This is a genomic window from uncultured Henriciella sp., assembly GCF_964005855.1.
Taxonomy (GTDB): Bacteria; Pseudomonadota; Alphaproteobacteria; order Caulobacterales; family Hyphomonadaceae; genus Henriciella.
In genome coordinates this window covers 1-55990 of the sequence record NZ_CAXFSW010000013.1, presented here as the reverse complement: position 1 = coordinate 55990, position 55990 = coordinate 1, and the positions used below count along the sequence as shown (strand labels likewise).

Annotated in this window: 52 protein-coding genes and 1 riboswitch (1 of these 53 cut by a window edge); of the genes, 31 read left to right on the top strand and 21 right to left on the bottom strand. The window is 61.5% G+C overall.

Annotation, left to right across the window (positions count from 1 at the left end; genetic code table 11):
• Window positions 1-494: the end of a quinone-dependent dihydroorotate dehydrogenase gene (locus tag ABNU55_RS12355; protein ID WP_290751260.1), read on the top strand. The gene continues 598 nt to the left of window position 1, outside the view; 494 of the gene's 1092 nt are visible here — the last part of the coding sequence; its start codon lies beyond the left edge, outside the window; it ends in the stop codon at window positions 492-494.
• On the opposite strand, the gene ABNU55_RS12350 is transcribed toward ABNU55_RS12355, so the two are convergent.
• Complete coding sequence (locus tag ABNU55_RS12350) at window positions 454-1782, bottom strand: MATE family efflux transporter (protein ID WP_290751257.1); 1329 nt, start codon at window positions 1780-1782, stop codon at window positions 454-456. The genes ABNU55_RS12355 and ABNU55_RS12350 overlap by 41 nt on opposite strands.
• 64 nt (window positions 1783-1846) lie before the next feature.
• Between ABNU55_RS12350 and ABNU55_RS12345 the strand changes: the two genes are divergently transcribed.
• From ABNU55_RS12345 to ABNU55_RS12320, 6 genes are all read left to right on the top strand, one after another.
• Window positions 1847-2776: a histone deacetylase gene (locus ABNU55_RS12345; RefSeq protein WP_290751255.1), complete on the top strand. Its 930-nt coding sequence runs from the start codon at window positions 1847-1849 to the stop codon at window positions 2774-2776.
• Between the two features lie 55 nt (window positions 2777-2831).
• Window positions 2832-4214: a hypothetical protein gene (locus tag ABNU55_RS12340; protein ID WP_290751253.1), complete on the top strand. Its 1383-nt coding sequence runs from the start codon at window positions 2832-2834 to the stop codon at window positions 4212-4214.
• The gene (locus tag ABNU55_RS12335; protein WP_290751251.1) at window positions 4211-4867 is read left to right on the top strand and encodes a hypothetical protein; all 657 of its coding nucleotides are present in this window, start codon (window positions 4211-4213) and stop codon (window positions 4865-4867) included. The genes ABNU55_RS12340 and ABNU55_RS12335 overlap by 4 nt, the downstream gene beginning before the upstream one ends.
• Window positions 4868-4927: 60 nt before the next feature.
• Window positions 4928-6769 carry a DNA helicase RecQ gene (gene recQ / locus ABNU55_RS12330; protein ID WP_290751249.1) on the top strand — a complete coding sequence of 614 codons (1842 nt, stop codon included), beginning with the start codon at window positions 4928-4930 and terminating at the stop codon, window positions 6767-6769.
• A gap of 73 nt (window positions 6770-6842) precedes the next feature.
• Window positions 6843-8396, top strand: a complete 1554-nt coding sequence (locus ABNU55_RS12325; protein WP_290751247.1) for a carbon-nitrogen hydrolase family protein — start codon at window positions 6843-6845, stop codon at window positions 8394-8396.
• The gene (locus ABNU55_RS12320; protein ID WP_290760065.1) at window positions 8393-9697 is read left to right on the top strand and encodes an MFS transporter; all 1305 of its coding nucleotides are present in this window, start codon (window positions 8393-8395) and stop codon (window positions 9695-9697) included. Before ABNU55_RS12325 ends, ABNU55_RS12320 begins: the two co-directional genes overlap by 4 nt.
• Here the strand turns inward: ABNU55_RS12320 and ABNU55_RS12315 are convergent.
• Entirely contained in the window at window positions 9662-10081 is a 420-nt protein-coding gene (locus ABNU55_RS12315) for a PaaI family thioesterase (RefSeq protein ID WP_290751242.1), read from the bottom strand. The two genes, ABNU55_RS12320 and ABNU55_RS12315, sit on opposite strands and share 36 nt — an antisense overlap.
• Complete coding sequence (locus tag ABNU55_RS12310; RefSeq protein ID WP_290751240.1) at window positions 10078-10593, bottom strand: PaaI family thioesterase; 516 nt, start codon at window positions 10591-10593, stop codon at window positions 10078-10080. The genes ABNU55_RS12315 and ABNU55_RS12310 overlap by 4 nt, the downstream gene beginning before the upstream one ends.
• Before the next feature lie 106 nt (window positions 10594-10699).
• On the opposite strand from ABNU55_RS12310, the gene ABNU55_RS12305 reads away from it, so the two are divergent.
• Genes ABNU55_RS12305 through ABNU55_RS12285 form a run of 5 tightly spaced genes read left to right on the top strand, consistent with a single transcriptional unit; the run spans window position 10700 to window position 15196 of the window.
• Window positions 10700-12031 (top strand): NAD(P)-binding domain-containing protein, encoded by a 1332-nt coding sequence (locus ABNU55_RS12305; RefSeq protein WP_290751238.1) that lies wholly within the window; start codon window positions 10700-10702, stop codon window positions 12029-12031.
• A gap of 30 nt (window positions 12032-12061) precedes the next feature.
• A complete protein-coding gene (locus ABNU55_RS12300; protein WP_290751236.1) occupies window positions 12062-12754 on the top strand; it encodes a M23 family metallopeptidase in 693 nt (230 codons plus the stop codon).
• A gap of 19 nt (window positions 12755-12773) precedes the next feature.
• Window positions 12774-13448, top strand: a complete 675-nt coding sequence (locus ABNU55_RS12295) for a DUF6498-containing protein (RefSeq protein ID WP_290751234.1) — start codon at window positions 12774-12776, stop codon at window positions 13446-13448.
• Between the two features lie 51 nt (window positions 13449-13499).
• The gene (locus tag ABNU55_RS12290; protein WP_290751232.1) at window positions 13500-14132 is read left to right on the top strand and encodes a TetR/AcrR family transcriptional regulator; all 633 of its coding nucleotides are present in this window, start codon (window positions 13500-13502) and stop codon (window positions 14130-14132) included.
• Window positions 14133-14146: 14 nt separating this feature from the next.
• On the top strand, window positions 14147-15196 hold the full coding sequence (locus ABNU55_RS12285; protein WP_290751230.1) for an alpha/beta hydrolase: 1050 nt from the start codon (window positions 14147-14149) through the stop codon (window positions 15194-15196).
• 170 nt (window positions 15197-15366) lie between these two features.
• Here the strand turns inward: ABNU55_RS12285 and ABNU55_RS12280 are convergent, their stop codons facing one another.
• On the bottom strand, window positions 15367-16038 hold the full coding sequence (locus ABNU55_RS12280; RefSeq protein WP_290751228.1) for an SOS response-associated peptidase: 672 nt from the start codon (window positions 16036-16038) through the stop codon (window positions 15367-15369).
• Between the two features lie 129 nt (window positions 16039-16167).
• Between ABNU55_RS12280 and ABNU55_RS12275 the strand changes: the two genes are divergently transcribed.
• On the top strand, window positions 16168-16812 hold the full coding sequence (locus ABNU55_RS12275) for an OmpA family protein (RefSeq protein WP_290751226.1): 645 nt from the start codon (window positions 16168-16170) through the stop codon (window positions 16810-16812).
• 67 nt (window positions 16813-16879) lie between these two features.
• On the opposite strand, the gene ABNU55_RS12270 is transcribed toward ABNU55_RS12275, so the two are convergent.
• From ABNU55_RS12270 to ABNU55_RS12235, 8 genes are all read right to left on the bottom strand, one after another.
• Window positions 16880-17515, bottom strand: a complete 636-nt coding sequence (locus ABNU55_RS12270) for a hypothetical protein (RefSeq protein WP_290751224.1) — start codon at window positions 17513-17515, stop codon at window positions 16880-16882.
• Window positions 17516-17688: 173 nt separating this feature from the next.
• Window positions 17689-19920, bottom strand: coding sequence for a 3-hydroxyacyl-CoA dehydrogenase NAD-binding domain-containing protein (locus ABNU55_RS12265; RefSeq protein WP_290751221.1), 2232 nt, complete (start codon window positions 19918-19920; stop codon window positions 17689-17691).
• Window positions 19921-19935: 15 nt separating this feature from the next.
• Window positions 19936-20106, bottom strand: a complete 171-nt coding sequence (locus ABNU55_RS12260; protein ID WP_290751219.1) for a hypothetical protein — start codon at window positions 20104-20106, stop codon at window positions 19936-19938.
• Window positions 20107-20110: 4 nt separating this feature from the next.
• Window positions 20111-21316, bottom strand: a complete 1206-nt coding sequence (locus ABNU55_RS12255) for an acetyl-CoA C-acetyltransferase (protein ID WP_290751217.1) — start codon at window positions 21314-21316, stop codon at window positions 20111-20113.
• 24 nt (window positions 21317-21340) lie between these two features.
• Window positions 21341-21523 (bottom strand): hypothetical protein, encoded by a 183-nt coding sequence (locus tag ABNU55_RS12250; RefSeq protein ID WP_290751215.1) that lies wholly within the window; start codon window positions 21521-21523, stop codon window positions 21341-21343.
• Between the two features lie 4 nt (window positions 21524-21527).
• Entirely contained in the window at window positions 21528-22691 is a 1164-nt protein-coding gene (locus ABNU55_RS12245) for an acyl-CoA dehydrogenase family protein (RefSeq protein WP_290751212.1), read from the bottom strand.
• A gap of 162 nt (window positions 22692-22853) precedes the next feature.
• Complete coding sequence (locus tag ABNU55_RS12240; protein ID WP_290755277.1) at window positions 22854-24635, bottom strand: acyl-CoA dehydrogenase C-terminal domain-containing protein; 1782 nt, start codon at window positions 24633-24635, stop codon at window positions 22854-22856.
• A gap of 91 nt (window positions 24636-24726) precedes the next feature.
• Window positions 24727-25203: a MerR family DNA-binding transcriptional regulator gene (locus ABNU55_RS12235; RefSeq protein ID WP_290755274.1), complete on the bottom strand. Its 477-nt coding sequence runs from the start codon at window positions 25201-25203 to the stop codon at window positions 24727-24729.
• A gap of 224 nt (window positions 25204-25427) precedes the next feature.
• Here ABNU55_RS12235 and ABNU55_RS12230 point away from each other — a divergent pair, with 224 nt between their 5' ends.
• Window positions 25428-29123 carry a peptidoglycan-binding protein gene (locus ABNU55_RS12230; RefSeq protein WP_290760061.1) on the top strand — a complete coding sequence of 1232 codons (3696 nt, stop codon included), beginning with the start codon at window positions 25428-25430 and terminating at the stop codon, window positions 29121-29123.
• Between the two features lie 3 nt (window positions 29124-29126).
• Here the strand turns inward: ABNU55_RS12230 and ABNU55_RS12225 are convergent, their stop codons facing one another.
• The 3 genes from ABNU55_RS12225 to ABNU55_RS12215 are packed head-to-tail and all read right to left on the bottom strand — an operon-like array spanning window position 29127 to window position 32562.
• A complete protein-coding gene (locus ABNU55_RS12225; RefSeq protein ID WP_290754243.1) occupies window positions 29127-29879 on the bottom strand; it encodes a hypothetical protein in 753 nt (250 codons plus the stop codon).
• Window positions 29876-31531, bottom strand: coding sequence for a cisplatin damage response ATP-dependent DNA ligase (locus ABNU55_RS12220; protein ID WP_290754244.1), 1656 nt, complete (start codon window positions 31529-31531; stop codon window positions 29876-29878). The genes ABNU55_RS12225 and ABNU55_RS12220 overlap by 4 nt, the downstream gene beginning before the upstream one ends.
• Window positions 31531-32562, bottom strand: a complete 1032-nt coding sequence (locus ABNU55_RS12215; protein ID WP_290754246.1) for a ligase-associated DNA damage response exonuclease — start codon at window positions 32560-32562, stop codon at window positions 31531-31533. The genes ABNU55_RS12220 and ABNU55_RS12215 overlap by 1 nt, the downstream gene beginning before the upstream one ends.
• A 110-nt stretch (window positions 32563-32672) precedes the next feature.
• On the opposite strand from ABNU55_RS12215, the gene ABNU55_RS12210 reads away from it, so the two are divergent.
• Both ABNU55_RS12210 and ABNU55_RS12205 read left to right on the top strand, forming a co-directional pair.
• Window positions 32673-34142 carry a serine hydrolase gene (locus tag ABNU55_RS12210; RefSeq protein ID WP_290754248.1) on the top strand — a complete coding sequence of 490 codons (1470 nt, stop codon included), beginning with the start codon at window positions 32673-32675 and terminating at the stop codon, window positions 34140-34142.
• Between the two features lie 39 nt (window positions 34143-34181).
• Window positions 34182-36722 (top strand): ligase-associated DNA damage response DEXH box helicase, encoded by a 2541-nt coding sequence (locus ABNU55_RS12205; RefSeq protein WP_348764388.1) that lies wholly within the window; start codon window positions 34182-34184, stop codon window positions 36720-36722.
• Between the two features lie 39 nt (window positions 36723-36761).
• On the opposite strand, the gene ABNU55_RS12200 is transcribed toward ABNU55_RS12205, so the two are convergent.
• Window positions 36762-38552: a long-chain-acyl-CoA synthetase gene (locus ABNU55_RS12200; protein ID WP_290754252.1), complete on the bottom strand. Its 1791-nt coding sequence runs from the start codon at window positions 38550-38552 to the stop codon at window positions 36762-36764.
• A gap of 131 nt (window positions 38553-38683) precedes the next feature.
• Between ABNU55_RS12200 and ABNU55_RS12195 the strand changes: the two genes are divergently transcribed.
• From ABNU55_RS12195 to ABNU55_RS12180, 4 genes are all read left to right on the top strand, one after another.
• Window positions 38684-39559, top strand: a complete 876-nt coding sequence (locus ABNU55_RS12195; RefSeq protein ID WP_290754254.1) for an acyl-CoA thioesterase II — start codon at window positions 38684-38686, stop codon at window positions 39557-39559.
• Window positions 39560-39752: 193 nt separating this feature from the next.
• A complete protein-coding gene (locus ABNU55_RS12190) occupies window positions 39753-41630 on the top strand; it encodes an ABC-F family ATP-binding cassette domain-containing protein (RefSeq protein ID WP_290754256.1) in 1878 nt (625 codons plus the stop codon).
• 156 nt (window positions 41631-41786) lie between these two features.
• Window positions 41787-42524, top strand: a complete 738-nt coding sequence (locus ABNU55_RS12185) for a phosphodiester glycosidase family protein (RefSeq protein WP_290754258.1) — start codon at window positions 41787-41789, stop codon at window positions 42522-42524.
• Window positions 42521-42757, top strand: a complete 237-nt coding sequence (locus ABNU55_RS12180) for a DUF2164 domain-containing protein (RefSeq protein ID WP_290754260.1) — start codon at window positions 42521-42523, stop codon at window positions 42755-42757. Before ABNU55_RS12185 ends, ABNU55_RS12180 begins: the two co-directional genes overlap by 4 nt.
• 92 nt (window positions 42758-42849) lie before the next feature.
• Here the strand turns inward: ABNU55_RS12180 and ABNU55_RS12175 are convergent, their stop codons facing one another.
• Complete coding sequence (locus ABNU55_RS12175; RefSeq protein ID WP_290754262.1) at window positions 42850-43074, bottom strand: hypothetical protein; 225 nt, start codon at window positions 43072-43074, stop codon at window positions 42850-42852.
• A 168-nt stretch (window positions 43075-43242) separates the two neighbouring features.
• Here ABNU55_RS12175 and ABNU55_RS12170 point away from each other — a divergent pair, with 168 nt between their 5' ends.
• Window positions 43243-43587, top strand: coding sequence for an ArsC/Spx/MgsR family protein (locus ABNU55_RS12170; protein WP_290754264.1), 345 nt, complete (start codon window positions 43243-43245; stop codon window positions 43585-43587).
• A gap of 12 nt (window positions 43588-43599) precedes the next feature.
• Here ABNU55_RS12170 and ABNU55_RS12165 read toward each other — a convergent pair whose 3' ends face one another.
• The gene (locus ABNU55_RS12165) at window positions 43600-43992 is read right to left on the bottom strand and encodes an MAPEG family protein (RefSeq protein WP_290754265.1); all 393 of its coding nucleotides are present in this window, start codon (window positions 43990-43992) and stop codon (window positions 43600-43602) included.
• A 143-nt stretch (window positions 43993-44135) separates the two neighbouring features.
• Here ABNU55_RS12165 and ABNU55_RS12160 point away from each other — a divergent pair, with 143 nt between their 5' ends.
• The 5 genes from ABNU55_RS12160 to ABNU55_RS12140 all read left to right on the top strand — a co-directional run bounded on the left by ABNU55_RS12160 (window position 44136) and on the right by ABNU55_RS12140 (window position 47704).
• Complete coding sequence (locus tag ABNU55_RS12160) at window positions 44136-44882, top strand: hypothetical protein (protein WP_348764387.1); 747 nt, start codon at window positions 44136-44138, stop codon at window positions 44880-44882.
• Between the two features lie 105 nt (window positions 44883-44987).
• A complete protein-coding gene (locus tag ABNU55_RS12155; protein ID WP_348764386.1) occupies window positions 44988-45533 on the top strand; it encodes a pseudouridine synthase in 546 nt (181 codons plus the stop codon).
• A gap of 87 nt (window positions 45534-45620) precedes the next feature.
• On the top strand, window positions 45621-46238 hold the full coding sequence (locus tag ABNU55_RS12150) for a BRCT domain-containing protein (protein WP_290760042.1): 618 nt from the start codon (window positions 45621-45623) through the stop codon (window positions 46236-46238).
• 69 nt (window positions 46239-46307) lie between these two features.
• A complete protein-coding gene (locus tag ABNU55_RS12145) occupies window positions 46308-47060 on the top strand; it encodes a dienelactone hydrolase family protein (RefSeq protein WP_348764385.1) in 753 nt (250 codons plus the stop codon).
• 206 nt (window positions 47061-47266) lie between these two features.
• On the top strand, window positions 47267-47704 hold the full coding sequence (locus ABNU55_RS12140) for a hypothetical protein (RefSeq protein WP_348764384.1): 438 nt from the start codon (window positions 47267-47269) through the stop codon (window positions 47702-47704).
• Between the two features lie 106 nt (window positions 47705-47810).
• Here ABNU55_RS12140 and ABNU55_RS12135 read toward each other — a convergent pair whose 3' ends face one another.
• Complete coding sequence (locus ABNU55_RS12135) at window positions 47811-48572, bottom strand: SDR family oxidoreductase (RefSeq protein WP_290754897.1); 762 nt, start codon at window positions 48570-48572, stop codon at window positions 47811-47813.
• A gap of 181 nt (window positions 48573-48753) precedes the next feature.
• Here ABNU55_RS12135 and ABNU55_RS12130 point away from each other — a divergent pair, with 181 nt between their 5' ends.
• Window positions 48754-49455 (top strand): amino acid racemase, encoded by a 702-nt coding sequence (locus ABNU55_RS12130; protein ID WP_290754900.1) that lies wholly within the window; start codon window positions 48754-48756, stop codon window positions 49453-49455.
• On the opposite strand, the gene ABNU55_RS12125 is transcribed toward ABNU55_RS12130, so the two are convergent.
• Entirely contained in the window at window positions 49452-50435 is a 984-nt protein-coding gene (locus tag ABNU55_RS12125; protein WP_348764383.1) for an acyl-CoA thioester hydrolase/BAAT C-terminal domain-containing protein, read from the bottom strand. The genes ABNU55_RS12130 and ABNU55_RS12125 overlap by 4 nt on opposite strands.
• 118 nt (window positions 50436-50553) lie before the next feature.
• On the opposite strand from ABNU55_RS12125, the gene ABNU55_RS12120 reads away from it, so the two are divergent.
• Window positions 50554-51276: a hypothetical protein gene (locus ABNU55_RS12120; protein ID WP_290754902.1), complete on the top strand. Its 723-nt coding sequence runs from the start codon at window positions 50554-50556 to the stop codon at window positions 51274-51276.
• Between the two features lie 4 nt (window positions 51277-51280).
• Here ABNU55_RS12120 and ABNU55_RS12115 read toward each other — a convergent pair whose 3' ends face one another.
• A complete protein-coding gene (locus tag ABNU55_RS12115) occupies window positions 51281-52099 on the bottom strand; it encodes an arylamine N-acetyltransferase (RefSeq protein ID WP_290754904.1) in 819 nt (272 codons plus the stop codon).
• A gap of 85 nt (window positions 52100-52184) precedes the next feature.
• Window positions 52185-52369: riboswitch (TPP riboswitch) on the top strand.
• Window positions 52370-52401: 32 nt separating this feature from the next.
• On the opposite strand from ABNU55_RS12115, the gene thiC reads away from it, so the two are divergent.
• Genes thiC through ABNU55_RS12100 form a run of 3 tightly spaced genes read left to right on the top strand, consistent with a single transcriptional unit; the run spans window position 52402 to window position 55798 of the window.
• The gene (thiC, locus tag ABNU55_RS12110) at window positions 52402-54342 is read left to right on the top strand and encodes a phosphomethylpyrimidine synthase ThiC (RefSeq protein ID WP_290754905.1); all 1941 of its coding nucleotides are present in this window, start codon (window positions 52402-52404) and stop codon (window positions 54340-54342) included.
• 23 nt (window positions 54343-54365) lie between these two features.
• Window positions 54366-55523 carry a Shedu anti-phage system protein SduA domain-containing protein gene (locus ABNU55_RS12105; protein ID WP_290754907.1) on the top strand — a complete coding sequence of 386 codons (1158 nt, stop codon included), beginning with the start codon at window positions 54366-54368 and terminating at the stop codon, window positions 55521-55523.
• Window positions 55524-55576: 53 nt separating this feature from the next.
• Window positions 55577-55798: a SlyX family protein gene (locus ABNU55_RS12100; RefSeq protein ID WP_348764389.1), complete on the top strand. Its 222-nt coding sequence runs from the start codon at window positions 55577-55579 to the stop codon at window positions 55796-55798.
• The last annotated feature ends 192 nt before the right edge of the window (window positions 55799-55990 follow it).

The window sequence follows — 55990 nt, the reverse complement described above, 5'->3', positions numbered from 1 at the left end:
TGGAAAAGGCGCATGCTGGCCTGGCTGAGGGCGCAGAGGCAGCCCGCAAGCCTGTCTTCCTGAAACTCGCCCCGGACCTCGATGAGAGGGCGATCAGCGATATCATCGCGGTTTTGCGCGCACACGGCAAATGGCTGTCGGGTCTCATTATCTCCAATACGACGCTGGAGCGCCCGGAGACCCTGAAGAGCGAGCATAAGAGCGAGACGGGCGGTCTCTCCGGTGCGCCGCTTCTCGCGCCTTCCACGCAGGTGCTGCGCGCCTTCGCGCGGGAAATTCTGGGAGAGTTCGACCTCATCGGGGCGGGTGGCATATCGAGCGGCGATGATGCCTATCGCAAAATCCGCGCCGGGGCCCATGCCGTGCAGCTGTACTCCGCGCTCGTCTATCACGGGCCCGGTCTGGTCGCTGAGATCAACAGGGACCTTGCCGCGCGCCTGCATGCCGACGGGTTTACGTCTGTCGAGCAGGCTGTGGGCGCTGACTCTCGCTGACCCTGGCGAGCATGGAAGGAAGGTAGAGGCCAAGACCGGCGGCGCGCCAGACATACATACTGAGGAAGGCGATCCAGACACCGCTATTGGCAAACTGCGCCTTCAAAAGAACGTCCGTTCCGACATAGAGGAGCGCGGCGAGAACACCGGCATTGCGAAGCGCCTTGCCCTGCGTGGCGCCGAGAAAAAAGCCGTCCAGTTGCCAGCAGGCCAGTCCGACAACCGGCACAGCGGCGCAATAGGGCAGATAGGTAAGCGCGACGGCACGGGCTTCTTCGTCGGCCACAAAATTCGCAATGATCCAGCCCCCGCCGAAGAAATAGGCGAGCGCGATGACCACGGCGAAGCCAGCCGCGATCTCGCTGGTTAGCCGCATGGCGCGCACCAGCCGCGCGCGGCTGCGGGCCCCATAGGCTTCTCCGATTTCCTTTTCGGCGACAAAGGCGAAACCATCCAGCACGAAGGCCGATACGCTGACGAACTGCAGCAGGACTTCATTGCCTGCCAGGGTCGCCGTACCGAGGCTTGCGCCCGAATTCACGAACCATGCAAAACAGAAAAGAAGCGCGAGGGTCCGGATCAGTATGTCGCGATTGGCATTGATCAGGGCGCCCAGGCGCTCCCGGTCAAACAGGGCCCCAGAACGCGTGAAGCCTTTGCGGACGAGGACAAGACCGAAGGCGAGGGCGACCCATTCGGCAATCGCCGTCCCGGCGCCAATGCCCGCCGGCCCCCAGCCCAGGCCGGCAACGAACCAGATATCGAGCACGCCATTGGTGCCGTTCATCACGATCTGGAACGCCAGAAGCTGACCTGTACGTCCGGTGCCGAGCAGCCAGCCGGTGATGCCATAGCCCATGAGAACGGCAGGTGCGCCCCAGACCCGTGCATCGAAATACGCTTTCGCCAGCGTCTTTACTTCGCTGCCCGCCTCGAAGGGCTGGAAGATGGCGAGCCTCAGAAGCGGCGAGAGAATGAGGATCGTCAGGCCTAGGGCACCGCCAAGCAGAAGCGCGCGTTGAAGCACGGTCTGGACTTCCAGCCGGTCGCCGCTGCCATTCGCCTGGGCGGAGAGACCCGTGGTCGACATGCGCAGGAAACCGAAGGCCCAGTAGAGAAAGTTCATGACGACGGCGGCCACGCCGACTGCCCCAAGGTCGAACTTGGTGCCATAGAGCCCCATGACCGCCGTATCGACGATACCCGTCGAGGCTGTCGCCGCCTGCGCAAGCATGACAGGCACGGCGAGCGCGAGAACCTTTGATCGGGTGAGAGCGGTATCAGCCATGCGAGCGGCTTATGGCGCGCGCGCCAGCTTGACAATCGGGCGCCCGCCGACATCTCACCCATTCATGGCGCTGCCAATTGTCCATCATCCTGACTATGACGCCGAGAGTGTGCCGGACGGTCACCGCTTCCCGATGCGTAAATACTCACTTCTGGCCACCTTGTTGCGCGAGCGGGGCGAGAGGTTTGCTGTGCCTGCGCATGCACCGGAGCGCTGGCTGCACCTTGCCCATGACCCGGCCTATGTCACCGCTGTGCTGACCTCTTCGGTCGATGCCAGGACAGCGCGCCGGATCGGTTTCGAAATGACCCCGGCCATCGCGGCAAGGACGCGGGCCTCTGTCGGCGGCACCTGCCTGGCAGCGCGTCTTGCGCTTCAGGAGGGCGCGGCTGTTTCCCTTGCCGGGGGCAGTCATCACGCAAACTATGAAAGCGGGGCCGGTTTTTGCGTCTTCAATGATGTCGCTGTGGCTGCGCGGGCCATGCAGGCGGAGGGGCTGGCCCGCAAGATCGCGATCATCGATTGCGATGTGCATCATGGGGACGGGACGGCAAGCATCTTCACAGGCGACAGCAGCGTCTTCACCGCCTCGCTGCATTGCGAGGACAACTGGCCGCGTGAAAAGCCGCCTTCCGACCTCGATGTCGGTCTGGCAAAGGGCGAAGGCGATGCCGCCTATCTCAAAGCCCTGACGGGTCTGGTCGATCAGGTCTTCGCGCGAAGCGAGCCGGACCTTGTCTTTTACAATGCCGGGGTGGACCCGCATGCCGATGACAGGCTCGGCTTGCTCCGGCTGACCGATGACGGCCTTCGTGAGCGTGACCGCAGAGTGGCGGAGGCGTGCCGCTCGCGCGCTGTTCCGCTCGTCGGTGTGCTTGGTGGCGGCTATGAGAAGGATGCTGGCGCGGTGGCACGGCGGCACAGCTTCATGGTGGACGCACTTGCCGCGATCACTGCGCCTGACAGGCGAGCCGCCTTGCCTTCGCCTCATTGATCCTTAACGGTATTTTAACCGGGAATGGACGGACGAAGACTGGAGCGGCCTCTGCATGTTCGGGCTGACATGGACTGACTGGCAACTTTGGCTGCTCATCGCGGGCGTGATTGTGCTGCTCTATATCGCGCGGCCCTATCTGCATGGGCTGTTTCGTAGTGTCTTTTTCGGTCTTGCCTATGTGCTGCGGGATGTCGCCCGCCGGCTCGAAGCGGCCGGAAATGCGGTCTATGAACGCTATATAGAGCTTGTGGCGGCCCACACCGCCGAGACGCTTGAGCAGAAGATGATCAGCCAGGAGCTGAAGCTTGAAAAGCGGGCCCCCGAAATCGACAGGCGGGCCAGCGGCATCGTGGACCGGCTCGAGACCAGCCGCGCAGAACTCGATGCGACGATCGAGGCTTTCCGGGCGGTGGATCTCGACGAGCAGACCCTCCAGACCGTGCGTGCACGCATGGATGAGAACAGCTTCAGCCGGTCGAAGTCGAAGCTGACCAGTGCGGTGTCTGATGTGCGCAGAGCGGTAAAGGAAGAGCTCACCCCGCTTCGCCCACAGATCAACGCCCTGCGTTCCGAATTGAAACCCATGGCAGAGAATACAGCGCGGCTGCGCTCGATCTCGACGGAACTCGAACGCTCGGCGAAAAGGATCAATGAGGATCTCGTGACCTTCGAGGCCTGCATTCACCCTGACTATGAAGCGCGCCGGGCTGCCGCACAGCGCCAGTCCATCCTCATTCCGTGGCTGCTCGCGCTTCTGGTGATGAGCGTGGCGCTGACAGGCGTCTTTCTTAATTTCTTCCTGATCCAGCGCCCCATGGCCGAGATTGTCGGCGACGACCTTCAGGTCATGGGCGTCGACCTGCCGACGGCGGCTGCGCTCGTGGTTATCTTCCTTGAAGCGGTGGCGGGTATTGTCCTCATGGATGCGGCTGGTATTACCAGGATCACGCTGATCTCGACCTTGCCACGCCTGCCCAAACGTATCCTTCTCTATGCCGCGATCGCCTTCCTCGCGGCGTTTTCCTTCTTTGAGGCGATCCTGGCGATCCAGCGCGAAGTGCTGATCCAGATCGATCAGGAAACAACGCGCATGGCCCTCGGCGAGGGGGCGGAGGCGACGCAGGACAGCAGCGGCGTTTCCCTCACGATGATCGCGCAGATGGTGCTGGCCGTGCTGATCCCGTGGCTGCTCGCAATTGCCGCGATCCCGCTTGAAACGGTCATCCAGAATTTCGTCTTCATCCTGAGGCTGGTTCTCCATCAGGTGATGATCTTTCTCGCCTTCATTTTCGCGACGCTGGCGACCATACTCAAGGCGCTTGGTTTGTTTGTGCTGCGCGTCTACGACCTTCTCATCTTCCTGCCGCTGGTGATCGAAGGCATGGTCCGCCGCGTCCGGCGGCCGGCCCGCAGGAAGGCTGAGGGGGCGGCATGATTTCGTCGGCGCTGAAGAGACTTGCGTCGCTCGCGGTGCTGGTATCGGTCGCGGCCTGCGGCGCGATCACCTCCAATTCAAAGGCGGTGTTCATGCTGGTCGATGTCTCGGGCACCTATGTGCGCGAAGTGCCGGATGCGATCATGACGGCAAAACTCCTCACCTCCAAACTCAATTCCAATGACATGTTTGCCTTTGGCGAGATCGGCTCGTGCAGCTTTTCCGACAACAGCCTCATCGTGCGCCGGACCCTTCCCGGTACGCCGAGCCAGGCCGCTCTTGCCAAACAGGACGTCTTCAGAAGCCTCGAAACCTATGGGGAGCAGGTGGACGCGACGGACTGGACGGACATCCGCGGGGGGCTTCGCTATGCCGCCTCGGAGCTTGAGCAATCGGATCAGGGTAAGCGCATTATCGTGGTGCATTCCGATCTTGTCGAAGATGTCTCGCCCGATTGCGATACGAGCGAGCTTTCGCTGGATCTTGAAGGCATTACGGTCGTCGTGACCAATGTGACCCGTTCAGATCGTGAAGCCTCAGACCCGGACGCCTATTTCCGGCGTCTCGAAGAGTGGCAGGCCCTGGTTGAGGAGGCCGGCGGCAAATGGGTGCACGCCAATTCGCGCGACCGGCTTCTGGAATACATCTTCTAGACCGGTCGAACCGCCCCTGCCGTCTTGCTGGGATGGGGCGACTCCGCTGATAGGGAAGGGATGTCCGAAACCATCCCAGCCACAGAACTGACCGACGCCCTCGCCCTTTTGAAACGTGTCTATGGATATGATGCGTTTCGCGGCCTGCAGGCCGATGTCATCAGCGATGTGCTGCAGGGGCGCGATGTCCTTGCTGTCCTGCCGACTGGAGGCGGCAAGTCGCTCTGTTACCAGATTCCGTCCATTCTCCGGCGAGGTACGGGGCTGGTCGTCTCGCCCCTCATTGCGCTCATGGCCGACCAGGTCGATGCGCTCAAGGCACTTGGCGTGCGCGCCGAGCGGCTCGATTCCTCCATGGCGCCGGCTGACAAGCAGGCGGCGCTCGAAGCCGCCCGCGCTGGCGAGATGGACATGCTCTATGTCTCGCCTGAGGCGCTGGGCAGCGGGCTTGGAAATGTGCTGTCCGGTCTCGATGTCTCGCTCATCGCCATTGATGAAGCCCACTGCGTCAGCCAGTGGGGCCATGATTTCCGCCCCGACTACCGGGCCCTTAGCCGGCTGAAGCAGCTGTTCCCAGGCGTGCCGCGCATCGCTGTCACGGCGACCGCCGATGAGCGCACGCGCGACGATATCCTCCACGAACTCGACCTCACAGCCCCCTCCGTTCACGTCGCAAGTTTCGACCGGCCCAACCTCACCCTTGGCGCAGAGCCGAAAGCCGGAAAGCGCGCCGACAGGGTGATCTCTCTTGTGAAGGCGCATCCGGGCGAAGGCGGTATCGTCTATGCTGCCACGCGCGATGCCACAGAAAGTCTTGCTGAAAGCCTGCAGCGCGCCGGTCTCAAGGCGCTTGCCTATCATGCAGGCCTTGACGCGGAGGTGCGGGCCGAGCGCCAGCGCCGCTTCCTGCTGGAAGACGGAATCGTCATGTGCGCTACGGTCGCTTTCGGCATGGGTGTGGACAAGCCCGATGTCCGCTTTGTCATCCATGCCGACCCGCCGAAGACGCTCGAGGCTTACTGGCAGGAGGTTGGCCGCGCGGGGCGCGATGGCAAACCCGCCGAAGCCTTTGCCCTCTTCGGACCGGCGGATATGCGCCGTTCGATCAGCTGGACGATGGAGAGCGATGCGGCCGAAGAGGTCAAGCGCGTCCAGCTCACCAAGACGCGCCAGCTTTTTGCGTTCCTTAATGGAACGGAGTGCCGCCGGGCCGCCGTGCGGCGCTATTTCGGCGAGGCCGGCGTGCAGCCGTGCGGCGACTGCGACAATTGTCAGCGCGAACCAGGCGATGGCTTTGACGCGACACGCTACGCCCAGATGGCGGTCTCGGCCGTTATCCGCTGCGGCCAGCGCATCGGCCGCGGTCGGCTGATCGTTCACCTCACCGGGTCGGCGCGCGACGGTTTCGATGAGGACCTGTCACAGCTCTCAACATATGGAATTGGAACGGACCTCTCCAAACAGGGCTGGAACGCCGTCTTCGATGAACTTCTATTCTCCGGGCTTCTGGCCGAGACGGGCGATGCGATGCGGCCGGTTCTGGCCGTGCCCGACCAGGAGGCCGCCCGCGCCCTCTTCAAGGGGGACCGCGAAGTCTGGCTGCGCACCGATCCCAACCAGAGAAAGAGCGCTCGTCGGCGGTCGTCTGCATCCGCGCCCGTCCTGCACGATCTGTCGGCACGTGATCAGTCCCTGTTCGAGGCGCTTCGGGACTGGCGCCTCGAAACCGCGAAGGCCAAGGGCGTGCCGCCCTATGTCATCTTTCACGATCGCACGCTGGCAGCGATTGCCACCGAGCGGCCGGGCTCTTCCGATGAATTGCGGGCGATCAGCGGCGTGGGCGAGAAAAAGGCGGGGCGTTATGCTGAAGATATTGCCCGTATCGTGTCAGAGGCAGCCTGAGGCACAGGACTGCACTTGCCGCTCCCGCTGGGCTGCCTAGGTTGGAAGCTGCCTAGCAAGATCAGGGGGTTGAATGCCCAGCGAGAGAACAAAGGCGTCTGTTGTCGTCCGCAATGCGACGCTGGACGATGTGGCGGCCATCGCGGCACTTGTGCTGAAGGTCTATGGCCGTCCAGCGGACGGCTATACGCCGGGCATGCTGCGCGGACAGATCTCGTCCTTTCCGGAAGGCCAGTTCCTCGTCGAATACGACGGCGAAGTCGTTGGCTATGCGGCGAGCTTTCTGGTAGCCGAAGACCTGGCGCTCAAACCCCATGACTGGATCGAGATTACCGGCAATGGCTATGCCGCCCGCCACGACCCGGAAGGCGACTGGCTCTATGGCATGGAGGTCTGCGTCGACCCGGAGATCCGGCGCACGCGCATTGGCCAGCGGCTCTATAATGCGCGCCAGCAGCTCTGTGAGGACTGGGAGCTGAAAGGCATCGTCTTTGGCGGGCGTATGCCGGGCTGGAAACGCAAGCGCAAACAGTATCCCAACCCCGAGGACTATGTCGAAGCCGTCCGCGCGCAAAAGATCACCGATCCGGTGATCCGCTACCATTTGCGCGCCGGGTTTGAGCCGATTGGCGTGCTGCACAACTATCTCGAAGAGGACACAGACAGCGGCGGCCATGCCACGCACATGGTGTGGCGCAACCCGTATGCCGTGGAAGTGAAGCCAACCAGCAAGGTCTCCTACGCCACGAAGGAGCGCGTGCGCGTCGCCACGGTCCAGGTTCAGATGCGCGCTGTGAAAAGCTTCGAAGAGTTCATGAGCAATGTGGAATATTTCGTCGATGTCTGCTCTGACCGGCGCGCGGACTTTGTCGTCTTCCCTGAGCTGTTCACACTGCAGCTTCTCGCCTTCGAGAAGCGCAAGCTGCGCCCGGCTGAGTCGATTGAGGCGCTGACCCGCTATACCCCGCGCTTCGTCGATGAGATGCGTGAGCTTGCCATCTCCTACAACATCAACATCATCGGCGGCTCCCACCCGACGCGCACCGATGATGGTGACATCCAGAATGTTGCCTATGTCTTCCTGCGCAACGGCTCCGTTCACGCGCAGGAAAAGATCCATCCGACCCCGGATGAGCGCCACTGGTGGAATATCAAGGGCGGCGACAGCGTCGACGTCATCCCGACCGATTGCGGCCCCATCGGCGTCCTGATCTGCTATGATTCCGAATTCCCGGAGCTTGCTCGCCGCCTTACTGATGAAGGCGCGCGCATCCTGTTCACGCCGTTCTGTACCGACAGCCGCCAGGGCTATCTGCGGGTGCGTTATTGCTGCCACGCCCGCTGCATCGAGAACCAGCTCTATGTCGTGACCTCCGGCTGTACGGGCAACCTGCCGAATGTCGAGAATATGGACATCAACTATGCCCAGTCGGCCATTCTGACGCCGTGCGACTATCCATTCGCCCGCGAAGGCATTGCCGCTGAGATCGCCGAAAATGTCGAGGCGGTCGTGATGGCGGACCTCGACCTCAACGATCTCAATTTCGCGCGGTCCGAGGGTACGGTCAGGAACCTAAGGGACCGGCGGTTCGACCTTTACCGCGTGGCCTGGAAGGATGGCGGTTGAGGCTTCCCGCGCTTGATCGAAACAAGCCGTTAAGGCTTGGCAGCCTGATGCTGCTCTATGCTGCTCAGGGCGCGCCGGAAGGCCTTCTTTACATCGCTGTCCCCGCCTGGTTCGCCTCGCAGGGGGTCGGGGCGGATGCGATTGCAGGTTATATCGCGGTCATCCTGCTCCCTTGGAGTTTCAAGCTCTTCAATGGTGTCCTGATGGACCGCTTCACCTATGCGGCCATGGGACGAAAACGGCCATGGCTGATCGTGGCGCAGCTGATCCTGATTGCGAGCCTTCTGTGGTTCGCCAGCCTCGCGCCGCCGGACAACAGTCTTTACTGGTTCGCCGTGGCCGGTTTTGCCGTGAATTTCGCGGGCGCGTTTCAGGACGTCGCGATTGACGGCATGGCGATTGATATTCTGGACGAAGAGGAACGTGCCACGGCCAATGGCCTGATGTGGGGCGGCAAGACACTCGGCACCGCCGGCTTCGCGTTTCTTAGCGGCCGCCTCATCGGCGATGAGGGTCATGGGCTCGCCGCGCTGGCGACCGCATTTTTCGTTGGCCTCGTCATGCTGGCGCCGCTGCTTTTGAGGGAGCGGGAAGGCGAGAAACTGATGCCATGGTCGGCTGGGAAGGCCTCACCGCGCACGCGCAGTGTTCAGGTCAAGCGCTGGTGGCCGCTCCTTAAAGGCGTCTTCCTGGCCATGAAACGCCCGGCCAGCCTGATGCTTGCAGGCGGCATTCTGGTCGCCTTTCTGGCGTATGGGCTGAAAACGGCCTTCTCTCCGGCGCTCGCCGTGCAGAAGCTGGAATGGAGCCGCGAGCTTTTCACCGACCGGGACGCTACCGCAGACCTGATTGGTGGCCTGTTCGGTATCTTCGTCTCAGGATGGCTCGCGGACCGGGTCGGGCCGCTCAAGGCGCTGGGCGGCGCGCTTGCTGGTATGGCTCTGCTCAATGCGGCAGCGATCTGGTTCTGGTCCTCAGGCGATTTCTATTTGGGCTATCTTCTTCTCTACAGCGTTCTTTTCGTCCTGATGTCGGTCTGCACCTATGCTATCGCCATGGGCCAGTCCCAGGGCAGCGTGGCCGCAACACAGTTTTCCATCTTCATGGCGCTTCTGAATTTCGGCACAAGCCTTGGCGCTGGCCAGCTTGGCTGGGTGCGTGCCTCAGGCGGATACCCGGCAGCCTTTGCCGCCTGCGCGGCGCTTAGCCTGCTGGCGATCGGCTTCTACGCGGTCTCGGTCGCCTTCAATCAGCGACTCGAGCACTCAACCCTCCTCAGAGACCAGGAAATGCGCCTGTAGAGCTGTCACCGGCTTGTCCTTGTCGCCCTGCCAGGCTTCGGCCCGCACGCTTGCCATACGCCGGCCCAGCTTGTGGACGATGGCGTGCGCGTACAGATCCTCACCGCCCTTGGCACTTCGAAGATAGTCGATGGTGAGGTTGATGGTCTTGGGCAGGCGTTGAAGGTCGGACTGGAGATAAAGCTGGGAGATGGCGGTCATTTCCAGAAAAGCACCTGTGGCGCCGCCATGCAGGGCGTTGATCGCGCGATTGCCGATAAACATTTCCTGAAAGGGTAGCCGGGCGATCAGATTGTCGCCTTCGATGTCCACCTTCATGCCGACAAAGCGGGCAAAGGGGGTGCGGTCGAGAAAGGCCTGAAGCTGGTCTGCGCGTGAACTCATTGGCCTTCTCCAAGCATCTTGTTGGCGATATCCATGGCTTCATTGCCGCTGGCCCAGCGGGTAATATCGTTCAGCGCAAATGTGCCTGCTGCCGTCGCGATCACCTTGTCCCGGCTGTCATGATAGGCCCAGGCACGTGTGAAGGCGACGTTCCGGGTCACGTGATAGCACTCTGCTTCAGCGAGGATGTCGCGTCCCTTGTCGGCCGGCCGCATATAGTCGATCCGAAGGTCCAGCGTCGCCATGGACATAGGCTTTTTCAGCGCCGTATTGATACAGAAACCACTCAGATTATCGAGAAGTGCGGTCAGGACCCCGCCATAGATAACGCCCGTTTCAGGATCGCCCACCAGGTCTTCGCGCCAGCCAACCTTCGCGAAAGCGCGGCCTTTCTCAATGTTCGTCAGCTCGATACCGAGCGCGTTGGCCCACGGAACCGTCGACATCGCTTTGCGTGTATGCTGCTTCATCAGCTTCAGCATCATGTCCTGATGCTCGCCCTCTTCGCTCATGGAGATGTCCTCGCTACTGTTGCCGCGACGTGAAATTGACGTCCGCTTGATCCTCGATACCATCCCGGAAAGCGAACACAACAAGTGACGCTGCGGGAGGAAATCAATGGCATTCGACGCACACACAGGTGGCAAGGCCTGCATCATCGGGGCGGGCTGTTCCGGCTTCACTATGGCCAAGCGCCTGAAGGATTATGGCATTGCCTATGACTGCTTTGAGATGTCGGACGATATTGGCGGCAACTGGTACTATCGCAACCCGAACGGCCTCTCCTCCTGCTATCAGAGCCTCCATATCGACACGTCGAAATGGCGTCTTGCCTTTGAGGACTATCCGGTCCCTGAAGAGTGGCCGGACTTCCCGCATCATGCCCAGCTGCTGCAGTATTTCCACGATTATGTCGACCATTTCGGCCTGCGCGAGACGATCACCTTCAATACCGAAGTGATCAAGGCGGAACGCCGCAGCGACGGCGACTGGGACGTGACGCTGTCGACCGGTGAGACAAAGACCTATCAGTGGCTGTTCGTCGCCAATGGTCACCACTGGGATGCCCGGGTCCCGGACTATCCCGGTGAATTCAACGGCTATCAGGTGCACTCTCACCACTATCGCGACCCGTTCGAGCCCTATGACTTCCGCGGCAAGCGGGTGCTCGTGGTTGGGGCCGGCAATTCGGCAATGGACATCTCGTCCGAGCTTTCACAGCGTCCGATTGCTGAAAAACTCTTCATCTCCATGCGCCGCGGCGTCTGGGTCCTGCCGAAATATATGAACGGCCAGCCGGCCGACAAATCGGTCCTGCCGGGCTGGATGCCGACAAAGCTCGGCCGCAAGCTTGCGCGCGCCTCGATCAAGAAGCGCGTTGGCAATATGGAGGATTATGGCCTGCCCAAGCCTGACCATGAGCCGCTGGACGCGCACCCATCGGTTTCGGGCGAGTTCCTGACCCGTGTCGGCTGCGGGGACATTTCCCCGAAAGGGGCCATGGAGCGGCTCGATGGGGATGGTGTCGTCTTCGCGGACGGAACGCGCGAACAGCTGGACGCCATCGTGTGGGCGACAGGCTATAATATCAGTTTCCCCTTCCTGACCGACCCGGACATCCTGCCAAAGGACAACAAGATCCAGCTCTACAAACGCATGGTCCGGCCGGGCTATGAGAACCTTTTCTTCCTTGGTCTCGCCCAGCCGCTGCCGACGCTGGTGAACTTTGCCGAACAGCAGTCAAAGCTCTGCGCCGCAAAGATTGCCGGTGAGTATGAGTTCCCGCCAGAGACCGAGATGTGGGACATCATCAAGGAAGACGAGCAGTTCCATCTGGGCCATTTCTACGATGCGCCGCGTCATACGATGCAGGTCGATTTTAACGCTTACGTAAAGGATCTCATGAAAGAGATAGAGCGTGGGCGGAAGCGCGTGAAAGCCACCGCCTGAAATGGTTAATCGGACCGATGGATGGCGGATATGTTGCGCATCTTGCTTGCAAGTCTGGCGGGCGCGTTTCTCGTAACAGCCTGCGGCACGACCCCCGCGCCTGTCTTCTATCCCAATCGCGGGGCTGAACGTGTCGAGGCTCCTGCCGCCATCACCGCGACCGCCAGTGTGAGTGCAGAGCAGGGGCCCTTCCAGCCGGATGCGGACCTCTATCTCTGCCCCAACAGCACGATCACCAATGCCTTTGCCTATGATGACAATCTGCGCGTCATCGACTTCAACCCGATCATTCTCGTTGACGGCAAGGTGGTTATGGCGTCCGTGCCGACCAATAATGCCTGCATGACATCCGGTTTCGGCCACCGGATGGGCCGCACGCACAAGGGTCTGGACTTTCGCTCACGCCCGGCCGGTATGGTCTATTCAGCCGCCCCCGGCACGATCCGTGAGGCAAAGCGCAGCCCCAGTTTCGGCAACACCATCCTGATCGATCATGGGCAGGGCGTCTTCACCCGTTACGCGCACCTCGCCAATATCGAGGCCGGCGTGGAAGCCGGGCGCGACATCGGCTTCGGGCAGCCCCTGGGCATTATGGGCACGACAGGGCGCAGCACCGGTATCCATCTTCATTTCGAGGTTCTGACCGGCAGCTATCCCAGCAGCCTGACGGCGTATAATCCGCTTTCCTTCCCGCCCTATATAGGCTTAACCGCAGCCTACTGACCGAGGGCAGGGTGGGGACATGGGCAGGCTGACACCAGAAGCGCTGGCGCGCGCTTACCGGGACCCGGTCTCGTGGGTGATCCTGGCGGTCGATCTCTTTCCGCTTATCGCCGTTTTTCAGCTCGGCTGGGGCGCGGCGGCGCTTGTCTTTCTCTATTGGCTCGAAAACCTCCTACTGGGTCTCATCACCCTGCTGCATATGGCCGCTGCCTCCGCGCGCCATGGTCTCAACGCGCTCCTCGGCTGGGCGGCGCTCGGTGCCTTCTTTACCTTTCACTACGGGATGTTCTGCTTTGTGCACGGCGTCTTCCTCATGGCTTTCTCGGAAATCTCCAATGGGGGCGGCACGGTCCAGTTCGATCCATTCGATCTTGTGAATTACGCATTCTCCACGGGCACCGGCATGATCTGGTTCGTGGGCGCGATCCTTACCTTGCAGGTTTTCCTCTTCGTTCGCGATTTCCTCCTGCGCGGCGAATATCGCGAGACCAACCCCATAACCGAGATGGCCAGGCCCTATGGGCGGGTCGTTGTCCTGCACTTCGCGCTCTTCGCCGGGTTCGCACTGCTGGTTCTGTTCAATGAACCGCTGGCGGGTGTTCTCGCCCTGATCCTGGTCAGGGCCGCGTGGGGCGTGCTGCTCTCAGTACGCCGGCAGGAAGAAATCGCACACCTGCGAGCTGACCAAAGTTGACGGGGCGTCATCAATCTGGTGACTGCTGAATTTGTTGCAGAAAGGCGGACCATGGACGCGAGAGTCGAGCAGGAAGAGCTTTCCGGAAAGCGCGCACGCGCCAAGGCCGCGAACCGTCAGGCGATTCTGGAGGCGGCGCGCCAGGTCTTTGCGCGTATGGGCGCCGATGCGGCGACCGTTCGTGACATCATAAGAGAGACCGATCTCGCGGCCGGCACCTTCTACAATTATTTCCGCTCCAAGGAAGAAGTCTTCGAGGCGCTGGCCAATGAAGGGGTTCAGCGGTTCCGCTCACGTCTGGCATCTGTGCGCGCCAGGGCGACCTCATTGGAAGCCTATCTGAAGGCTGCCTACAGCGCCTATTTCGAATTCCTCAATGAGGAGAATGAAGAGGCGATCGAGCGAGGCGCGCCGCATGCGGCCATGATCGGTGTACGGGTCGACACGCCGGAAATGCATGCGGTTTTCGAGGAAATCCGCGCCGACTTTGAACATGTGGCGCAGTCCTCCGGCCTTTCCCTTTCCGACTCCGGTTTTCTCACCGCAGCGGCAATAGGGATTGCGCGGGAAGTTGGGGATCATATGCTGCGCAGGCGTCCGGTCGATACGGCGGGCGCCGTTGAATTTGCGACCCAGCTCTTCATGAACGGGGCAGGGACGCTGGCGACGACACGGAAGAAATAGAAGGCAGAGCGGCTATGAGCTTGCAGGCGACGATTGCAAAACTGCTGATGAAGCTTCCAGGGGGCCTTCTGGTCAAACTTTCGGGCGGCGAACCGCTCGTCCTTGGCGGGCGCACGCTGGATCCACGTTTCCAGTTCATGATGGAGGGCGCAAAGCGCCAGCCGCCCATGTCGAGTCTCTCCCCCGCCGAAGCGCGGGCCGCCTCGGCGGCGGGTCTTGCCATGTTCGCCGACAAGCCTGAGCCGGGCGTTTCGTGGAGTGACAGCGAGATCCCCGCGACCGATGGCCACAAGATTCCGGTGCGCATATACAGACCGGACAATCAGGACCCGAAGGCGCCCATGATGGTCTATTACCATTTTGGCGGTGGCGTGATCGGCGACCTTGAGACCTGCCATGTCTTCTGCACGATGATCGCGAAGGCCGCCGCCTGTCCGGTGCTGTCGGTCGATTACCGCCTGGCGCCCGAGCATAAATTTCCCGCCGGGCTTGAAGACTGCATCGATGCATATGAATGGGCGCTGCGTAATGCAACCAAACACGGCGCACCCGCAGGCGCCGCGACGATTGGCGGCGACAGTATGGGCGGCAATTTTACTGCCATTGTCGCTCAGGAAATGATGCGGGAGCGCAAGCCGATGCCGCTTCTCCAGCTGATGATCTATCCGGCGACAGAGATCGAGGACGAATTTCCATCCTACCAGACCTATGGCGAGACCTATCCGCTGGACGCCGAGACGATGCGCTGGTTCATGGAACAGTATATTCCAGACGGCCAGGACAAGTCGGATGTGCGGCTTTCACCCGCGCGCGAAACCCGTCTGGAAGACCTGCCGCCAGCTATCATTGCGACAGCCGGTTTCGACCCGCTCGTCGATGATGGCGCTGCCTACGCCCAGCTCCTTCGCAAGGCGGGCGTGAAAGTGACCTATAAATGCTATGACAGTCTGGCGCACGGCTTTACCGCTTTTACGGGCGCTGTTCCGGCGGCACGGACGGCCTGTGAAGAGATCGCCCGCCTGGTGGCAGAGGCTTATCGCGGACTGGAAATAGAAGACGACTAGACCTGCGCCATTTGCAGGCGCAGTGATCTGTTCAGGTCGTGGAAGCGGTCTGCCTCAGGCAGCGACCGCAGCAACGGCGAGCAGTGTGACAAAGATAAAATAGATCGTGCGCATGTTATTTTTCTGTCCGGAAAGCTTTAAGAAACTGTCACACTGACGGTTCTAGCCGCCTATTGTTCCTGAATCAAACCGGAATGATCGTTTCGCACATTGCCAACATCGGGATGCGCCGGCCTTATGTCCATCTCCTCAGACCCGAATGGGGCCAGCAGGTCGCCGACACGGTCCTCGAACGGATCCAGCCAGCGGGCGAAGTCGCTCTGGCGCAGGATGACGGGCATGCGCGGGCCTATTCCGGCGACGGCATCATTCGCTTCAGTGGTCAGTACGGCGAAACTGTGCAGCTCAGACCCTTCTATAAGGGCCACATCATATAGACCCGCCAGACAGAAATGACGCCGGTTACGCAGGCCGATGGCAAAGGGCGTTCTGGCGCCTGGCCGTCCCGTCCAGTCATAATAGCCGCTGACCGGTATAAGGCATCGATGATGGCGGTAGGCGCCCCGGAAGACCGGCTTTTGCGCCGCAGTTTCCGATTTCGCGCTGAAGCTTGAAAAGGATTTCTCACTCAGCGGCTTCTTCCACCAGGAGGGCACGAGCCCCCAGAGGGCGGGTGCCAGCTCGACATGACCGGCATGTGCCCGCCTTAATATGGGCTGATAGGAGCCGGGTGCGGCATTGTACGTGGCTTCGGGCGGATCGGTCTCATCCGGCGGCACGAGATTGAGCCAGGCCTGATAATCGGACCAGCTGACGCCATGCCTGAAGTAACGTCCGCACATGTTGTCTAGTATTCAGAAAAATAAGCTAATGTCATCAAGTGGTATTGGAACCAAGCAATAAAGCCAGCGTTCCAGACCAAAGGCCTCCATCGTTGGGTTGGGGGTATTTTCTCATGAGGAGACACTTCGATGAACAAGATGATGATTGGCGCAGCAGCAGCTGCATTCGTTCTTACGGCCTGTGAAGGCACCGGCCTCTCGCAGAACCAGGCTTATGGTGCAGGTGGCGGTGCGCTGGCTGGCGCAGCCCTGGGCACGCTCGCAGGTGGCGATGACGGCCGTAACGCAGCAATTGGCGCAGCCGTGGGCGCGCTGGCTGGCGGCGCTGTCGGTACCTATATGGACCGTCAGGAACGTGCCCTGCGTGAGCGCACGGCCAATTCGCAGATCCAGGTGGAGCGCCAGGGTGACCAGATCGCCCTCACAATGCCGTCCAATTCCAGCGTCAATTTCGCTGTGAACAGCGCGGAACTTCAGGGCAGCGCCTATGGTCCGCTGAATGAGATTGCCGGCGTTCTCCAGGAATACCCGTCCACCCGCGTCGATGTTGTCGGCCATGCCAGTGCCGACGGCCCTGACGATTACAACATGCGCCTGTCCGAACAGCGCGCAAACACGGTCGCAAACTACTTTGTGAGCCGCGGCGTTGAGGCTGTCCGCATCTCCGCCTATGGCCGTGGTGAGACACAGCCGATCGCCAGCAACGAAACGCAGGCAGGCCGCGCCGCAAACCGCCGCGTTGAAGTTCTGCTGACGCCGGTGACGACCAGCTAGGTTCGACCGGCTTAAGGCGAAAATAGAGAAGGCCGCAGCAGAGATGCTGCGGCCTTTTTTTATGTGCCTAGGCTTTCAGGGCGGCGATATCCGCCTCCAGTCCGAACGTTATCCACCGGGTAAATCGTTTGAGCTGCCCGGTCATGTCCGCGACGCTGGTCTTTTCAGGGTCAATCAGGCGCTGCATGGCGAGGAACATTGCATTGAAGACGATATGGGAGGCGGCCTGCCGGGCAGCCTCAGTGGAGAGCACGCCGTTGCTGGATTTCACGAGCCCTTCGCCAAGCGCATCCGCCGCCGGCTCCAGAACGCTGGCCTGGTAGTGGGCATAGACCTCGCCATCGGCCATGGCCTCACGCAGGGCAAAGACATGTTGCCGGATATAGGACTCGTCGCTGCCCGCCCGGCTAGCCAGTGAAAGATAGATCGAGATCGCCTCACTCACCGTCTCCGCCCTCTGGCGCATCGTCTCCCTTATCCCCCGGGTCGTGTCTCTGAGGTGATCGAAAAGGGCGATCACAACACCGCGGCGGTCGCCGAAATAATGGCGGAGACTGACATCGGAGACGCCGGCGCCGATTGCGAGCTGCCGCAGCGAAGGCTGGACCACGTGTTCACATTCGACATAGGCAAGCATCGCCTCGAGGAGAGCGGTCCGCTTGTCTTCATAGTCCTGATTTCTGACGCCCGCGGGTCTGGCCATTCAAAAGTCCTGGGCAGTGATCGATGACGAGTTTGATCGCCCCTGATAGGCACAGAATAGGCTGCGTAAAAATTCAGTTCCGAACAGTCTGGCAGTAATCTGCATAGGTATCGCAGTAAAAAAGGCCGGAGCGCGGGCTCCGGCCTTTCTCATTCAGGTGTGCTTATGGACTTTTAGGCGGCTTCCTTTGCCTTCACGCCGCCCGGCGGGAAGCGGTCATAGAAGCCTTCACCCTTCTCGGCCATGTCCTTGAGAAGCTGCGGTACGGCAAAACGCTCGCCATACTTTTCTTCCATCTTCTTGGCTTCCTCGACAAAGGGCTTGATGCCCCAGATGAGGTCCACATACGAGCAGCAGCCGCCCGTATAGGGCGCAAAACCCCAGGCCAGGATGGAGCCGATGTCGCCGTCGCGGGCGTCGGTGATCACGCCTTCCTCAAAGCAGCGGGCAACCTCGATCGCCTGACGGATCAGGAGGCGGTTGATGTAATGCTGTTTGAGTTCCGGCGGGCACTCATCGACCGTGACGTCGATACGGGTGTTGAGATCCGGCCAGAGGCGTTCCGGCTTGCCCTTCTCATTATAGTCGTAGAAGCCCTTGCCCGCCTTGCGGCCAACGCGGCCATTGTCCTCGACCAGCCAGGCCAGGAACTGGGTGCGGTCATCGGTCTGTATGTCGACGCCCATGGCCTCTGCGGTTGCGCGCGTCACCTTGAGAGCGGTGTCCAGACCGACGGAGTCAGAGACTTCCAGCGGGCCCATCGGCATGCCTGACTGGCGCCCGACATTCTCGATGATCGCCGGCTTGATGCCTTCGGCCAGCATTTCCATACCTTCGCGTGTATAGGTGCCGAAGCAGCGCGAGGTGTAGAAGCCGCGGCTATCATTGACAGCAATCGGCGTCTTGCGGATGGCGAGGACATAGTCGATCGCCTTGGCCAGTGTCGCTTCCGTGGTCTTCTCGCCGGAAATGATCTCGACAAGGCCCATCCGCTCCACCGGGGAGAAGAAGTGGATGCCGATGAAGTTCTCCGGACGGTCTGATGCCTTGGCAAGGCCCGTGATCGGGAGGGTGGAGGTGTTGGACCCGAAGACGGCATCCTCGCCCAGCACTGCTTCGGCCTGCTTGGTGATCTTGGCTTTCAGCTCTTCATTCTCGAACACGGCCTCGATGACGAGGTCGGCGCCCTTCACATCATCATAATTGTCCGTAGTGGTGATGAGATCGAGCAGCTTGTCGCCCTTCTCCTGGGTGGACTTGCCGCGAGAGACATCCTTCTCGACGAGACGGCGCGAATAGTCCTTGCCCTTCTCGGCATTTTCCTTGGACACATCGACCAGAACCGTCGGGATACCGGCCTTGGCCTGAACATAGGCAATGCCTGCGCCCATAAGGCCGGCGCCGACCACGGCGATCTTCTTGAACTCTGTCTTCGGATAGCCATCCGGACGGTTGCCGCCCTTGGAGAGGGCCTGCGTCGACAGGAAGAGCGAGCGGATCATCGCCTTGGCTTCCGGGCGCGACTGGGTGTTGATGAAGTAACGCGTCTCGATGCGAAGACCGGCATCGATCGGCACCTGAATGCCTTCGTAGACGCAGGAGAGAATGTTCTTCTGGGCCGGGAAATTGCCATAGGTCTTGGCCGCTACCATCATGTTGGACATGGTCGCGACCTGACCGGCACCCGGGCTCTTGTGAGGCACGCCGCCCGGCACCTTGAAGCCTTTCTCATCCCACGGGGCCTTGGCCTCCGGATTGGCTTTCACCCAGGCTTTCGCCTTCTCAACGACGTCAGCGCCGGGGGCCAGCTCCTGAATGACGCCCATCTCGTGGGCCTTCTTGGCATCGAAGCTCGTGCCCTGAAGGATCAGCGGAAGTGCGGCCTGGACACCGACGAGACGCGGCAGGCGCTGCGTGCCGCCTGCGCCTGGCAGGAGGCCGATCTTGGCTTCCGGCAGACCGAACTGCTGTTTGGGATTGTCGTTCGCGGCGACGCGGTAATGGCAGGCCAGAACAACTTCGAGGCCGCCGCCAAGTGCCAGACCGTTCAGTGCACAGGCCACCGGCTTGCCACAGGTTTCAAGCTGGCGCAGCGTCTTGTTCAGGGTAAAGCCCTGCTCGAAGCGCTCCTTCAGCTTCTCGTCTTCGCTCTTGGCGCTGTCGTCGGAAGAACCGGCGCGGTTGCCCATTTCGCCAAGATCGGCCCCGGCGCAGAAACCGCTCGGTTTGCCGGAGGAAATGACGAGCCCCTTGATCTTGTCATTGGAGGCCACTTCCTTGGCGATGGCAACGATATCGGCCACCGCCTTGCCGGTCAGCGTGTTCATGCTCCGGCCCGGTACGTCGAAAACGGCATGCGCAATGCCATCGCCGTCAATGTCGAATTTGAATGTCTCGAGATTCATCTTGCTCTTGTCCTGTTAGTTTCCGGGCGCGCTGCGCGCTCCGAGTGCGAGGCCGAAGACGACCCCAAGGGCGATGCCCATGGAGGTCCCGGTCGCAAAGTTTCCTGTTGCCTGTCCCAGGGCGGCGCCGGTCGCGAGACCGACGCCAATACCGAGGGGCAGAAAGGCGCGAGAGGGCTTGCGCACCGTCCTACACCCGTTCGATGATCGTCGCTGTGCCCATACCGGCACCGACACAGAGCGTGATCAGCGCGGTTTCCTTGTCGGCGCGCTCAAGCTCGTCGACCATGGTGCCGAGGATCATGCCCCCGGTTGCGCCCAGCGGGTGGCCCATGGCAATCGCGCCGCCATTCACATTCATCTTGTCATGCGGAATATCGAGCGCCTGCATCATACGCAGGACGACCGCCGCAAAGGCTTCGTTCAGCTCGTATATGTCGATGTCACCGACCTCCATACCGGCTTTCTTCAGCGCCTTTTCGGTCACATAGGACGGGCCTGTCAGCATGATGCCGGGCTCTGAGCCGATAGAGGCCATCGACCGGATGCGGGCACGCGGCTTCAGCCCGAGTTTCTCGCCAGCTTCCTTTGAGCCGAAGAGGACAGCAGACGCACCATCGACGATACCGGAAGAATTGCCGGCATGGTGGACATGGTCGATGGATTCGAGTTCCGGATAACGCTGCTTGATCACCTCGTCGAAGCCCATGCCGCCCATGCCGACAAAGGACGGGTTTAGCGATGCGAGCGACTGCATTGTGGTGTCGGGACGCATATGCTCGTCATGGTCGAGGATGACGGCGCCCATCTGGTCCTTGACCGGGATGATGGACTTCTTGAAGCGGCCTTCTTCCCAGGCGCGCGCAGCCCGCTTCTGGGACTCGATGGCGTAAGCGTCGACATCGTCGCGTGAGAAGCCCCATTTGGTGGCGATCGTGTCGGCGCCCACACCTTGGGGCGCGAAATACGTCTTGAAGGCCACCTGGGGATCCGTTGACCAGGCACCACCATCGGCGCCCATCGGGACGCGGGACATAGCTTCCACACCGCCACCGATTGCCATATCGGCTTCACCGACCATGACCTTGGCGGCTGCCATGTTGCATGCCTCGAGGCCCGAGGCGCAGAAGCGGTTGACCTGAACGCCAGCTGTTTCCTGCGAATAGTCTGCATTCAGTGCGGCAACGCGGGCGATATCGGCGCCCTGCTCGCCAACCGGCGACACACAGCCGAGAATGACATCGTCCACATAAGATGTGTCGAGCTCATTGCGGTCGCGCACGGCCTGCAGGGCCTGCGTCGCCAGCGAGAGCGAGGTGATCTCGTGCAGCGAACCGCTCTGCTTGCCCTTGCCGCGCGGGGTGCGCACGGCGTCGTAGATATAGGCTTCGGTCATGGGTGAAAGCTCCTTTCAGGATACTCAGAATTTCATGTTTTTAAGTTGACGAAGGACGATCAGGCCGATCACGAGCGAGCCAAAGCCAAGCGCAATCGGGGCAAAACCACTGACACCCGCACCGGGGCGCGCAAACTCGACATAGGTGCCCAGAAGGATCGAGATGATCCCGAGGACGATAGATGCTATGCCGAGCCAGCGGATCATGAGGCTACATCGTCCTCGCGATCAGCATTTTCATGACTTCGTTCGCGCCGCCATAGATGCGCTGGACGCGGGCATCGGCATACATCTGGCCGATGGGGTATTCGTCCATATAGCCATAGCCGCCATGCAGCTGCAGGCATTCGTCGATGATCTTGCACTGCAGGTCCGAGATCCAGTATTTCGACATGGACGCCGTGGCGGCATCGAGCTTGTTCTCCAGCAGAAGCTCGGTGCAGTGATCGGCGAAAACTTTCGCGACCGTCGCTTCGGTCTTGCACTCGGCCAGTTTGAACTGGGTGTTCTGGAAATCCCAGATCGTTCCGCCAAACGCCTTGCGCTGTTTTACATAGGCGGTCGTTTCTGCAATGGCGCGCTCGATCATGCCGACGCCCTGGAGGCCGATGACATGGCGCTCCTGCGGCAGCTTGGTCATCAGCTGGACAAAGCCCTGGCCTTCTTCGGCGCCGAGCAGGTTGGACGTCGGCACCCGCACATCGTTGAAGAACAGTTCTGAGGTGTCGGCCGCCTTCTGGCCGATCTTCTCAAGGTTCCGGCCGCGCTCAAACCCTTCGACTTCGTCGGTTTCCACGACGATCAGGGAAATCCCCTTCGCGCCGAGGCTCGGATCGGTCTTCGCGACTGTCACGATCAGATTTGCCGTCTGACCATTGGAGATGAAGGTCTTGGAGCCGTTGATGACGTAGTGATTGCCATCCTTCTTTGCTGTCGTCTTGACCGCCTGAAGGTCTGAGCCTGTGCCCGGCTCGGTCATGGCGATGGCGGCAATCAGCTCACCGGAGGCAAGGCGCGGAAGCCATTTCTTCTTCTGCTCTTCAGATCCGAAAGCTTCGATATAGGGGGCGATGATGGCGTTGTGCAGCGTGATGCCAAAGCCGTCGATGCCTTTCCATTGCTGCTGCTCGATGATGACGGCCTCATGGCGGAAATCCCCGCCTGCGCCGCCATATTCTTCTGGAATCGACGCACAGAGAAGACCCGCCTCACCGGCCTTCTTCCACATCTCTTGGGGGACATAGCCCTGCTTGCGCCACGCTTCGACATGCGGCTTGCATTCGCGCTCGAAAAACTGGCCCACGGCATCGGAGAAGATCGAGATCTCCTCATCCTGGCGCCATTTTGCCGGCGGCACGCCCAGTATGTCTCGCATGAATTTCTCCCTTCCTCGTGTCTGTATCGACAAGTTGTCGTTTACGTTCACGTCAATTTATAAGGCTCGCCCTCTTGTGGGGCGAGTCCTCACGCAGCGTCATACTGCGCGACATTTCGCAGCCTCCCGCAGCCGGCCTGGAAACCGGCTGCGGGAAACGTCTCAGAACCGGTCCGCCTCCAGCGCCATCAAGGGCTCTGCGCCTGTCTTCAGCTTGGCAAGATGGGCCGCCGTTTCCGGCAGGATACGGCTCATATAATAGCGTCCAGTGACGAGTTTGTCGTCATAGAAGGGGTCGTCGCCACGTTTCTCCAGGGCGGCCTCGGCCATCTTGGCCCACATGAAGCCCAGCGCGGTGAGGCCAAACAGGTGGAGATAGTCGGTCGAGGCGGCGCCGGCATTGTTGAAGTTGCTCATGCCGTTCTGCATCAGCCAGGTCGTGGCGTCCTGCAGCTCGGCTTTCGCCTGGCTGAGGCCCTCGACGAACGGCTTCATCTCTTCATTGCCTTCATGCTGGCCGATGAAATCGTCCATCTCTGCAAAGAAGGTGAAGACGGCCCGGCCGCCATTGGCCGCCAGTTTGCGCCCGACAAGGTCAAGCGCCTGGATGCCGTTTGTGCCTTCATAGATCAGCGCAATGCGCACATCGCGGACAAATTGTTCGACGCCCTGTTCGCGGGTAAAGCCGGTGCCGCCATGCAGCTGGAGCGCATCATTGCAGGCCTTCAGCCCGCGGTCGGTCAGGAAGGCTTTCACCACCGGCGTCATCAGCGCCATATAGTCGCCGGCCTTCTCTTTCATCTTCTCGTCTGGTGACTTGTGAAGCAGGTCGCCATGCAGCGCCGTCCAGTAGGTGAAGAGGCGCCCGCCCTCGACAAAGGATTTCGTATCCATGAGCAGGCGGCGCACATCCGGATGGACGATAATCGGATCGGCGGGCTTGTCCGGCGCGGCCGGCCCCGTCAGGGCGCGGCTCTGCAGGCGTTCGCGGGCAAAGTCCGCTGCATTCTGATAGGCGACCTCTGCCTGGGCAAGACCCTGCAGGCCAACGCCGAGACGCGCCTCGTTCATCATCACGAACATGGTGCGCATGCCCTTATGCTCATCGCCGACCAGCCAGCCGGTCGCGCCATCATAATTCATGACGCAGGTGGCGTTGCCGTGGATGCCCATCTTTTCTTCGAGACCACCGCAGGACAGGGCGTTGCGTTCGCCCAGCGAGCCATCTTCCTTGACCATGTATTTCGGCACGACGAAGAGCGAGATGCCCTTGATGCCTTCCGGCGCGCCTTCGATGCGCGCCAGCACCAGATGGACGATATTGTCTGTCAGGTCCTGCTCACCGCCCGAAATCCAGATCTTCTGGCCAGTAATCTTGTAGGAGCCATCCTCCTGAGGGACCGCCTTGGTCTTGATGAGGCCGAGATCGGTACCGCATTGCGGTTCGGTGAGGTTCATCGTGCCGGCCCATTCGCCGGTTGCCATTTTCGGCCCGTATTTCTGCTTCTGCTCGTCGGAGCCGCCCGCCATCAGCGCTTCATACGCGCCGGAGGTCAGGCCCGGATACATCGCGAAAGCCATATTGGCTGATGACATCATTTCGCTGATCGCAATCGAGAGCGCGTTGGGCAGGCCCTGTCCGCCCATTTCCGGCGTCTTCGACAGGAGGGGCCACCCATTCTCGACGAACTGTTTGTAGGCGTCTGGAAACCCGTCGGGTGTCTTTACAGATGCGTCTTCGGCGCGCTTGCAGCCTTGCGCGTCGCCCACCTTGTTGAGCGGAAAGAGAACCTCACTGGCGAACTTTCCACCCGTCTCCAGGATCTGGTCCACAATGTCGGGCGTCGCGTCGGAAAAGCCCTCAAGGTTGGAATAGTTCTGGAGGGCCAGGACGTCATGGAAAATGAACTGCATGTCCCGGATCGGCGCGTCATAACGTGGCATCTGTTTGCTCTTTCTGGTCTTTATTACGAGGAAACCGGCCCGCAGGTTTCTGCAGGCCGGTAACGTTTACTGTCTGGGTATGGAAAGGACTTCAGGCATCGTCCAGTTGCTTGCGCGCCACCGCATCATAGGCAGCCACGCTTTCAGCCTGTTCATTGGCCGGGCCGATCTTGGAAAGGTCGTTCTCCAGCCATTCAATGCCTTTGCGGAGTTCACCGAGAGCAATCTCGATGTCTTCGCGCTGATTTTCGAATTCCTTGACCTGGTTGCGGAATTTCTCGAGCGTCTTGCGCTTCTGGGCGCGCTCATTGTCGCCGAGACCGTAAAGGTCCAGGATTTCACGGATATCGGCCAGCGGCAGGCCGAGGCGTTTCATACGCACGATGATCGTGACCCGGGCACGGTCGCGGTGGGAATAGACGCGCGTCATGCCGTCCCGCGCGGGGTGCAGCATGTCCTTGTCTTCATAGAAGCGCAGCGCGCGCGGCGTAATGCCGAATTCGCGGGCAAGCTCCGAAATTGAGTAGGTCCGTGTCTCCGAGATGGAGATGGAAGCTGTGTCTGGCATGATATCCTCCTGGGTTTTGTTATTTACGTTTACGTCAATGTTACCCTTACCTTTCCGTCAAAGTAAAGCCCGAACAGGGACGCGCTGCAGATGTCTGAACAAATCCAGCCTTTCTGTTTACCATTTTAACCACCCTTTAAGACGAAGCTCTTCATCCATGGCGCAATGCGGTGTTCCGGGGGTGTTTTCTGCAGACGCGCCTGCCGGAGTTGAGGAGTTCGCGTATGTCGAGTTACGGGCCCTGGAGTGTCAAAGGCAGCGACGAACGCGCACGCGAGGCAGCCCGTGCGGCTGCGCGTGAAGAAGGCCTCACCATTGGTGAATATATTAACCGCATGCTCAAGATGGAAACCGGATCGGTTGGCGATCCCGTGTCAGGAGGGGCAATGGCGGCGAGAGATGACGAGACCCCCCGATACGCGCGCAGCGGCGGCGGCGGCGAGGGCGGAGACGGGGAGTATCCCGGTACGGCCGCAGCCATCCACGATCTTCTGCGCCGGCTTGAGGCGATGGAAGCGCGCTCGGCCGTCGCCCTCAGCGGCATCGACCGCTCTATCCATGATCTGACCGAACGCCTGAATGACGCCCATCGCAAGACCGATGGCCTCTCGACCAGCTATGAGGGCGTCATCGACGATATCCGCACCACCCATGATGCATTGAAGTCGAAACTCGACACGCTGGAAGGCAGCGGTGGAGGCAGGCGCGATGTGAAGGCGCTGAAATCACTCGAACAGGCGCTCGGCAAGCTCGCCTCCCATGTATACGAGGAAACTTCGCGCCAGAAGGACGGCACCGCTGCAGTCCGCAAGCGCGTCGAAACTGGCCTTGAAGACCTCGGCGCGCGCCTGACGGGCGTCGAGGGGCGGATCGACAAGACCCTGGATGACGCCGCTGACCGGCTTGCCCGTAAGGTGGAACAGGCCGAGCTGCGCACTGAGGGGGCTACCAAACACCTCTCCGGCCGTTTCAGCGATCTTGAAACCCGCGTAGCCGAACGCCTTGCACGCGTCGACGACATGGCCAAACGGGTGGATCAGGTCGAAGCCCTGCAGGCCCGCCTCGACCGGGCGGAAACCACGACAAATCAGGCGCTCGACAAGGTCGACCAGACATTTGCCGCGCTCAGTTCGCGCGTTAGCGATCTGGCCGAAAAGGCGCTCCCCGATACGGCGACGATGCTGCGTGAGCAGTTTGAATCCCGGTTCCGTGGACTTTCGGCGGAGCTTCGAAGCTCCATCGAGACCACCCGCAAGGAGCTTGCCCAGGAGATCGAGCAGGCGGCTGGCAAGTCGGCGCGCCATGAACAGGTCGACGCTGTCAGAAATGCGGTGCGTGATCTGTCTGACGCTGTTGAGCGCCGCGATTCCAACACGCAGGCTTCGCTCGGTACCCTCCGGCAGGATATGGACTCTGCCGGCAAGTCATCGCGCGCGGCGCTTGATGAACTGTCACGGCGGGTGGAGACAAACTGGACAGCCTCCCAGGCTGCTCTCGACACGCTGCGCCAGCGTTTCGATTCCAAGGATGGGGTGTCGGCCAAGACGCTGGACGAGCTGCGCGCGCGCATGGATGAACGCCATGACAAGGCCGATAGCGAGCTGAAAAGTCTCCGCGACAAGGTCGAGAACGTTGCAGCCGATGCGATTTCCCCGGCGACCGTGGACACCATACAGAAGGCCGTCGGTGCCATTCGCCAGCGGCTGGCCACTTCGGAAAAGACCTCGACTGAGACGCTTCAGAAGCTCTCCGAACGCATCACGCAGATGTCAGGGCTCCTCGAAAATCAGGAGGAGAGCCCGCAGCTGGAGGCGGTTCGCGCCGAGATGAAACGTCTCGCCGATCATTTCGAGACGCGGATCGACGAAAGTGAAAAGCGCAGCGCCGGGGCCATAGAGCAGGTCGGTGAGCAGGTCTCCAGTGTCGCCCAGCGCCTTCAGGCCCGCCAGGACCGGTCTTTCCGTGAGCTTGAGGAAACGCTGGAAACCGAACGCAAGGTCCAGCACAAGCGCCTCTCCGACGCGCTCAACGGCGTTTCCGACCGGATCGAGGAGATGCAGGAACGCTCCAGCACCTCCATTTCGCCAGTCCAGAAAGCAATTGCTTCGCTCGCCAGCCGGCTGGAAGCGCTGGAAAGCGACGATGAGGAGCCGCATTCTCGCAGGGCCGATGCCGGCTCAACTGGCACCGAAGACAATGCCTATGACGACTTCCTGACTGAAGAGGCGCCTCAGCCGGCCCGTCAGCGCGAGACGCGCCGTGGCAAACCGGCCGCGGCTTTCGAGGCCGGTCTCCCCTTCCTCGACGAGTTGGACGAGGACCCGCCTGTCCATGCAGGCAGTGCCTACGAATATGAGGCAGACCTGCCAGAAGAGGAGGAGATCGCCGATCCGTTCGCCGATTTCTCCGATTTCGACGAGCGCGATACGAAGCCGGAAGAGGATGTCTTTGAGGAGACCCGCCCACGCGCCGACAATTCCTGGGGGCTGAGCGAAGCTGAGGCTAAGGAGGCTGCCCCCCGCAAGCGAGAGCAGCCGGCCGGCAAGGAGGACTATCTCAGCCGCGCCCGGCTTGCTGCGCTGGAGGCTTCTGAAGCCCCTCCGCAAAAGGCGCAGAAGAAAGGCAAGGCGAGACCCGCCAAGGCAAGCGCCAAGCCCAGGAAATCGAGCCGGCTTCCGCTGCTGGCAGCTGCCTCTGTGATCGCTATCGCGGCCGCGGCTGGCGCCGTTATTTTCCTGCGCGGCATGCAGGAAGAAGGGCCGCAACGCGATGTCCAGACACGTGACACGCTGAGCATGGCGGCGGCCGGTACGGACGCCTCGGCTGAAGCCGGCGAGACCGCGGTCGATACAGCCCCCGAACCAGATGACGCGTCGCGCGCCGAGAGCGTCAATTCCGTCCAGGCTCCCGGAGACGATTCCGATCTCGAACAGGACCTCTTCGCAGAGGAGGAGCCGGCTTCAGAAAGCGGCGAGGGCGAAGTCAGCCTCGCTGGTGTGTCTGATCCCTCCGTCGCCGACGCTGGAGTGACAGGCGAGGCCAGCACGTCCGAGCCTGCCGAGCAGCCCGCGCCTGAACAGGCGCTCGCGGCGCTTTCCCCCATCCCCGAGGCGCAGAGCGTAGAATCTGCCGCCATCGCGGGTGACCCGGTGGCCCAGTATCTTGTCGGTCAGGAACGTCTTGATGCGGGCGACTACACATCCGGTCCCAGCATGATCCGCCGCGCCGCAGAACAGGGCCAGCCCGCCGCCCAGTACCGGCTCGCCAAACTTCATGAGTCCGGCCTCGGTGTGCCGCGTGATCTTCAGATGGCACGCGAGTGGACCGAACGTGCCGCCAATGGCGGCAATGTGAAAGCCATGCATGACCTCGCCGTCTATTATGCTGAGGGCGAAGGCGGGCCGCAGAGCTATGCGGGCGCGGCCGAATGGTTCCGCAAGGCGGCCGACTATGGCCTGACCGACAGCCAGTATAATCTGGCCGTTCTCTATGAGGCGGGCCTTGGTATTTCCGAGGACGCCTCACAGGCGCTTTACTGGTATGCGGTTGCCGCCCAGCAGGGCGATAGCGGCGCCCCGGCAAAGGTCGAGGAACTCTCCGGCGTTGTCGGCCCGCAGGAAGCGGCCACCGTGCGCGCCCGGGCCGAGGGCTGGTCAGCGGCCCGTCCGGACCGCGCCGCCAATGGCATCTTCCCCCGCCAGTCCTGGCAGGGCGAAGCGTCCACCGAGCAGATCGCCAGCGTCCAGAAGACGCTCACAGCCCTCGGTCATGAGCCGGGGCCGGCCGATGGTCTCATGGGCGCGGCGACTGTGGCGGCCATCCGCAACTATCAGCGCGAGAACGGCCTGGAAGAGTCAGGTAATGTAACGCCGCAGCTGATCGAGAGCCTGAACGCCCGCATCCGCGTGGCAAAGAGCTAGCGTCTATTCAAAGGCCGCCCGGGCGCCATGACGCGCGCGGCGCCACAGAATATAGCCACCCGCCAGAAGGCTCGCCCCGCTCAGCCAGTGCATGCCGGTGAGATACCAGTTATTGAGCGCGACACCGGCGAGCCCCCAGGCGAGGGCCGCAAAGAACAGGACACTCGCGCTGACCCGGCTCGCAAAGAGCCAGGCGAGCAGGCCGGCACTGACCAGCGCCATCCAGAGCGAGATCCAGACATCATCGCTCGGGCCCAGACCCGACAGACCGCGCCATGTCGCGGGCACCGAGATAGACACGGCCACAGCAATCCAGCCGGACCACAACCCTGTCAGCACGCAGGCATTGGCCCGCCGCCACGTCCCGTCAAACCCGCCCATGCGATGAAGCCGCCGCGCGCCGGTCCAGGCAAAGGCGAGGATTGGCCAGAGCAGAAGGAAATCGAGAAGTTGGTTGCCTACAAGCTGCGCGCTCAGCATCCAGGCAATATTGCCCACGCCTGCCAGAAGAAGGGCGCCGCCAAGCCGGCGCTCCAGATAGCTGGGCTTGAGCACCGCCAGAAGGGCGAAGATGAAGTAGGCGAGGAAGATCACGCTCCAGATGGAGAAAAAGGGTCCCGGTGGCAGTTCCGGCGGACGTCCCCCGCTAGTCGCCCGGCTCCCGATACTCTCGCCCAGCCCAAGAACGGGCAGCAAAGGCACCAGAAATTGCGCCAGAGAGATAATGAGAAGGCCAACTGCGAGCCTGCGGGTCATGCCGGTGAGCTTTTTCCGAAGAGCGGGTCGGCTGGCAACATCTTTTCCAGCGTCTCCAGCCTGTCGGCCTCGGCGCTGGGCTTGTCCCAGCGGATCCGGTTCACGCGCGGAAACCGCATGGCGAGGCCGGATTTGTGGCGCGGGCTGCGCTGTAGTCCTTCGAATGCAACTTCCAGCACCAGCCCCTTCTCCTTGTTTGCCGTTACAGCCCTGACAGGCCCGAAACGGTCGACCGTGTTCTCGCGCACGAATTTGTCGAGTTGTTTCAGCTCCTCATCGGTAAAGCCGAAATAGGCCTTGCCCACCGGGGTCAGTTCATCCTCGCCATCTTCACCTTCGCGCCAGACGCCAAAGGTGAAATCGGAATGGAAGCTGGAGCGCCGGCCATGGCCGCGCTGCGCATACATCATCACCGCATCCACCAGAAACGGGTCCCGCTTCCATTTCCACCAGGGGCCTGTCGGCCGTCCGGCCTCATACACGCTGTCCCAGCGTTTCAGCATCAGGCCTTCGATCTCCGGGGCAGGCGGATCGTTCCGGGCCGCTTCCAGCGCGTCGAGACTGGTCACAGGCACGAGCGGCGAAAGATCGATGCGGTCGCTGCCCGTGCGTTCGACAAAGGTCTCCAGCCGTTTGCGCCGCTCTGAAAAAGGAAGCGTGCGCAGATCCTCGCCCCCCTCGACCAGTATGTCATAGGCGCGGATCATGGCCGGGCGCGCCTCCATCTGCTTCCTGGTTACCGTCTTGCGGTTGAGGCGCTGCTGCAGCTCATTGAAGGGCGCGACCTCGCCATTCGGCGCACGGATGAGAAGTTCGCCGTCGATTGCGGCTTCAAAATCCATCGCCGCCAGCACATCGGGAAACGTGTGTGAGATGTCGTCGCCGGTCCGCGTATAGATGCGCCGCACGCCGCGCTCCGAAACAGCCTGCACGCGAATGCCGTCATACTTCCATTCGGCGGCAAATATGGACGGGTCGATCATCGCCGGGTCGATGGCGTCAGGGTCGTCGCGCTTGTCCTTGGTGACCAGTGGATGGGCCAGCATGACGGGCCGGAACGGCGCCTTGATATCGGGCGATGGCTTTTCTGCGTCCCCGTCCAGCCAGGCGAACAGGCTCTCATTGGGCGGGGCGAGACCATGCCAGATCTCCTCGATCTCGGCCGGCTCAACGCCGCCCATTTCGGCCAGCGCCACCTTGGTCAGCCGCGCCGACACGCCGATCCGCAGCCCGCCCGTCACCATCTTGATCAGCGCCCAGCGTTGCGGCGGCTCCAGCATGTCGAGCCAGCCAGCGACCAGCCGCTCACCTTCTGGCCTTGTCGCGCCCAGCAGCGCCTCGATCACATCCTCCATCGGCGGAATACGGTTCGCCCCGCGCCGGCTGGGCCAGATCAGGCTGACGGTCTCTGCAAGGTCGCCGACATAGTCATAGGACATCCGAAACAACTCAGGATCGACCCGGTCCTCGGCCAGCCGCCGGATCGACCCGCCTTTGACGCCCGGTATGTCCAGCTCTCCGGTCAGCACAGCCAGCGTCCAGCCGCGCGCCGGGTCAGGCGTCTGGCGAAAATAATTCACCATCAGCTCGACCTTGGTATTGCGCGAAGCCGTCAAGATCAGCCGTTCTAGAAGGTCGGAAAAAGCCTGCATCAATCGATGCTCTCATCCTCATAGCCAACCAGACGCAAGGGCCGCGCCTTACGCCCTTCCAGTTCTGCCCAGCGCACCAGCGCATCCTCACGCCCATGCGTGATCCATAGCTCTTCGGGGTTCACCTCGCGCACAGTGTCAGTCAGCTCGTCCCAGTCGGCATGGTCGGAAATGATCAGCGGCAGCTCGACGCCGGACTGTTTTGCGCGCTGGCGCACACTCATCCAGCCGGACGCGAAACAGGGCAGGGGGTCTGGAAAGCGCCTTCCCCATTTGTCATGGAATGAGGACGGCGGGCCGAGCACGATCTTGCCGCGGAACCGCTCCTGCGCGCCGCGTTCCTTGGTGTCCAGCGTGGCCGTTTCCAGCGGCCCCAGTGCGACCCCATGATCCTCGTAAAGCTGGCAGAGCTTTTCGAGGGCCCCATGGATATACAGCGTCTCATTGTACCCCGCTTCCCGCAGCAGCTTGATCACGCGCTGCGCCTTGCCGAGGGCATAGACCCCGACAAGATGGGTGCGGTCCGGGAACAGGGCGACGCTGTCCAGAAGCTTGCGGATCTCCCCATCAGTGTCGGGGTGCTTGAAGACCGGCAGGCCGAATGTCGCCTCTGAGATAAAGACGTGGGTATCGGGAACTGGCTCGAACTGGCGGCAGGTCGGATCGCGCCGACGTTTATAGTCGCCGGTGCACACCATGCGCAGGCCTTTCCACTCGACCACGACCTGCGCGGAGCCAAGCACATGGCCGGCCGGCGACATCCAGACGGTGACGCCATTGATCTCGACCGTCTCACCATATTCGATGGGCTGGCGGTTGGCCGTAAAGTCTTCGCCATAGCGCGCGTCCATGATGGCAAGCGTCTCGGGCGTTGCCAGCACGGCGCCATGGCCGGACCGCGCATGGTCGGCATGGCCATGCGTCACCACGGCCCGGTCGACAGAGCCCCGAACCGGGTCGATATAGAAATCGCCCGGCGGGCAATACAGCCCCTTTGGGGTCGGGTGCAGGAGGAGGTCGGGACGGATCATCGCTTGACCATATAGGATCTGGCCACACGTCTTTCCCGCCATGTTTCTGCCTTTTCCGCGTGTGAGACACATCAGGTTTCGCCGCGATACTGCAATCGGAGGGTTATCGAATGCGCCGCCTCGTTCTGTCCGCACTTCTCGCCACCACCATCGCGGCCGCTCCCGCCAGTAGCCAGGAAGGCGGCGAGACAGAGATCATGCAGAAGGCGCTGGCCGCAGGCTACAAGGCGCTCTTCACCTGTTCGGCGACCTTCACCGCAGACAAGGGCCGCGCCGAGATCGAGTATAATGAGCTCGATGGCATCTATACCGACTATCGCGAGCCGATGCGCGCGACCTCTGAGGCCAATGTATCCGACCGCTCGCGCACCGTGGCCGTGCGCTATGCGCGCGGGGAGCCGCCACGCATCGCCGCCTGGCGCGAGGGGTTTGGCTGTTCGCTTCTCCCGATCGGGGCCGAACCTGACGATGTCGATGTCCTGCCGCGCTTTGCCGAAGACTTCCCAAGACGTGAGGAAGACAATTCGACGGCAATCGGCCAGCAGGTCCAGCTCATCGATGCGTCGGCCTATACAGCCCGCCTGCGCGCGCCTGTCAGTGCTGCTTTCGATGGGGAGACCTATGGCGAGGACACCCGCACCAGCGCCGTTCTCGTCGTCATGGACGGTCAGATTGTCTCCGAGCGCTATGGCCGGGGGATGGACGCGACCACACCGCAGCGCACCTGGTCGGTCGCAAAATCGCTCACGGCAAGCGTGGTCGGCGCAGCCATTCAGCAGGGCCTGATCGACCTTGATCGCGCCCCGCTTCTCAACGCCTGGTCACGCGCGGGCGATCCGCGCCGTGAGATCACGCTGCGCAACGTCCTCCAGATGGCCAGCGGGCTCGATTCCGGCATCGCGGGTAACCGTACGGACCGCACCTATTTTGGCGGCGCGCTGGTGACCGACACCGCCTTTGTGAATCCGCTTGAAATTACGCCGGGCGAACGCTTCAAATATTCCAATTATGACACGCTGGCGGCCATGCGGGCCCTGCGTGAGACCTTCAATGACGACGACGCTTATTGGGGGTTTCCCTATGAAAGCGTCCTCTGGAAGATAGGCGCGATGAATACGCTGCTGGAGACCGACTGGGGCGGCGATTTCATCTCTTCCAGCCAGGTCTGGATGACGGCGCGCGACATGGCCCGTCTCGGCCAGCTCTATCTGCAGGATGGTATGTGGGGCGATGAGCGCATTCTCGCCGAGGGCTGGACCGACTTCGTCTCGTCTCCCGGTGAGGCCCAGCCGGAGCGGTCTCCGGGCAGCTTTGGCTATGGCGGCAGCTTCTGGCTGATGGACCGGGCCCAGGGCGTGCCGAAAGATACCTATGCCGGCTTCGGCAATCGCGGCCAGTATCTCGTCATCATCCCGTCGCTCGATATCGTCATCGTCCGCCGGGGCTATGACACCGCCGATGGAGGCCGCTTCGACATAGCCGCCTTCACGCGCGATGTCCTTGCCGCGATAAACCAGGGCCACACCGACCGGCTCGACGCGCAGGCTGAAGCGACCGCAGCAGAGGCTGGCTACAACTAATCGCTGCAGCCGGGATCGAAGAACGCCTCTGTTCGCGCTATGTCCTGGTCCATGCCGGATATTGCGCGCCCAGATTTCAGCCTGCCTGACCGCTTCTCCGACTGGTTTGCCAGCCGGAAATGGACACCGCGCAAGCATCAGCTGGACCTGACGGAAACCGCGCTGGCTGGCAGCAGTGCGTTGCTTATCGCGCCGACGGGCGGTGGCAAGACGCTGGCCGGTTTCATGGGCAGCCTGATCGAACTCGCCGAACGCCCCAAGTCCAACTCCGGCCGCCCGGCGCTTCACACTCTATATATCTCCCCCTTGAAAGCACTCGCCACAGATGTGGAGCGCAATCTGGGCACGCCGGTTTCAGAAATGGGCCTCGATATCCGGATCGAGACGCGCACGGGCGACACGCCGCAATCGAAACGCCAGCGCCAGCGCGCCAATCCGCCTGATATCCTGCTAACGACGCCGGAACAGCTCGCCCTCTTCCTCGCTTCTGATCATGCTGATGAATTCTTCTCCGACCTCAAATGCGTGATCATTGACGAGATCCATGCCATCGCCGCGTCCAAGCGCGGCGATCTTCTTTCGCTCGGTCTTGCCACGCTTGCCGAATGGGCGCCAGCTTGCCGCTTCATTGGCCTGTCGGCCACCGTACGCGACCCGGCCCAGCTTGCCGGCTGGCTGCCAAGGCGGGAAGGACGGGAAACTGTCCTTATCCGTGCAGATGGCGGGACGCAGGCCAATATCGACATTCTCGTCTCGCGCGAACGCATTCCCTGGTCCGGCCATTCAGGCCGTTTCGCGGTGCCGGAAGTCTACGAAGCCATCAAGGACAGTGAGATGGCGCTCGTCTTCGTCAATACGCGCAGCCAGGCCGAGATGCTGTTTCAGGAACTCTGGCGCGCCAATGAAGACGCGCTCCCCATCGCCCTCCACCATGGTTCGCTGGCCCGTGAGCAGCGCCGCAAGGTGGAAGCCGCGATGGCGGCGGGCGTGCTCAAGGGTGTGGTCTGTACCTCGACGCTGGACCTTGGCATCGACTGGGGCGGTGTGGACCTCGTTATCCAGATGGGGGCCCCCAAGGGCGCGGCCCGTCTCATCCAGCGTATCGGCCGGGCCAATCACCGGATGGATGAAGCCAGCCGCGCGCTTCTCGTGCCCACCAACAGGTTCGAAATCCTCGAGTGCCGCGCCGCCGAAGCGGCGGTCGAAGCCGGCGAGATCGATGGGGAGCCCTTGCGTCTCGGCGCGCTCGATGTCCTCGCCCAGCACATCATGGGCCGGGCCTGCGGCGTTGGTTTTGAGCTTGAGCCCCTGTTCAATGAAATCCGCCGTGCCGCGCCCTATAAAGGTCTGGACTGGGAGACGTATGAGCGGGTCGTGGACCTCGTTGCCACAGGCGGCTACGCGCTCAAGACCTATGACCGCTTCAAGCGGATCGTGCGGGGGCGCGATGGTGTCTGGCGGGTACGCACGGCGCGCGATGCCCAGCAGCACCGCATGAATGTCGGCGCCATCGTTGAAGCCCAGCTCATGAATGTCCGCCTCGCCAGTTTTGTCGGCAAGGTGGGCGAGCCGTCCGGCGGACAGGAGACGACGAAGGTTCGCGGTGATCAGCGCACCATGCGCGCAGGCCGCAAGCTCGGGGAAATCGAGGAATATTTCATCTCCACTCTCACACCCGGCGACACGTTTCTCTTCGCAGGCGAAATCCTTCGCTTCCTTGGTGTGTCGGAGCTCGATGTCCTCGTCACCCGCGCGAAAGCCGACAAGCCGGCCATCCCCAGCTATAATGGCGGCAAGTTCCCTCTGACGACGTTTCTGGCTGATCGTGTGCGCCACATGATCCATGATCCGGACCAGTGGTCAGGCCTGCCTGACCAGGTCCGCGAATGGTTCGAGATCCAGCGTGAGAAGTCGGAAATCCCGCCGCCGGACCATCTTCTGGTCGAGACCTTCCCGCGCGCCGGGCGTCACTACCTCGTCACCTATCCCTTCGAGGGCCGTCTCGCCCACCAGACGCTCGGCATGCTCCTGACACGGCGACTGGAACGCGCCGGGGCCAAGCCGCTCGGCTTCGTAGCCTCCGAATATGCGATGGCGATCTGGGCGATGGAGGATATGGCCGCCCTCGACATGGACGGTCTCTTTCATCCGGACATGCTGGGTGATGATCTTGAGGAATGGCTGGATGAAAGCCCGCTCATGAAACGCACCTTTGCCCAGTGTGCGCAGATTTCGGGCATGATCGCCCGGCGGCTGCCCGGCAAGGAGAAGACCGGCCGCCAGGTCACCTTCTCGACCGATCTGATCTATGACGTGCTGCGCAGCCATGAGCCGGACCATATCCTGCTGCAGGCGGCTCGCCAGGACGCGGCCACGGGTCTGCTCGACATCCGCCGCCTGTCCGACATGCTGAGCCGTATCCGCGGCAAGATCGACCACCGGCCGCTCCAGAAGATCAGCCCCTTCGCTGTGCCTGTCATGCTCGAGGTGGGCCGCGAACGCGTCCATGCGGAAGGCGTCACCGATGCCCTCCTGCAGGAGGCGGAGATGGACATTATCCAGGAAGCGATGGGGCGCTAGCCGCGTCCCATGGTTCGCCTTCGCGCCGGAAATCCGCCGCTAGAACTTCACGCCGCCAGACGCGATCTTCTTATAGGTCTCCGGCGTCACCAGCTCATATCTCCCCGTCTCGGGGTCGGCATACCAGACACGGTCGCCGGCGGCCTCGGGGTCAAATCCCTCTTTTACCAGATCCCTCTTGCGGTACTTGAATGTCGTGGTCGTGGACGCTTCCTGCTGCTCGCGGATGAAGACCGGGACGGCATATTTCGGCAGGCGTGAGGAGAGCTTGTCCAGCACATCCTTGTAATCGAGATAGCCGATGGTCGTGATCGAGGCCATGCCGGCCTTGCCGTCGGTGCCGGGAATTGGCACGCCATAGACATTGGCAGTCTCGACACCCGGAACCCCGGCCAGGGCGTCAGCCACCTCATTGGTCGAGACATTCTCGCCTTTCCAGCGATACGTATCTCCGAGCCGGTCGACAAAATAGATATAGCCGTGATCACCGCGCCGCATCAGGTCGCCGGTCCGGAACCAGGCATCCCCCTCTTCGAAGACACTCCGCAGGATCTTGGCCTCGGAGGCCTGCCGGTCGTGATAGCCTTCAAACCGAGTCGTCATGTCAGAGCCGATCCGGCCGAGAGCTTCGCCGGTCTCACCGCGCCCGGCCCGCACGCACCGGCCATCTTCATCGCGCAGCGGTGCCTCGGTCTCGGGGTCGACTTTCACAAAGGCGATATGGTCGAAATATTTCGCGGCATAGGGCGGGATACGTCCGCAGGCCCCTGTCTCCCCGTCGAAATTCATCAGTTTCACATTGCCTTCGGTCGAGCCGTAGAACTCGATCAGGCGCGGAATATTGAAGCGTTTCCTGAAACTGCCCCAGATTTCCGGGCGAAGACCGTTGCCGAAGCCCTTGCGGACCTTGTGTTTACGCTCCTTGGCGTGGGCGGGCTGGTTCAGCAGGTAACGGCAGACCTCGCCGATATAGACAATTGTCGTCACCCCGAAATCGGCGCAGTCATTCCAGAAGCGGCCGGCAGAGAACTTTTCCCGCAGCAGGACGGACGCGCCCGTATAGAGCGCGATCCCCACTGCGCAGAGCCCGCCCGTGCCATGATAGAGCGGCAGGGTGATATAGACCCGGTCCTTGGCGCTCATCTCCAGCGGGGAGATGAAACTGCGCATCATGTTGCGCACGCGGGCAATCGACATTTTCGCGGCCTTGGGCAGGCCCGTCGTGCCGGACGTGTAGAAATAGAAGCCGATATCCGCATTTGTGAGATGCGCGCGGTGGACGCGGTCCGGCCGGGCGCAGGGCATGGCGGCAAGTTCAGCGGTGAGTGGCTCACCGGCCTTCCCGCCCAGGGTCCAGACGGGTTGGCGGATCTGAACCATTTCCAGTGAGCGGATGGCGCTGTCCTGCTTTGCGCCCGTGATGATCAGCTTCGGTTCAACCGTCTTCAGGGAATGAACCAGCGCTTCGCCGATCAAGTTTGCGTTCACGAGTGCCGGGACGACACCGATTTTCGACAGGCCGAACCAGACCGCGACATAGTCCGGACGGTTCTCCATGAAGAGGGCGACCGTGTCACCTGCCTTCAGGCCCTGGTCCAGCGCCCAGTGCGCCACGCGGTTGGCCTGCTCGTCCAGCTCGCCATAGCTCGTCGTGCGCCCTTCAAAAATGAAGGCGATATTGGCGCGATACGCGTCGACCGCCGCTTCCAGATCGTCTGCCAGAAGCTCGGTCGATTCATTCTTGATCGGGTCGAGCCATTTCTTCGCGCGCAGCAGGATGCGCACGGTCTTGGCTTCGCGCGCAGCGGATTTGATCAGTCCTATCACCATCAAGGCCCTTGCCTCTGGCGCGCGGGGGTGCAGTCTGTTGTCGCTGCTTGCGATCCACGCGCCTGTTTTCAGTCACCTGCGAGAGTGGTAAGCGCGCCTTGGTTAAGGTCTGATGGGAAAGACAATCGAATATGACGAATGCCGTTTCCGGTTTGTTAGAACTTCTCGACGTCGAGCGCCTCGAAGTGGACCTCTTCCGTGGCTTTACGCCCGACGAAGAAGTTGACCGTGAACGCGTCTATGGCGGCCAGGTCATCGCTCAGGCGCTGGCGTCTGCCTATCGCACGGTCGCCGATGACCGGCTCTGCCATTCGCTCCATGCCTATTTCATCCGGCCCGGCGACCCGAAAATCCCGATCGTCTATGAGGTGGACCGTTCGCGCGATGGCGGCAGCTTCACGACGCGCCGAGTCGTCGCCATCCAGCATGGCCAGCAGATCCTCAACATGTCGGCCTCCTTCCACGTGCATGAGGATGGCTGGGACCACCAGCACGAGATGCCAGAGGTCAAGCAGCCCGAAGAGCTGATGTCGCGTCAGGAGCTTGCCGAACAGTTCAAGGACAGGATTTCCGACGACCAGCTCAAACACTGGACGCGGCCTCAGCCCTTCACCATGAAGGAAATCTCCGGCCTCAATCCCTTCAATCCGAAGCCGAAATCGGATGTGAATTATGTCTGGTTCCGCACCGATGGAGAGGTGAAGGCATCCCCGGCGATGCATCACTGTCTGGTCGCCTGGGCCAGCGACATGAACCTTCTCGGCTCCAGCCTGCGTCCCCACGGTCTGCACTGGATCAACAAGGAGCTGATGACCGCCAGCCTCGATCACGCCATCTGGTTTCATGCGCCTGTGCAGGCAGATGAATGGCTGCTCTACGCGATGGACAGTCCCAAGGCCGGAAATGGCCGCAGCTTCAACCGCGGCACCATCTTCACCCGTGAGGGCAAGCTCGTTGCCTCAACCGTCCAGGAAGGCCTGATGCGCAAGCTCAAGCCGCGGAAGTAGGGCCCAGGACCGCGCCTCAATATCGAGCGCGGTCAGGCGATCTGAGGGTCCGTCTCCAGAGCGCGAAGCGGGTGCTTGCAGCACTGTGGCGAGATGAGCCCATGCGGCTCATCGGGCGTGACGCCTGAAAATGGCGGTTCGCGCTCATCCTGTGGCTTGATGCTGCCCCCATCACCCCTTAGCAGCCAGTCCCATGCTTACGATCGACAATCTCACCTACCGGATACAGGGCCGGATCCTGCTCGATAATGCCTCGGCAAAGCTGGCGGCTGGCTGGAAGGTCGGTCTGATCGGCCGCAACGGCACCGGCAAGTCGACCCTCCTGCGGCTCATCCGTGAGTCAGCAGACGACAGCGACGGGTCGATCCGCATCGGCAAGGCTGCCCGGCTCGGCTGGGTCGCGCAGGAGGTGGAAGCCTCCGACCGCACGCTTCTGGATGAGACGCTGGCGGCGCATACAGAGCGCGCCCGTCTCATGCATGAGGCCGAGACCGTCCTCGACCCGCAGGAGCTTGCCAATGTTCATGAACGGCTGACCGCCATCGACGCCTGGTCCGGCGATGCGCGCGCGGCCACCATTCTGAGCGGGCTTGGCTTCTCACAGGCAGACCTTGGCCGCGCCTGCCGGGAGTTTTCCGGCGGCTGGCGCATGCGCGCTGCCCTGGCCGGTGTCCTCTTTGCAGAGCCGGACCTCCTCCTCCTGGACGAGCCGACCAACTATCTGGACCTTGAAGGCGCGGCCTGGCTCGAGACCTATCTGAGGCAGTATCCGCACACCGTCCTCCTCGTCAGCCACGACCGCGAGCTTCTGAACAATGCCGTGACGCATACGCTGGCGCTGGAACACCAGAAGCTCACCGTGCATCCCGGCAATTATGACAGCTGGCAGAAAAAGCGGGCTGAAACGCTCGCCCAGCTTGAGGCGCAGAAGACCAAGCAGGACAAGGAACGCGCCCACCTGCAGAGCTTTGTCGACCGTTTCCGGGCCAAGGCGAACAAGGCGAGCCAGGCCCAGTCGCGCATCAAGATGCTGGAGCGGATGCAGGAAGTTGTCATTCCTCTGGAAGAACGCACGACCCCATTCAATTTCCCGGCGCCGCCTGAGCTCGCCTCGCCGCTTTTCGTTCTGGATGAGGCGGACCTTGGCTATACCGAAGGCCGCCCGGTGCTGCGCGGCGTCCATCTTCGCGTCGACAATGATGACCGGATCGCCATTGTCGGGGCGAACGGGCAGGGCAAGTCGACGCTGGTCAAATCCATTGCCGGGCGTCTGGACCTGCTGGCGGGGAACCGCGTGGCCGCATCCAAGGTCGAGATCGGCTATTTCAGCCAGGATCAGCTTGATGAGCTGAGCGCCGGCGACAATGCCCTCGACCATGTCCGGCGTCTGCGGCCGACAGCGACAGACGGTCAGGTCCGCTCCATTGTGGCGAATATCGGCTTTAACCGCGACAAGGCCGAGACGAAGGTGGAAAAGCTCTCTGGCGGTGAGAAAGTGCGTCTTCTTCTCGGCCTGATGGCGCTGACAACCCCGCACATCATGATCCTGGACGAGCCGACCAGCCACCTTGATATCGACAGCCGCGAGGCGCTGATCCACGCGCTCAATGATTATGAAGGCGCCGTCCTTCTCATTACCCACGACGTCTACCTCGCCGAAGCGACCGCCGACCGTCTCTGGCTGGTCGATCAGGGGCGGGCGGCGCCCTATGATGGCGACCTGTCGGATTACCGAAAGCTGGTGCTGGAAGCAGACCGCAATCGCGGGGCAGAAATCGTGCAGGCGCCAGCCGAGGCGCCGCCTGCGCCCAAACGCTCAGACAGTGAGATCCGACGGGCGACCGCCGACATTCGCAAACGCATCTCCGCCGCAGAGCGCGAGATGGAAAAGCTGCGCGCTGAGCTTTCCGGCATCGATGCCGAACTCGCAGACCCGACGCTCTATGACACCGATCCACAGAAATCAGTCGCTCTCGCCAGGTCGCGGGACCGTCTGAATGCGGCGCTTGCAAAGGCTGAGGAAGCCTGGATCGAAGCCAGTGAAGCCTATGAAGCCGCCGCCGCCAGCTGAGGCCATAATTCGGCCATGGCTTGCAGGCGAGTCTGAGCTTGCCGCCTTTCCTCGCGAGGCGACGCTCCATAGTGTGCTTATCTTGGCAAGTTCCTTTCCAACCCAGCCGGCAGAAGGGTCGTAGAATTGCGCAGTCTCCTGAAAGCGCCCGCCGCAATGCTGTTTACCCTGGCTGCTGTCTTCCTGCCGGCCTGCGATATCGCCCTGCCTGAGGAAAGCGGGGAATATTGCCGCTCCATCACCTTCAGATCGCTGCCCTACACGGTCTGCAGCTTTCGCGCCGACCGCGACGATATCCGCCTTTTTTATGCTGATGAGGATGGCGCGCCCTATCTTCAGTTCGACACGCTTGCCGACGCCCTCGCCGAACGGGGCGAGACCCTGGTCTTCGCCATGAATGGCGGCATGTATCATGAGAACCGTGAGCCGGTCGGCTATCTGCGCGCCGAAGGCGGCGACAGTGCCAATGTGAATACCAATGAAGGCCCCGGCAACTTCCACATGAAGCCGAACGGTGTCTTCTGGGTGGAGGATGGGCGTGCGGGGATTTCGGTTTCGGAAGCCTATATTTCAGAGGGGCGGGACCCGGATTTTGCCACCCAGTCAGGGCCTATGCTGGTCATCGATGGCGAGCTCCACCCGACGATCAATCCGGACGGCACCTCCCGCAAGCGCCGTAATGGCGTGGGGGTCAGCGCCGATGGGCGGACCGTTCATTTCGTCATTTCAGACAGCCTCGTCACGTTTCATGACTTCGCCAGCGTCTTCAGTGACCGGCTGGAGACCCCGAACGCGCTCTTTCTCGACGGTCAGGTCTCGCGCATCTATGCACCGGCCATGAGCCGTAACGAGCAGGGGATGGATATGGGCCCGATAGTCGGTGTGGTGGAGTGAAGGAAATCCGGCTCACCGATGAACGCCGCGATGCGTTGATTGCAGAGCTTCAGACCCTTTTTGCTGTCGAATTCGATGAGCCGATCAGCGATTTTCGCGCCGGCGAGATCATGGACCTCATGCTGAAGACGCTTGGTGCAACGGTCTACAATCAGGCCGTCGAGGATGTGCGCGCCCACCTGCAGGGCAAGCTGGATGACCTTCAGGGAGAGGTTTTCATCAGCGAGGACTAGCCCCCGCACAAAAAAAGCCCGGCGCTTCCTGTATTCCGCAAATGGAAAGACAGGATGAGGCGCCGGGCTTTTAAATGGCGAAGAGCGGAGGACTAGTTGTCGTCGTTCAGCTCGCGCATGGTTTCGTCGACGGCTTCGTCGGTTTCGCGCGCAATTGTGCCTGCCGCTTCTTCTGTCTCTTCGGCGGCGGCGCCCAGAAGCACGTCCATACGTGCGCCAGCCTCTTCAAATGAGCCTTCCACGATACGGAAATAGAGAAGGATGATCAGAAAGATGGCGGCGATCAGAACGATCAGTCCGGATAGAAATCTGCCCATTAGGTAGCCCTCGCAAGTTGGAGCGCCCACAGCCACCCGCTGCGGGCTTCATTCCTGACCCTAACACTTTATTAAGGTTCTAGTTCCAGCGCGCAAGCTTGGACTTTTCAGGTACCGGCCCACATCTGCCCCTATACTTGATCACGCCCCGTCCGGAAGGAATGTAAAATGGCAAGCCTCACCCTCTATGGTCTGAAGAACTGCGACACCTGCAAGAAGGCGATGACCGCGCTGACCGCAGACGGTCACGATGTCACCATGGTCGATATCCGCGCCGAGGTTGACCTGAAGCAAAAGGTCCCGGCCTGGATCGGAGCGGTCGGGGCCGATGCGCTGGTCAACAAGCGCTCGACGACCTGGCGCAATCTTTCCACCGAGGAAAAATCCCAGGTCGAGCAGGATCAGGCAGAGGCGTTGCTTATCGACAACCCGACCCTGATCAAGCGCCCCGTCATCGAAACGGGCGCCGACGTCTATGTCGGCTGGACCAAGGATGTGCAGGCGGTCTTCTAGTCGCCGGCGCCTCTAGACAAGAGCGAACCAGAGACAGCTCAAGGCCGTAGCCAGCATCACCAGCAGCGTCAGCAATGTGCCCCACATCCGGCCGGGGCTGCCGCCGCTGGACCCGCTGAGCCCCACCGCATGCAGGACGCGCCCGAGGAGAAACAGGGCGCCCAGGGCATGGATGAGCCAGACCGGCGCGGCCAGTGCGCCGAGGCCCAGCAGGCCGATCAGCGTCACGGGGACGTCCTCGACGGCATTGCCCTGCGTGCGCTGGGCGCGCTGAAGGCGTTCATTGGCGCCGTCGCCAAACATGATCTTTTCCGACATTCGAACGCGGCCAACCAGGCCTTTCAGGACAATGAAAAGCAGGATGAACAGGCCGGTATAAAGCACGGCAGTCTGCATTGATGTCATTTCCGAACCCTCCCTAAAGGCTCTGTCTAATCACGCCAGACCACAGGTTCCGTCAAGCGAAAGCCGGAATCGTTCAAGTTGATTCGGAACGGTTTTGCCGACGCATTCGTTGTCTTCCCGACACAATCTGAAGGAGACCACCTATGAAAAAACTTCTCACAGCACTCGCCACAACGACCGCTCTTGCAACGGCGCCGGCCCTTGCCATCCCGCAGATGGATCAGGACACCGACGCGCAGGCCGAGGCTGAAATGGACGCCACGGTCGAGATGGAAGAGACCGACACCTATGATGAAACCTCGGACATGGACGCTGACGTCGAAGCCGACGTCGATACCGATACCGATATGTCCGACGACATGGACGAGATGGATGAGGAAGCAGACGCACCGACGCCGCCCAAGCCGGACGTCGATGCTGAGGCTGATGCCGACGTAGATGTCGAAACGGACATGGATACCGACGCCGACACATCCACCGAGATGGATACCGACACGACCACGCCGGACATGAGCGACGAAGCCGACACGGACACCGAAGAGATGTCCACCACCGGCACCGACGCCAATGCCGCCGCCACCTCGCGCATCACGCAGGGCGACGCTGGCAACACCCAGTCGACCTCGACCACCGAGGCGAGCGATGCGGAGACCGAAGACTTCGTTCGTGAGACGAGCAGCAGCATGCCGAGCAATGAGCTTGGTGCTTCGATGGCCGTTCAGCTCTTCCTGTCGATCGATGACGATGGCAACGGCTACGTCTCGCAGTCAGAGTGGAGCGACTGGCAGAACCGTTCGGGCGTTTCCGACGATCTGTTCGGCAAATACGACGCTGATAGCGATGGCGACATTGAGCTCAGCGAATACCTGAAGACCTATGACGCTTCCTAATCGTCAGTAGGCGACCACAGAGAAAGCCCGCCCGCGTGGCGGGCTTTTTTGTGCGCGGTATGGAGGAGTTGCGGGGCGCCTTGGCACAACGCTAGGAAAAGACCCATGCTGATTGCTTTCAACAAACCCTTCGGCGTGCTCTCGCAGTTTACCGACAAGGCAAATGCAGACTCGCCGCGCCAGACCCTGTCGGACTTCATCGACCTGCCGGGCGTTTACCCCGCCGGACGTCTCGACCGCGACAGCGAGGGGCTTCTCCTGCTCACCGATGACGGAAAGCTTCAGGCGCGCATCGCCGACCCCAGGCACAAGATGGAAAAGACCTATTGGGCGCAGGTTGAGGGCGACCCCGATAAGGCATCGCTGGAGGCCTTCCAGCGCGGCCTCGATCTCAAGGATGGCCGCACTCGGCCCGCAGGCGCGCAGATCATCGATGAGCCGCCCCGCCTCTGGGCGCGCGATCCCCCGATCCGTTACCGCAAATCTGTGCCTGATTGCTGGCTCGAGGTCCGCCTCCGCGAGGGCAGAAACCGCCAGGTTCGCCGCATGACCGCCGCCATCGGCCACCCGACCCTCCGCCTCATCCGCGCCCGGATCGGGGACTGGTCGCTGGACGGCCTGCAGCCGGGTGAGTGGCGGAAGGTTTATTAGCTCCCGGCAACGTTCTAAAAAATTCGAGATGTATAAATTATTCTATCTATGCGATAACTCTGGCTGACATCTAGGGGATCTAATTGGATGGATATAACAACGCTGCGCAACTTATATGGCCGTGCGAGAATTGACGACCGTCAAGTTAATGAACTCATTGGGCTGGCTCATGGAATCATCGCTGATGGCAAGGTCAACCAAGCTGAGGCCGAATATTTGTACAAATGGTTGGCGGCCCATAAGGATGCGACGGAGAACACCGTCGTCACTATCCTCTTCGACAGAATTAGGAACTACCTAGAAGACGACGTCCTGGATCAGGACGAAGCGGAAGAACTTTTCGAAACTTTGCGGGCCTTCGCTGGAGGAGACTACGAAATTGGCGAAGCGCAAAAATCAACTTCTCTGCCGTTCTGTCAGCCCGTTCCCGATATTGCCTTCAATGGTAATCGATTCTGCTTCACCGGCACCTTTGGCTTTGGAAGTCGAAGGCAATGTGAGCAGGCAGCGCTCGAGGTTGGAGCCATAGCCGGATCGTTGACTAAGACCACCAGATTCCTCGTCATTGGAGCATATGCTACAGAGAGCTGGGCTCACTCCAGCTATGGAAGAAAGATTGAAAAGGCTGTCGGCATGCGAAGTTCCGGTCTGCCCATTTCCATAATTAGCGAAGCGCATTGGGTTGAGGCACTTCGAGCGAACTAAGTTTGGCAGAGCGTGCCTTTGCGCTAGCTACTGATTGGACTGGCCAAGCTATAGCAAAGGACCTCACCCATGCGCATTCTCAGCCTCCTTGCCGCGTCCACCGCGCTCACGCTCACCGCCCATGCGGGCGAAACCGTCACCTATGAGGTCGATGGCACGGCCTATGAAGGCTATCTCGCTGAGGCGACGCGCGACTCCAAAGGTCTCGTTCTTATCATTCATGACTGGGGCGGCCTCGACGATTATGAAAAGACCCGCGCCGAGATGATTGCCGACGAAGGATATGACGCCTTCGCCGTCGACCTTTATGGCAAGGGAAATCGTCCGGACACGACCGAAGCGCGCAAGGAACTGGTCGGCCAGCTCTACAATGACCGCGACACCATGCGCGCGCGCATCCTCGCCGGCATGGCGCAAGCGCGCGAGCAGACGGGTGATCAGCCGGTGATTGTCATGGGCTATTGCTTCGGCGGCGGCGCAACGCTTGAGCTTGCCCGCTCCGGCGAGGGAGAGAATATTGCCGGGTTCGCCACCTTCCATGGCAGTCTCGACGCGCCAGAAGGGGCCGACTATTCCGCAGCGCCGGCCCCAATCCTCATCATGCATGGCGGCGCCGATAGCGGCATTCCCAATTCGCTCGCCGCCGAGGCGGCAGACATGATGGAACAGGCCGGCATCACCTATGAGGTGCAGATCTATTCCGGCGCGCCGCATGCCTGGACCGTGTTCGGCTCGGACCGCTATCAGGAACTCGCCGACAGGAAGTCCTGGGACGCCTTCATGGACTTCACCGAGCGCTACCTTGAAGGCGACGAGGACTGATTTTCAGGCCTCGACGCGCAGTTTCCCGTCAGGAATTCATTTGGGGCTGACAGTGCCCCATTCATGGGCCGGGTGAGGCCCGCAGCAAAGCCTGACCGGCACCCCACATTTTGCCAATAAACTTGATGTCATACCCCTGCGGGGGCATGCGGGTCCCGTATGCCCTTGCTTTAGTGCCCTCACTTCAATTCAGGGGGAGGGCACACATGCTCAAATACATAATTCTGCTTCCGTTCGCAGGTCTGGCCGCCACAGCCTGCACCAGCACGACATCGCTTGGCAGCTCTCAGGAGCTTGCGCCCCGCCTCGTGGCGAGCCAGCCGGGCGACGCGGATATGGAGTGCGACGCACTCAGCACCGAAATTGCCGAGATGGATGCGCTTATGGCGCAGTCTGTCCAGAATGCCGGCAACGCGGAAACATCTGGCGCCACTGCCAGTGCCGCTGCGGGCGCAGCAACCGACGCAGCCCTGTATAGCGGCGCTCTCGTCCGCGTTCCGGGGCTGGGCTTCGCGGCGAATGCCGCGAAGGGGGTGGCCCAGCGCAATGCGCAGGCCGAGGCCGAGCGTCAGGCCGAAAACGCACGCACGGCAGAACTGCGCCGCACAGCGCTCATGGGGATATATGCGGGCAAAGGCTGCTAAAGGGGGCTCTGCCGGCTCCAGCCTTGCCTAAAGCATCATCGCGCGGCGCCGGGCCTGGTTCAGGCTGGGCGCCGCGCAACTTTCAAAAGAATGACGGAAGGGCGGCCTAGTCGTCGAAGTTTGGCTGGCCATTGGAGGCTGACAGCCCGCCATCGACGGGCAGGATGACCCCGCTGACAAAGCCGGCATCCGGCCCGGCCAGGAAGGCCATCACGCTAGCGACTTCTTCCGGCTCGGCGGCGCGTTTCATCGGGATCCGGTTCTTCACCATCTCCATCTTCCGCTCATCCTCGCGGATGCCTTCCGACATGCTGGTCCGGGTGACGCTTGGCGCCACGGCGTTGACGCGCACGCCATGCTTGCCGAGGTCCAGCGCCATGGCCCGCGTCATGTTCGTGACTGCGCCCTTGGAGGTGTTGTAGCCGAACATCTTCCAGTCGCCGCCGATACCGGACACCGATGAGGTGTTCACAATCGATCCCTTTGCTTCTTTCAGGTGCGGCACGGCTTCGGTCACCGTGTTGAAGATGCCGGTCACATTCACCGACATGATCTTCTCGAAATCCTCCAGCGTCAGCTCGCCGGGGCGGCCCATTTCGGCAACGCCTGCATTATTGATGAGGCAATCCAGTGCGCCGAACCTGTCCACGGTCTCGCTAATAAGATGGGCAGCGTCATTCTTGTTCGACACATCGCCGTCGATCACCAGTGTGCGTTCGCCCGGCAGGTCGCCTGCCACCTTCTCCAGCTTCTCGCGGGTGCGCCCGCTCAGGACGACATTCCAGCCATCTTCGGAAAAGCGCCGTGCTGCCGCTTCGCCGATGCCGGAGCCTGCGCCTGTGATGATTACGGTCTTTGTCTTGGTCATGGTGGGTCCTTTGCTTCGCCGGGCGCGTCTTTCGCGGCGCGCTCTGTTGAAAAACCTACGTTGCCCGCGCGGCAGCGTTCCGGCGCGGCTGAGAATCCCGCCTTGTTCACGCGTCTGCGGTCGGCCTGCCCGGCCATTCTGCGGCTTCCCTTCGGGGCGTCATGAGACTAGACCCCCCGTCATGTCTCTTGTCGGTCTCATTGGCGGGGTCAGCCCCGAAGCCACGAAAATCTATTATGAGCTTCTGAATGCTCATGCCCGCAGCCGTCATGGTGGTCAGCATTCGGCGCGCTGCCTCTTCTTCATGCTCGATTACGGCGTGATGATCGGCCACTATCATGATGAGAACTGGGACGCGTTCCGCGCCGAAGTCGTCAAGGGGGCTGAGGCCCTGAAGGCGGCTGGCGCAGACGCCATCGCCATCACCTCCGGCACAACCCATGTCGCCGCCGAAGCGGTGGCAGGCGCGACCGGCCTTCCCGTCATCCATATGCTCGACAGCCTCTCCGACGCGATGATGGCGAAAGGTGTGGCGAGCCCGCTCCTCTTCGGCACGCCCTGGGTCATGAGCGGCGATTTCTTCGCCCCCGCGCTGGCGCAGCGCTTTCCTGGCACGCCGGTCATCCCATCGGCGCAAGACCGCGATCTCATCGGCCGCGTCATCTTCGATGAGCTTGTCGAGGGCGTGGTGAAGGACAGCTCGCGTGAAGACCTGACCGCCATGATTGCCTGCTATGCCGATCAGGGCGCGGACGGCGTCATCCTTGGCTGTACAGAGCTTTGCATGATCCTGTCGGAAGGCGACGGTCCGCTGCCTGTCTTCTCCACCACGCATATTCACGCAGAAGCGGTCGATGCGTGGATCGGTAAGGCCGGCGTCTAGAGCGCGGCCTTCAGGAAAGCGACCGTCTTCGGCCAGTTGTCCAGCTGCGCGGCCCGGTTGCTCGCGCGTGTGCCGCCCCAGTCGAGCGGCGCATCGGCTGTTTCCGGGTCGAGCCTGTCTGCAGGCTTTCCGCCCACTCCGTGTCCGGCCTCGGGATAGGAAAGAACTGTCACCTCCGGCCCGTCCATGGCCCCGGCGCGTGCCTGGACCGCCTCGGCCATCGGACAGCTTGGCCAGAGCGCATCCGACCCGCCGCAGACAAGAAACACCGGCGCCTCAATACGCCCGACCTCGATCATCGTCTCGGGATGCGCATCGACCGCGTCCAGCCCGTTGGCATAGAGCGAATAGAGCCCGGTCTCATAGTCGAAGGCGCCATAGGGCAGTGCGGGGTAGGGCGAGCCATTCAGCGACCAGGACGCCTCTGGCTCCCGCCCGTCAAAGTCCCAGTTGATGCCGGTCCACGAGACGCTGGACGGGACAATGGCCACAACCGCTTCCAGCTCCGGGTGGCGTGTCGCCGTGATCAGCGCGGCTTCTGCGCCCTTCGACGTGCCATAGATGCCGACCCGGCCAGCATCCACCTCGCCGCGCGCGAACAGCCACTCCAGCGCGGTGTCGAACCGTTCCAGCGGCACCAGTTCCAGATTCTGCTCCTGACCCTCGAACCGGTAGAATGAGAGATGCAGCACGCTGATGCCCTCCTCACGCAGCGCTTCGGCTTCAACAGCGACCCCCTCGCTGAGCCCGCCCTCAGACCCGCCCACCATCAGGAGTGCCGGTCCTGGCATGTTCGCCGTCGCCGCAGGGTAATAGTTCGCGATAAGGCCCGGTTCGCGGATTTCGATGACGTCCGTCATTCGGGCAGGAGGGGCCTCTGCCGTGACCGGCTCGGGTGCTGGCGCCGCCTGACAGGCCGACAGAACGGCGACGGACAGGAGGCCAGCTGCAAGGTAAAGGGACTGGATAAAACGCATCATGACCTCCGGGAAGCGCGATTGAACCAAGATGACCGCCTCGCACGAGCGGTGCGCCGCGTCCACTTGCCAGATGCGGCTTTTATAGGTAGCGCCGCCCTCTTGAGACAGGGAGCTTGCCATGACCGCGCCGTCCACCATTACCATACCGGCCCAGTTCAACGGCCCGCCCGGCAGCGGGAATGGCGGCTATTCCGCAGGGCTTCTGGCCCGGCACCTGGACGGCCCGCATACGATCCGCATCAATGCGCCGATCCCGCTGGAGATCCCGCTCACCATTGCCTCTGACGACGACAACACAACGCTCCATTCCGGCGACACCCTCATCATGACGGCCCGGCCCGAAGCGCCTGCCATCGCGCCGCGGCCTGCGCCCGGCTTTGAAGCAGCCAGGGCGGCCAGTGAGCACCCGCGCCCCTTCGGTGCCGGTGAAATGTCGGTCTGTTTTGTCTGCGGGCGTGGCCGCGCGCCCGGAGAGGGTCTGCGCATCTTCTGCGGTCAGCTCGAAGATCCGGAAACCGCGGCAACTGTCTGGACCCCGCACGAGACATTTGCAGACCAAGACGGCCTCGTTCGCCCCGAGATCATCTGGAGCGCGCTCGACTGCCCCGGCGGCTTCTCCCTGCCCGATGTCGACCGTGCGCTGCTGGGAGAGATGAATGCGAATATCCTCAGTCGGCCACCTGTGGGCGAACCCCTGATCATCGCCTCATGGCGCACCGGCGGAAAGGGCCGCAAACATTTTGCCGGCACCGCGCTTTATAAGAAAGACGGCACCCTCCTCGCCCACGCCGACACCCTCTGGTTCGCGGTCGATACGGCGCAGTTCGAAGCCAACGCCTGAGCCCCTACCGGCTCGCATGCGGGAAGAGCTGCCGGTGGCGCGCGCAGATTTTCGGCCAGAGCGCGGTGAGCTGCGGCTCCTCAAGGCCGAAGACCTCGCTCAATACTTCTGACAGCTCATCCGGCGACGCCAGAATGCGCTGCTCGCTGCGCCCCGGCATCTGCGTCTCCAGAACGCGCCCGCGCAGGATATGATATTTGGTGCCGCGCCGGATCTTGGCCGACAGCGTCTTGTAGAAAATGCTGTTCGGGTCACTGATCTGCCAGGCATGGCGGGCGGCCAATAGGGCCTCGTCCGCCGCTTCCGGCCGGAAATCATAGCTCGTCACAGAGCCGGGCCCGCCCTCATGCAGGCGCCAGTAGCCATCCTCCGTCCGCGCCATCGCCATACGCACCGGCGCATGATTGCTCACCCCGTCTTCCAGCGGTATCGCGCGCACCTGTGAGCTGCCAAAGCCGACATCGGCGAGATAGTCGCGGTCCAGCCGCACGAGCAGGGCGAGGTGATTGCCCATCGCCTCATCGCCGAGAGACGCCCGCCGCACGCCCGCAGCGATACGTGTCACCTCGAAGCCGACCTCAGACAGCGCCCAGCCGAAGACGGCATTCATCTCATAGCACCAGCCGCCCTTGCGCCGCGTGACGATCTCGTCATAGGCCGCCTCCAGTGACAGCGTCACCGGCCGCCCGGCATGAACGTCCAGATTCTCGAACGGCACCGTATTCACATGCGCCTCGTGCAGCGCATCCAGCGTCGCAAGGTCCACCCGAACCGGGCCGGCATGGCCAATGCGCTTCAGATAGGCGTCGAGGTCCAGCGTCATCGCCCGTCAATGCAGGAGGTGGCGGACACAGGCAAGACGCGCTCACCATCGCCCCTTTCCGAAACCGCCGCTTTCCTTTACGGTCCTCCCATCCGAGGGGCGCGTCACGGAAAGCGCTGAGATCGGGCTGAAGGTTCAAGTCTGCTCATCCTGAGCGAAGTCGAAGGACGAGCAGACGGCAAACCGCGCCGCCCGAGCACCCTTAGAACCTGATCCGGGGAATCTCCGCTAATGGAGGTGGCCGGCGTAGGAACGGAAAAACCGCGCGCCCCCGGGTCTCAAACCATTTGGAGAGACCCAACATGAACAAGCCCACCAGCCAGTCTGACTTCCAGACCCCCACTGTCACCACCGGCGCGCTGCCTGCCAGCCGCAAGGTCTATACCCATCCAAAGGCCGACCCGACCCTGTCGGTGCCGCGCCGCCTGATTGACCTGCACCCCTCCGCGAATGAAGAACCGGTGCCGGTCTATGACACGTCCGGCCCATATTCCGACCCGTCGGTCAGTATCGATGTCGAGAAGGGCCTTGCCCGCCACCGCACCGACTGGGTGCTCGAACGCGGCGGCGTTGAGGAATATGAAGGCCGCGATGTGCGCCCGGAAGACAATGGCGGCGCCTCCGGCAAGCATCTGGCCCGCGCCTTCCCGGCGCGTCACCGCCCCCTCAAGGCCGTCAATTTCGACCCGACCGGCAGCGTCACCCCAAACCCGAACCGCACCGACGCGGACCGCGAAGCCAATCGCAAGCCCGTCACCCAGTATGAGTTCGCCCGTGCCGGCATCATCACCAAGGAGATGATCTACGTCGCCGAGCGCGAAAATCTCGGCCGTCAGGAAATGCTGGAAAACGCCGAGGCTCAGATCGCGCAGGGCGAGAGCTTCGGCGCTGAGATCCCGCCCTTCATCACGCCCGAATTCGTGCGCGACGAGATCGCCAAGGGCCGCGCCATCATCCCGGCCAATATCAACCACCCGGAGCTTGAGCCGCAGATCATCGGCCGCAACTTCCTCGTCAAGATCAACGCCAATATCGGCAACTCGGCCGTCACCTCATCTGTCGAGGAAGAAGTCGACAAGATGGTCTGGGCGACGCGCTGGGGCGCCGACAATGTCATGGACCTCTCCACCGGTCGCAACATCCACAACACGCGCGAATGGATCATCCGCAACAGCCCCGTGCCCATCGGTACCGTGCCGATCTACCAGGCGCTGGAAAAGGTCAACGGCGTCGCCGAGGACCTCACCTGGGAGGTCTACCGCGACACGCTCATCGAACAGGCCGAGCAGGGGGTGGACTATTTCACCATCCATGCGGGCGTGCGCCTCGCCTATATCCACCTCACCGCCAAGCGCGTCACCGGCATCGTCTCGCGCGGCGGCTCGATCATGGCGAAATGGATGCTCGCCCACCACACAGAGAGCTTTCTCTACACCCATTTCGAGGAGATCTGCGACATCATGCGCGCCTATGATGTCTCCTTCAGCCTTGGCGATGGCCTGCGCCCCGGCTCCATCGCGGACGCCAATGACGCGGCCCAGTTCGCAGAGCTGGAGACCCTCGGTGAGCTCACCAAGATCGCCCACGCCAAGGGCTGCCAGGTGATGATCGAAGGGCCGGGCCACGTCCCGATGCACAAGATCAAGATCAATATGGACAAGCAGCTGCGCGAATGCGCCGAGGCGCCCTTCTACACGCTGGGGCCCCTCACCACAGACATCGCGCCCGGCTATGACCACATCACCTCCGGCATCGGCGCGGCGATGATCGGCTGGTACGGCACGGCCATGCTCTGCTACGTCACCCCGAAAGAGCATCTCGGCCTGCCGGACCGCGACGATGTGAAAGTCGGCGTCATCACCTACAAGCTCGCCGCCCACGCCGCAGACCTCGCCAAGGGCCACCCGGCCGCGCAGATCCGCGACGACGCGCTATCGCGGGCCCGCTTCGAGTTTCGCTGGGAGGACCAGTTCAACCTCTCCCTCGACCCCGAAACCGCCCGCGACTATCACGACCAGACCCTGCCGAAAGAGGCCCACAAGGTCGCCCATTTCTGCTCCATGTGCGGCCCGAAATTCTGCTCCATGAAGATCACGGCCGAAGTGCGCGACTATGCGGCCGGCATGACGGATAATGAAAAGGCCGACCTTGAACGCCAGGCGAAAGAGGCCGAAGAGGGGATGAAGGCCAAGAGCGCGGAATTCATGGCGCAGGGCGCTGAGATTTATGTGGAGCGGGAATAAACGACGAGCAGGTTCCGAAAGATATGAACGGCACTCCGGCTGAGAATAGACTTTTGCAATGGGCTGAACCCAAGAGACTTGGGTTCAGCATGACTAGCGGCGACACTGCGGCCTCTGAGCGAATTGCAGCACTCCATGAGGAGTTAATTGCAGGGCGTAAGGAAGACGTAGATTTCTCGCTAACGACCAACAGTCTAATTTCGATGTGCAAAGAGATAATTTTCGACATCAAAGACGGAAATTATATCTTTCATGCGATAGCCTTTAACTTAAACGGGTCCTACCTTGAGTTGGAAATTTGTCATCTTTTCGACATATATCCAACGTCTAGCGAGGGTGCTACCGACGAGGAGGAAGCTGTTGATATTTTAGCAATAGCAGCTCTTGAGGATGTACCTGTTTATCCCAACACCGCTGAAGTCGTTGGAGCGCTTGCGGACCTTCACAGGAAGCTAATCGTCGATGGGTTCACAGCCCCAAACGAATCTGGGGACAGGGTTAGGCTTCAATTCGCAAAACGCCCCACAACCGAATTGCTCGATATAAATCGAATAATGGATTTAAAGTTGAGCACGCCAATATTTGCGGCTGAGGTTGAGATTATAAGAAGGGTGGCGATTGAAGAAATATCGAAGCTTAGTCGAGCGGAGGCCGTGCTTTCAAAGATAGATATTGCTGTTTCAGAGCTTTCGAAGGAAATAAGCAGTAAGAATAGAAATGAAAATGCCATTCAATTATGTATAACTAAGCATCCAATATTACTTGGTCTTGACTACGAAAAAATTATACCAAAGCACAAGCTCGGTGCTGAATATGAAATGGACTATGCGGCTGAAAAGTATTCAAGAACATACGACCTAATTGAAATTGAGTCGTCAGTCTTGCAAATTTATACAAAAGCGGGAAATCCCTCCTCTCACTTAGTTCATGCTGAGCAACAAGTGTTGGATTGGTTGTCTTGGGTCGAGGCACATAATTCCTACGCAGCCAAGGGATTGCCCGAGATTTCTTCCCCAAAGGGGATCGTAATCATTGGCCGATCTTCGGATCTCACTGAAAGCGATACCCTGAAACTGCGTCATCGAAACGCAATGTGGGGCGGGAAGATACAGATATTTACTTACGATCAAATTCTTGAGCGAGCCGTTGGTGTGCGAGAGAGGCTCATATCGGAAAGATAGTTTCGCCGTAGGGCGGGATGACATCCCGCCCTACGGCGCCCTACATTGCCGCTATGACCGACACATCCAGCACCTCATCCCGCCTCGATGAGCTCGAAATCCGTATCGCCCATCAGGACCAGACGATTGAAGACCTGAACGCGGCTATCACGGCGCAGTGGAAGCTGATCGACCGGCTGGAGCGGCAGGTGGTGCGCCTGGCTGAGCGGGTCGCCGACAGCGAACAGGCCGTCAGCGAAGCCGCCCCGGTCAACAGGCCGCCGCCGCATTATTAAGGGGAAGTTATGCGTTCCCCTCCCCCGCGGGAGAGGGGCTAGGGGTGAGGGGGAGCCACCTCGCATCAGGCAAAGCACCAGCAGTGATGCGCCCTTTCTCGTCACTGCAAACCTTGGCGCGTGCCGATAGGCCGTATCCCCTCATCCCCGGCCCTTCTCCCGGTGGGAGAAGGGTGAAGAGGAAATCCATCC

What these genes read in the sequence shown, in the direction of transcription:
- ABNU55_RS12350 (WP_290751257.1), bottom strand. Translation starts at nt 1,782, where the DNA reads ATGGCTGATACCGCTCTCACCCGATCAAAGGTTCTCGCGCTCGCCGTG.
- ABNU55_RS12345 (WP_290751255.1), top strand. Translation starts at nt 1,847, where the DNA reads ATGGCGCTGCCAATTGTCCATCATCCTGACTATGACGCCGAGAGTGTG.
- ABNU55_RS12340 (WP_290751253.1), top strand. Translation starts at nt 2,832, where the DNA reads ATGTTCGGGCTGACATGGACTGACTGGCAACTTTGGCTGCTCATCGCG.
- ABNU55_RS12335 (WP_290751251.1), top strand. Translation starts at nt 4,211, where the DNA reads ATGATTTCGTCGGCGCTGAAGAGACTTGCGTCGCTCGCGGTGCTGGTA.
- recQ (WP_290751249.1), top strand. Translation starts at nt 4,928, where the DNA reads ATGTCCGAAACCATCCCAGCCACAGAACTGACCGACGCCCTCGCCCTT.
- ABNU55_RS12325 (WP_290751247.1), top strand. Translation starts at nt 6,843, where the DNA reads ATGCCCAGCGAGAGAACAAAGGCGTCTGTTGTCGTCCGCAATGCGACG.
- ABNU55_RS12315 (WP_290751242.1), bottom strand. Translation starts at nt 10,081, where the DNA reads ATGAGTTCACGCGCAGACCAGCTTCAGGCCTTTCTCGACCGCACCCCC.
- ABNU55_RS12310 (WP_290751240.1), bottom strand. Translation starts at nt 10,593, where the DNA reads ATGAGCGAAGAGGGCGAGCATCAGGACATGATGCTGAAGCTGATGAAG.
- ABNU55_RS12305 (WP_290751238.1), top strand. Translation starts at nt 10,700, where the DNA reads ATGGCATTCGACGCACACACAGGTGGCAAGGCCTGCATCATCGGGGCG.
- ABNU55_RS12300 (WP_290751236.1), top strand. Translation starts at nt 12,062, where the DNA reads ATGTTGCGCATCTTGCTTGCAAGTCTGGCGGGCGCGTTTCTCGTAACA.
- ABNU55_RS12295 (WP_290751234.1), top strand. Translation starts at nt 12,774, where the DNA reads ATGGGCAGGCTGACACCAGAAGCGCTGGCGCGCGCTTACCGGGACCCG.
- ABNU55_RS12290 (WP_290751232.1), top strand. Translation starts at nt 13,500, where the DNA reads ATGGACGCGAGAGTCGAGCAGGAAGAGCTTTCCGGAAAGCGCGCACGC.
- ABNU55_RS12285 (WP_290751230.1), top strand. Translation starts at nt 14,147, where the DNA reads ATGAGCTTGCAGGCGACGATTGCAAAACTGCTGATGAAGCTTCCAGGG.
- ABNU55_RS12280 (WP_290751228.1), bottom strand. Translation starts at nt 16,038, where the DNA reads ATGTGCGGACGTTACTTCAGGCATGGCGTCAGCTGGTCCGATTATCAG.
- ABNU55_RS12275 (WP_290751226.1), top strand. Translation starts at nt 16,168, where the DNA reads ATGAACAAGATGATGATTGGCGCAGCAGCAGCTGCATTCGTTCTTACG.
- ABNU55_RS12270 (WP_290751224.1), bottom strand. Translation starts at nt 17,515, where the DNA reads ATGGCCAGACCCGCGGGCGTCAGAAATCAGGACTATGAAGACAAGCGG.
- ABNU55_RS12265 (WP_290751221.1), bottom strand. Translation starts at nt 19,920, where the DNA reads ATGAATCTCGAGACATTCAAATTCGACATTGACGGCGATGGCATTGCG.
- ABNU55_RS12255 (WP_290751217.1), bottom strand. Translation starts at nt 21,316, where the DNA reads ATGACCGAAGCCTATATCTACGACGCCGTGCGCACCCCGCGCGGCAAG.
- ABNU55_RS12250 (WP_290751215.1), bottom strand. Translation starts at nt 21,523, where the DNA reads ATGATCCGCTGGCTCGGCATAGCATCTATCGTCCTCGGGATCATCTCG.
- ABNU55_RS12245 (WP_290751212.1), bottom strand. Translation starts at nt 22,691, where the DNA reads ATGCGAGACATACTGGGCGTGCCGCCGGCAAAATGGCGCCAGGATGAG.
- ABNU55_RS12240 (WP_290755277.1), bottom strand. Translation starts at nt 24,635, where the DNA reads ATGCCACGTTATGACGCGCCGATCCGGGACATGCAGTTCATTTTCCAT.
- ABNU55_RS12235 (WP_290755274.1), bottom strand. Translation starts at nt 25,203, where the DNA reads ATGCCAGACACAGCTTCCATCTCCATCTCGGAGACACGGACCTACTCA.
- ABNU55_RS12230 (WP_290760061.1), top strand. Translation starts at nt 25,428, where the DNA reads ATGTCGAGTTACGGGCCCTGGAGTGTCAAAGGCAGCGACGAACGCGCA.
- ABNU55_RS12225 (WP_290754243.1), bottom strand. Translation starts at nt 29,879, where the DNA reads ATGACCCGCAGGCTCGCAGTTGGCCTTCTCATTATCTCTCTGGCGCAA.
- ABNU55_RS12220 (WP_290754244.1), bottom strand. Translation starts at nt 31,531, where the DNA reads ATGCAGGCTTTTTCCGACCTTCTAGAACGGCTGATCTTGACGGCTTCG.
- ABNU55_RS12215 (WP_290754246.1), bottom strand. Translation starts at nt 32,562, where the DNA reads ATGATCCGTCCCGACCTCCTCCTGCACCCGACCCCAAAGGGGCTGTAT.
- ABNU55_RS12210 (WP_290754248.1), top strand. Translation starts at nt 32,673, where the DNA reads ATGCGCCGCCTCGTTCTGTCCGCACTTCTCGCCACCACCATCGCGGCC.
- ABNU55_RS12205 (WP_348764388.1), top strand. Translation starts at nt 34,182, where the DNA reads ATGTCCTGGTCCATGCCGGATATTGCGCGCCCAGATTTCAGCCTGCCT.
- ABNU55_RS12200 (WP_290754252.1), bottom strand. Translation starts at nt 38,552, where the DNA reads ATGGTGATAGGACTGATCAAATCCGCTGCGCGCGAAGCCAAGACCGTG.
- ABNU55_RS12195 (WP_290754254.1), top strand. Translation starts at nt 38,684, where the DNA reads ATGACGAATGCCGTTTCCGGTTTGTTAGAACTTCTCGACGTCGAGCGC.
- ABNU55_RS12190 (WP_290754256.1), top strand. Translation starts at nt 39,753, where the DNA reads ATGCTTACGATCGACAATCTCACCTACCGGATACAGGGCCGGATCCTG.
- ABNU55_RS12185 (WP_290754258.1), top strand. Translation starts at nt 41,787, where the DNA reads ATGCTGTTTACCCTGGCTGCTGTCTTCCTGCCGGCCTGCGATATCGCC.
- ABNU55_RS12175 (WP_290754262.1), bottom strand. Translation starts at nt 43,074, where the DNA reads ATGGGCAGATTTCTATCCGGACTGATCGTTCTGATCGCCGCCATCTTT.
- ABNU55_RS12170 (WP_290754264.1), top strand. Translation starts at nt 43,243, where the DNA reads ATGGCAAGCCTCACCCTCTATGGTCTGAAGAACTGCGACACCTGCAAG.
- ABNU55_RS12165 (WP_290754265.1), bottom strand. Translation starts at nt 43,992, where the DNA reads ATGACATCAATGCAGACTGCCGTGCTTTATACCGGCCTGTTCATCCTG.
- ABNU55_RS12160 (WP_348764387.1), top strand. Translation starts at nt 44,136, where the DNA reads ATGAAAAAACTTCTCACAGCACTCGCCACAACGACCGCTCTTGCAACG.
- ABNU55_RS12155 (WP_348764386.1), top strand. Translation starts at nt 44,988, where the DNA reads ATGCTGATTGCTTTCAACAAACCCTTCGGCGTGCTCTCGCAGTTTACC.
- ABNU55_RS12150 (WP_290760042.1), top strand. Translation starts at nt 45,621, where the DNA reads ATGGATATAACAACGCTGCGCAACTTATATGGCCGTGCGAGAATTGAC.
- ABNU55_RS12145 (WP_348764385.1), top strand. Translation starts at nt 46,308, where the DNA reads ATGCGCATTCTCAGCCTCCTTGCCGCGTCCACCGCGCTCACGCTCACC.
- ABNU55_RS12140 (WP_348764384.1), top strand. Translation starts at nt 47,267, where the DNA reads ATGCTCAAATACATAATTCTGCTTCCGTTCGCAGGTCTGGCCGCCACA.
- ABNU55_RS12135 (WP_290754897.1), bottom strand. Translation starts at nt 48,572, where the DNA reads ATGACCAAGACAAAGACCGTAATCATCACAGGCGCAGGCTCCGGCATC.
- ABNU55_RS12130 (WP_290754900.1), top strand. Translation starts at nt 48,754, where the DNA reads ATGTCTCTTGTCGGTCTCATTGGCGGGGTCAGCCCCGAAGCCACGAAA.
- ABNU55_RS12125 (WP_348764383.1), bottom strand. Translation starts at nt 50,435, where the DNA reads ATGATGCGTTTTATCCAGTCCCTTTACCTTGCAGCTGGCCTCCTGTCC.
- ABNU55_RS12120 (WP_290754902.1), top strand. Translation starts at nt 50,554, where the DNA reads ATGACCGCGCCGTCCACCATTACCATACCGGCCCAGTTCAACGGCCCG.
- ABNU55_RS12115 (WP_290754904.1), bottom strand. Translation starts at nt 52,099, where the DNA reads ATGACGCTGGACCTCGACGCCTATCTGAAGCGCATTGGCCATGCCGGC.
- thiC (WP_290754905.1), top strand. Translation starts at nt 52,402, where the DNA reads ATGAACAAGCCCACCAGCCAGTCTGACTTCCAGACCCCCACTGTCACC.
- ABNU55_RS12105 (WP_290754907.1), top strand. Translation starts at nt 54,366, where the DNA reads ATGAACGGCACTCCGGCTGAGAATAGACTTTTGCAATGGGCTGAACCC.
- ABNU55_RS12100 (WP_348764389.1), top strand. Translation starts at nt 55,577, where the DNA reads ATGACCGACACATCCAGCACCTCATCCCGCCTCGATGAGCTCGAAATC.